55 protein-coding genes are annotated in these 56,634 nt (G+C 62.7%); 27 read left to right on the plus strand and 28 right to left on the minus strand.

All coding sequences use genetic code 11. From position 1 onward, the window contains the following. Positions 1 to 17: 17 nt before the first annotated feature. Positions 18 to 821 (minus strand): ATP-binding protein, encoded by an 804-nt coding sequence (locus HMPREF3171_RS04120; RefSeq protein WP_141743339.1) that lies wholly within the window; start codon positions 819 to 821, stop codon positions 18 to 20. Positions 822 to 1,000: 179 nt separating this feature from the next. Here HMPREF3171_RS04120 and HMPREF3171_RS04125 point away from each other — a divergent pair, with 179 nt between their 5' ends. Then, on the plus strand, positions 1,001 to 1,564 hold the full coding sequence (locus tag HMPREF3171_RS04125; protein ID WP_070483143.1) for a TetR/AcrR family transcriptional regulator: 564 nt from the start codon (positions 1,001 to 1,003) through the stop codon (positions 1,562 to 1,564). A 3-nt stretch (positions 1,565 to 1,567) separates the two neighbouring features. Here HMPREF3171_RS04125 and HMPREF3171_RS04130 read toward each other — a convergent pair whose 3' ends face one another. Next, a complete protein-coding gene (locus tag HMPREF3171_RS04130; RefSeq protein WP_070483146.1) occupies positions 1,568 to 3,160 on the minus strand; it encodes a cation:proton antiporter in 1,593 nt (530 codons plus the stop codon). An 84-nt stretch (positions 3,161 to 3,244) separates the two neighbouring features. Here HMPREF3171_RS04130 and HMPREF3171_RS04135 point away from each other — a divergent pair, with 84 nt between their 5' ends. Together HMPREF3171_RS04135 and HMPREF3171_RS04140 are read left to right on the plus strand one after the other, a co-directional pair. Next, the gene (locus tag HMPREF3171_RS04135) at positions 3,245 to 3,439 is read left to right on the plus strand and encodes a hypothetical protein (RefSeq protein WP_070453297.1); all 195 of its coding nucleotides are present in this window, start codon (positions 3,245 to 3,247) and stop codon (positions 3,437 to 3,439) included. Between the two features lie 81 nt (positions 3,440 to 3,520). Then, a complete protein-coding gene (locus HMPREF3171_RS04140; RefSeq protein WP_246815318.1) occupies positions 3,521 to 4,474 on the plus strand; it encodes an iron-siderophore ABC transporter substrate-binding protein in 954 nt (317 codons plus the stop codon). A gap of 21 nt (positions 4,475 to 4,495) precedes the next feature. On the opposite strand, the gene HMPREF3171_RS04145 is transcribed toward HMPREF3171_RS04140, so the two are convergent. The 7 genes from HMPREF3171_RS04145 to glf all read right to left on the minus strand — a co-directional run bounded on the left by HMPREF3171_RS04145 (position 4,496) and on the right by glf (position 11,776). Next, complete coding sequence (locus HMPREF3171_RS04145; protein ID WP_070483148.1) at positions 4,496 to 5,266, minus strand: ABC transporter ATP-binding protein; 771 nt, start codon at positions 5,264 to 5,266, stop codon at positions 4,496 to 4,498. Beyond that, positions 5,263 to 6,258, minus strand: coding sequence for a FecCD family ABC transporter permease (locus tag HMPREF3171_RS04150; protein WP_070453303.1), 996 nt, complete (start codon positions 6,256 to 6,258; stop codon positions 5,263 to 5,265). The genes HMPREF3171_RS04145 and HMPREF3171_RS04150 overlap by 4 nt, the downstream gene beginning before the upstream one ends. Further along, positions 6,258 to 7,280: a FecCD family ABC transporter permease gene (locus tag HMPREF3171_RS04155; RefSeq protein WP_070483150.1), complete on the minus strand. Its 1,023-nt coding sequence runs from the start codon at positions 7,278 to 7,280 to the stop codon at positions 6,258 to 6,260. The genes HMPREF3171_RS04150 and HMPREF3171_RS04155 overlap by 1 nt, the downstream gene beginning before the upstream one ends. Positions 7,281 to 7,292: 12 nt before the next feature. Continuing rightward, entirely contained in the window at positions 7,293 to 8,195 is a 903-nt protein-coding gene (locus tag HMPREF3171_RS04160; RefSeq protein ID WP_070453308.1) for a siderophore-interacting protein, read from the minus strand. A 303-nt stretch (positions 8,196 to 8,498) separates the two neighbouring features. Beyond that, on the minus strand, positions 8,499 to 10,211 hold the full coding sequence (locus HMPREF3171_RS04165) for an RNA-binding domain-containing protein (RefSeq protein ID WP_070483152.1): 1,713 nt from the start codon (positions 10,209 to 10,211) through the stop codon (positions 8,499 to 8,501). Positions 10,212 to 10,339: 128 nt separating this feature from the next. After that, a complete protein-coding gene (locus tag HMPREF3171_RS04170) occupies positions 10,340 to 10,576 on the minus strand; it encodes a hypothetical protein (protein ID WP_070483154.1) in 237 nt (78 codons plus the stop codon). A 9-nt stretch (positions 10,577 to 10,585) separates the two neighbouring features. Next, on the minus strand, positions 10,586 to 11,776 hold the full coding sequence (gene glf / locus HMPREF3171_RS04175) for a UDP-galactopyranose mutase (protein WP_070483156.1): 1,191 nt from the start codon (positions 11,774 to 11,776) through the stop codon (positions 10,586 to 10,588). Positions 11,777 to 11,926: 150 nt separating this feature from the next. Between glf and HMPREF3171_RS04180 the strand changes: the two genes are divergently transcribed. Then, positions 11,927 to 13,810: an N-acetylmuramoyl-L-alanine amidase gene (locus tag HMPREF3171_RS04180; protein ID WP_246815319.1), complete on the plus strand. Its 1,884-nt coding sequence runs from the start codon at positions 11,927 to 11,929 to the stop codon at positions 13,808 to 13,810. 18 nt (positions 13,811 to 13,828) lie between these two features. Here HMPREF3171_RS04180 and glpK read toward each other — a convergent pair whose 3' ends face one another. Continuing rightward, positions 13,829 to 15,289: a glycerol kinase GlpK gene (glpK, locus tag HMPREF3171_RS04185; protein WP_070483158.1), complete on the minus strand. Its 1,461-nt coding sequence runs from the start codon at positions 15,287 to 15,289 to the stop codon at positions 13,829 to 13,831. 628 nt (positions 15,290 to 15,917) lie between these two features. Between glpK and HMPREF3171_RS11855 the strand changes: the two genes are divergently transcribed. From HMPREF3171_RS11855 to HMPREF3171_RS04195, 3 genes are all read left to right on the plus strand, one after another. Further along, positions 15,918 to 16,526 (plus strand): hypothetical protein, encoded by a 609-nt coding sequence (locus HMPREF3171_RS11855; protein WP_141739436.1) that lies wholly within the window; start codon positions 15,918 to 15,920, stop codon positions 16,524 to 16,526. Positions 16,527 to 16,792: 266 nt separating this feature from the next. Continuing rightward, entirely contained in the window at positions 16,793 to 17,188 is a 396-nt protein-coding gene (locus HMPREF3171_RS11860) for a hypothetical protein (protein ID WP_141743340.1), read from the plus strand. Positions 17,189 to 17,483: 295 nt separating this feature from the next. Continuing rightward, the gene (locus HMPREF3171_RS04195; protein WP_070422636.1) at positions 17,484 to 17,945 is read left to right on the plus strand and encodes a hypothetical protein; all 462 of its coding nucleotides are present in this window, start codon (positions 17,484 to 17,486) and stop codon (positions 17,943 to 17,945) included. Here the strand turns inward: HMPREF3171_RS04195 and HMPREF3171_RS04200 are convergent. From HMPREF3171_RS04200 to serS, 3 genes are read right to left on the minus strand one after another with little or no spacing between them, the layout of a single operon-like run. Beyond that, positions 17,942 to 18,781, minus strand: coding sequence for a Cof-type HAD-IIB family hydrolase (locus HMPREF3171_RS04200; RefSeq protein WP_070483162.1), 840 nt, complete (start codon positions 18,779 to 18,781; stop codon positions 17,942 to 17,944). The two genes, HMPREF3171_RS04195 and HMPREF3171_RS04200, sit on opposite strands and share 4 nt — an antisense overlap. Next, positions 18,778 to 19,608, minus strand: coding sequence for a lysophospholipid acyltransferase family protein (locus HMPREF3171_RS04205; protein ID WP_070483164.1), 831 nt, complete (start codon positions 19,606 to 19,608; stop codon positions 18,778 to 18,780). Before HMPREF3171_RS04205 ends, HMPREF3171_RS04200 begins: the two co-directional genes overlap by 4 nt. Next, entirely contained in the window at positions 19,608 to 20,861 is a 1,254-nt protein-coding gene (serS, locus tag HMPREF3171_RS04210) for a serine--tRNA ligase (protein WP_070483166.1), read from the minus strand. The genes HMPREF3171_RS04205 and serS overlap by 1 nt, the downstream gene beginning before the upstream one ends. An 80-nt stretch (positions 20,862 to 20,941) precedes the next feature. On the opposite strand from serS, the gene HMPREF3171_RS04215 reads away from it, so the two are divergent. Genes HMPREF3171_RS04215 through HMPREF3171_RS04225 form a run of 3 tightly spaced genes read left to right on the plus strand, consistent with a single transcriptional unit; the run spans position 20,942 to position 23,136 of the window. Beyond that, complete coding sequence (locus HMPREF3171_RS04215) at positions 20,942 to 21,670, plus strand: GntR family transcriptional regulator (protein WP_070483168.1); 729 nt, start codon at positions 20,942 to 20,944, stop codon at positions 21,668 to 21,670. A 9-nt stretch (positions 21,671 to 21,679) separates the two neighbouring features. Continuing rightward, positions 21,680 to 22,786, plus strand: coding sequence for a septum formation family protein (locus HMPREF3171_RS04220; RefSeq protein WP_070483170.1), 1,107 nt, complete (start codon positions 21,680 to 21,682; stop codon positions 22,784 to 22,786). 2 nt (positions 22,787 to 22,788) lie between these two features. Next, the gene (locus tag HMPREF3171_RS04225; protein WP_070422663.1) at positions 22,789 to 23,136 is read left to right on the plus strand and encodes a metallopeptidase family protein; all 348 of its coding nucleotides are present in this window, start codon (positions 22,789 to 22,791) and stop codon (positions 23,134 to 23,136) included. On the opposite strand, the gene pheA is transcribed toward HMPREF3171_RS04225, so the two are convergent. Both pheA and HMPREF3171_RS04235 read right to left on the minus strand, forming a co-directional pair. After that, positions 23,133 to 23,957, minus strand: a complete 825-nt coding sequence (gene pheA, locus HMPREF3171_RS04230) for a prephenate dehydratase (protein ID WP_070483172.1) — start codon at positions 23,955 to 23,957, stop codon at positions 23,133 to 23,135. The genes HMPREF3171_RS04225 and pheA overlap by 4 nt on opposite strands. Next, on the minus strand, positions 23,954 to 24,895 hold the full coding sequence (locus HMPREF3171_RS04235) for a DUF2891 family protein (RefSeq protein ID WP_070483174.1): 942 nt from the start codon (positions 24,893 to 24,895) through the stop codon (positions 23,954 to 23,956). Before HMPREF3171_RS04235 ends, pheA begins: the two co-directional genes overlap by 4 nt. 17 nt (positions 24,896 to 24,912) lie before the next feature. Here HMPREF3171_RS04235 and HMPREF3171_RS04240 point away from each other — a divergent pair, with 17 nt between their 5' ends. The 3 genes from HMPREF3171_RS04240 to HMPREF3171_RS04250 are packed head-to-tail and all read left to right on the plus strand — an operon-like array spanning position 24,913 to position 27,928. Further along, a complete protein-coding gene (locus HMPREF3171_RS04240; protein ID WP_070483176.1) occupies positions 24,913 to 25,620 on the plus strand; it encodes a CPBP family intramembrane glutamic endopeptidase in 708 nt (235 codons plus the stop codon). 31 nt (positions 25,621 to 25,651) lie between these two features. Beyond that, positions 25,652 to 26,980, plus strand: coding sequence for an LCP family protein (locus HMPREF3171_RS04245; protein ID WP_083291954.1), 1,329 nt, complete (start codon positions 25,652 to 25,654; stop codon positions 26,978 to 26,980). A 33-nt stretch (positions 26,981 to 27,013) separates the two neighbouring features. Beyond that, a complete protein-coding gene (locus HMPREF3171_RS04250) occupies positions 27,014 to 27,928 on the plus strand; it encodes a hypothetical protein (RefSeq protein WP_070483178.1) in 915 nt (304 codons plus the stop codon). Between the two features lie 95 nt (positions 27,929 to 28,023). Here the strand turns inward: HMPREF3171_RS04250 and HMPREF3171_RS04255 are convergent, their stop codons facing one another. Further along, a complete protein-coding gene (locus HMPREF3171_RS04255; RefSeq protein ID WP_083291955.1) occupies positions 28,024 to 29,619 on the minus strand; it encodes an alanine/glycine:cation symporter family protein in 1,596 nt (531 codons plus the stop codon). A 197-nt stretch (positions 29,620 to 29,816) separates the two neighbouring features. On the opposite strand from HMPREF3171_RS04255, the gene HMPREF3171_RS04260 reads away from it, so the two are divergent. Then, on the plus strand, positions 29,817 to 31,259 hold the full coding sequence (locus HMPREF3171_RS04260; protein WP_246815320.1) for a YjiH family protein: 1,443 nt from the start codon (positions 29,817 to 29,819) through the stop codon (positions 31,257 to 31,259). An 11-nt stretch (positions 31,260 to 31,270) separates the two neighbouring features. Here the strand turns inward: HMPREF3171_RS04260 and hutG are convergent, their stop codons facing one another. After that, positions 31,271 to 32,224: a formimidoylglutamase gene (gene hutG, locus HMPREF3171_RS04265; protein ID WP_070483180.1), complete on the minus strand. Its 954-nt coding sequence runs from the start codon at positions 32,222 to 32,224 to the stop codon at positions 31,271 to 31,273. 37 nt (positions 32,225 to 32,261) lie between these two features. Here hutG and HMPREF3171_RS04270 point away from each other — a divergent pair, with 37 nt between their 5' ends. The 7 genes from HMPREF3171_RS04270 (at position 32,262) to hutI (ending at position 41,631) form a co-directional block, all read left to right on the plus strand. After that, positions 32,262 to 32,996: an IclR family transcriptional regulator gene (locus HMPREF3171_RS04270; protein ID WP_070483182.1), complete on the plus strand. Its 735-nt coding sequence runs from the start codon at positions 32,262 to 32,264 to the stop codon at positions 32,994 to 32,996. Positions 32,997 to 33,028: 32 nt separating this feature from the next. Further along, entirely contained in the window at positions 33,029 to 34,576 is a 1,548-nt protein-coding gene (hutH, locus tag HMPREF3171_RS04275; RefSeq protein ID WP_070483184.1) for a histidine ammonia-lyase, read from the plus strand. 176 nt (positions 34,577 to 34,752) lie between these two features. Continuing rightward, positions 34,753 to 35,919 carry an acyl-CoA dehydrogenase family protein gene (locus tag HMPREF3171_RS04280; protein WP_070483186.1) on the plus strand — a complete coding sequence of 389 codons (1,167 nt, stop codon included), beginning with the start codon at positions 34,753 to 34,755 and terminating at the stop codon, positions 35,917 to 35,919. A gap of 20 nt (positions 35,920 to 35,939) precedes the next feature. Beyond that, positions 35,940 to 37,076: a CaiB/BaiF CoA transferase family protein gene (locus tag HMPREF3171_RS04285; protein ID WP_070483188.1), complete on the plus strand. Its 1,137-nt coding sequence runs from the start codon at positions 35,940 to 35,942 to the stop codon at positions 37,074 to 37,076. Between the two features lie 21 nt (positions 37,077 to 37,097). Next, complete coding sequence (locus HMPREF3171_RS04290; RefSeq protein WP_141743341.1) at positions 37,098 to 38,495, plus strand: YjiH family protein; 1,398 nt, start codon at positions 37,098 to 37,100, stop codon at positions 38,493 to 38,495. A gap of 158 nt (positions 38,496 to 38,653) precedes the next feature. Further along, a complete protein-coding gene (gene hutU / locus HMPREF3171_RS04295; protein WP_083279459.1) occupies positions 38,654 to 40,345 on the plus strand; it encodes a urocanate hydratase in 1,692 nt (563 codons plus the stop codon). Positions 40,346 to 40,437: 92 nt separating this feature from the next. Next, the gene (gene hutI / locus HMPREF3171_RS04300) at positions 40,438 to 41,631 is read left to right on the plus strand and encodes an imidazolonepropionase (protein WP_070483190.1); all 1,194 of its coding nucleotides are present in this window, start codon (positions 40,438 to 40,440) and stop codon (positions 41,629 to 41,631) included. Here the strand turns inward: hutI and HMPREF3171_RS04305 are convergent, their stop codons facing one another. Both HMPREF3171_RS04305 and HMPREF3171_RS04310 read right to left on the minus strand, forming a co-directional pair. Continuing rightward, positions 41,632 to 42,555, minus strand: a complete 924-nt coding sequence (locus tag HMPREF3171_RS04305) for a DUF5926 family protein (protein WP_070422668.1) — start codon at positions 42,553 to 42,555, stop codon at positions 41,632 to 41,634. 43 nt (positions 42,556 to 42,598) lie between these two features. Continuing rightward, positions 42,599 to 43,354 (minus strand): glycerophosphodiester phosphodiesterase family protein, encoded by a 756-nt coding sequence (locus HMPREF3171_RS04310; protein ID WP_070483192.1) that lies wholly within the window; start codon positions 43,352 to 43,354, stop codon positions 42,599 to 42,601. Between the two features lie 64 nt (positions 43,355 to 43,418). Here HMPREF3171_RS04310 and HMPREF3171_RS04315 point away from each other — a divergent pair, with 64 nt between their 5' ends. After that, positions 43,419 to 45,344, plus strand: a complete 1,926-nt coding sequence (locus HMPREF3171_RS04315; protein ID WP_246815321.1) for an alpha/beta-hydrolase family protein — start codon at positions 43,419 to 43,421, stop codon at positions 45,342 to 45,344. On the opposite strand, the gene msrA is transcribed toward HMPREF3171_RS04315, so the two are convergent. Then, entirely contained in the window at positions 45,341 to 45,982 is a 642-nt protein-coding gene (gene msrA / locus HMPREF3171_RS04320; RefSeq protein WP_070483194.1) for a peptide-methionine (S)-S-oxide reductase MsrA, read from the minus strand. The two genes, HMPREF3171_RS04315 and msrA, sit on opposite strands and share 4 nt — an antisense overlap. Before the next feature lie 89 nt (positions 45,983 to 46,071). Here msrA and HMPREF3171_RS04325 point away from each other — a divergent pair, with 89 nt between their 5' ends. Further along, on the plus strand, positions 46,072 to 46,674 hold the full coding sequence (locus HMPREF3171_RS04325) for a superoxide dismutase (RefSeq protein ID WP_070422653.1): 603 nt from the start codon (positions 46,072 to 46,074) through the stop codon (positions 46,672 to 46,674). Positions 46,675 to 46,912: 238 nt separating this feature from the next. Beyond that, on the plus strand, positions 46,913 to 48,046 hold the full coding sequence (locus HMPREF3171_RS04330) for an MFS transporter (RefSeq protein WP_083291957.1): 1,134 nt from the start codon (positions 46,913 to 46,915) through the stop codon (positions 48,044 to 48,046). Positions 48,047 to 48,052: 6 nt separating this feature from the next. Here the strand turns inward: HMPREF3171_RS04330 and HMPREF3171_RS04335 are convergent, their stop codons facing one another. Further along, on the minus strand, positions 48,053 to 49,552 hold the full coding sequence (locus HMPREF3171_RS04335; RefSeq protein ID WP_246815322.1) for a TM0106 family RecB-like putative nuclease: 1,500 nt from the start codon (positions 49,550 to 49,552) through the stop codon (positions 48,053 to 48,055). A gap of 106 nt (positions 49,553 to 49,658) precedes the next feature. On the opposite strand from HMPREF3171_RS04335, the gene HMPREF3171_RS04340 reads away from it, so the two are divergent. After that, positions 49,659 to 50,294 carry a DUF6474 family protein gene (locus HMPREF3171_RS04340; RefSeq protein WP_070453376.1) on the plus strand — a complete coding sequence of 212 codons (636 nt, stop codon included), beginning with the start codon at positions 49,659 to 49,661 and terminating at the stop codon, positions 50,292 to 50,294. Here HMPREF3171_RS04340 and HMPREF3171_RS04345 read toward each other — a convergent pair whose 3' ends face one another. Both HMPREF3171_RS04345 and HMPREF3171_RS04350 read right to left on the minus strand, forming a co-directional pair. After that, complete coding sequence (locus HMPREF3171_RS04345; protein WP_070483198.1) at positions 50,295 to 50,933, minus strand: LuxR C-terminal-related transcriptional regulator; 639 nt, start codon at positions 50,931 to 50,933, stop codon at positions 50,295 to 50,297. Between the two features lie 15 nt (positions 50,934 to 50,948). Beyond that, positions 50,949 to 52,169, minus strand: a complete 1,221-nt coding sequence (locus HMPREF3171_RS04350) for a sensor histidine kinase (protein WP_070483220.1) — start codon at positions 52,167 to 52,169, stop codon at positions 50,949 to 50,951. Between HMPREF3171_RS04350 and HMPREF3171_RS04355 the strand changes: the two genes are divergently transcribed. Together HMPREF3171_RS04355 and HMPREF3171_RS11620 are read left to right on the plus strand one after the other, a co-directional pair. Next, positions 52,168 to 52,719: a DUF2020 domain-containing protein gene (locus tag HMPREF3171_RS04355; RefSeq protein WP_070483200.1), complete on the plus strand. Its 552-nt coding sequence runs from the start codon at positions 52,168 to 52,170 to the stop codon at positions 52,717 to 52,719. The genes HMPREF3171_RS04350 and HMPREF3171_RS04355 overlap by 2 nt on opposite strands. After that, positions 52,719 to 53,666, plus strand: a complete 948-nt coding sequence (locus HMPREF3171_RS11620) for a TIGR00730 family Rossman fold protein (RefSeq protein ID WP_083291959.1) — start codon at positions 52,719 to 52,721, stop codon at positions 53,664 to 53,666. The genes HMPREF3171_RS04355 and HMPREF3171_RS11620 overlap by 1 nt, the downstream gene beginning before the upstream one ends. A 3-nt stretch (positions 53,667 to 53,669) precedes the next feature. On the opposite strand, the gene HMPREF3171_RS12060 is transcribed toward HMPREF3171_RS11620, so the two are convergent. The 5 genes from HMPREF3171_RS12060 to HMPREF3171_RS04380 form a co-directional block, all read right to left on the minus strand. After that, positions 53,670 to 53,822, minus strand: a complete 153-nt coding sequence (locus HMPREF3171_RS12060) for a hypothetical protein (RefSeq protein WP_167617510.1) — start codon at positions 53,820 to 53,822, stop codon at positions 53,670 to 53,672. 3 nt (positions 53,823 to 53,825) lie between these two features. Further along, positions 53,826 to 54,605: a class E sortase gene (locus HMPREF3171_RS04365; protein WP_070483202.1), complete on the minus strand. Its 780-nt coding sequence runs from the start codon at positions 54,603 to 54,605 to the stop codon at positions 53,826 to 53,828. A 2-nt stretch (positions 54,606 to 54,607) separates the two neighbouring features. Beyond that, positions 54,608 to 55,237: a TetR/AcrR family transcriptional regulator gene (locus HMPREF3171_RS04370; RefSeq protein ID WP_070422659.1), complete on the minus strand. Its 630-nt coding sequence runs from the start codon at positions 55,235 to 55,237 to the stop codon at positions 54,608 to 54,610. A 115-nt stretch (positions 55,238 to 55,352) separates the two neighbouring features. After that, positions 55,353 to 55,622 carry a GlsB/YeaQ/YmgE family stress response membrane protein gene (locus HMPREF3171_RS04375; RefSeq protein ID WP_070422660.1) on the minus strand — a complete coding sequence of 90 codons (270 nt, stop codon included), beginning with the start codon at positions 55,620 to 55,622 and terminating at the stop codon, positions 55,353 to 55,355. 84 nt (positions 55,623 to 55,706) lie between these two features. Continuing rightward, entirely contained in the window at positions 55,707 to 56,612 is a 906-nt protein-coding gene (locus tag HMPREF3171_RS04380) for a universal stress protein (protein WP_070422661.1), read from the minus strand. Positions 56,613 to 56,634: the final 22 nt, after the last annotated feature.

Genomic DNA, 56,634 nt, shown 5'->3' on the forward strand with positions numbered 1-56,634 from the left:
TTCACCGTCCACCGGAATCATGACACCCCAGACCACGCTGGCTGATCCACCGAAATAAAGATCCGGGATAACGCGTCGAGATAATCACGTGCGGTTTCACGAGTGACATCCGCGTCCGTGGCGATAGTTTGAACTTCAATTTCGGTAGCAACCGCGCGAGAGATGGACTGCATCATTCTGCGCACACGCTCCGAGTCTCGCGAGACTTCACCCACAGTGTGGATATCCACATCGGCGACCGTCTGCACGTAATCACGGACGTTTTGCATCGCGTCATCCAAGGAAAGATCCGCGTTGTAAGGAAGGCCTCCGCGACACATTCGCTCAGCAAGTTCCGCCAGCGTCAAGGCGGGGGTTACAAAATCAGGCGCATTGCCCGCAGCAATCTCACTGAGGGAAGCGGAACCGTCCGACTCTCCCGACTCGAACAGGGTCATCGTCGACATCATTAGGCGCGCAAATCTTCCAGCACCAGAATGGCGGGTTGCGTCCACTCCCGGAGCGGTGGAACCCGTGAAGATGAACTGTCCCTTCGCCTTACGAGAATCAATCTCGTGCCGCGCAAAATCCCAAAGACGCGGTTGCAATTGCCACTCGTCGACGAGGCGAGGGGTGCCACCTTCGAGCAGTACGCGCGGGTCGGTCGCCATCGCCAGCGGGACGCTCGGATCAGTTTCAACATTCAAGACACTCCCCGCTTGCCGGCTCGCGGTTTCCGTTTTCCCGCAGCCCTTCGGCCCTTGAATGAGCACTCCACCTTGGCGACGAAGAGCGCTTTCGAGTTGGCCATCTGCAAGCCTTGGAATGTATGAGTTCGACATGCAAAAACCATAGCCGACTACCTGCGCGTTTTGCACTTTGAAACGGTTTCACTTTGCGTTTTGAAACGGTTCTGCTTTGCATTTTGAAACGGTTTCACTTTGCACTTTGAAATTCTGCGAGATAGTCGGCGGAAACATGTCTCGCCGAAACGAAATAACCACTCCGTAGACTCAGGGGCATGCCGAAGATTACTGAGGACACCGTCGCCGAGCACCGCGCCGTACAACACCGCGCGGTGCTTGACGCCGCCGAGCGCCTCATCGTCGAAAACCACGGCAAGGTGCCCACCCTGGCGGAGGTGGCTGCCGCGGTCGGTCTCGCACGTCCCAGCGTGTACCGGTATGCAAAATCGCAGCACGACCTGCTGGTTCAACTCCTCATCGCGGCCACCGACGAGTGGAACGCCGAACTCGAGACCAAGATTAAAAACGCGCCGCCGGAGCCTCATCAGCGCATCCGCGCCTACGTGGACGCCACCCTGGACCTCTTCGCGCATGGTGGCCACGGCCCACTCATGGCGGCGGCGAAGAACTTCCCGGAGGCGTTTGCCGACGACAACGTGCAACGCTCCCACGCCGGATTCCGCACCATCGTGGCGGACTTTTGCCCTGGCGTATCAGCCGTGGATATCGCGCTGCTCAACTCCGCCATTGCGCGTGCAGCCGAGTTCGCCGCCACACCGGAGGCGTTCAAGGCGGCGCGGGAGACGTTATATGCGATGGCGGATGTGGTCGTCGATTAGCAACTAGGACTCCCACTTCACCATCTGGCTTGGGCGTGCGAGCACGTTGCGCTTGCTGGCCACGATAAGACGGTCCAGGTCAGCCTGCACCGCGTCCACATCCGCCGGGTTGTACTGGCGCTCCCTGCGCGCCCGGTGCAACTCGGAGCTCGCCGCCTTAAGCGCAACCTTCTGCATTTCAATCGCGCTTTCGCGAGCGCGCTCGAAAGCTGCCATGCGCTCGTCAGTGCTTTCCGGATCCTGCAGGCGCTGCTCCGTAATCGAGTTCAGCCACTCCTGCACCATCGTGTACGCCTCCGGCGCATGCTCCTCGCCGTGTTCGCGCACCGCCTTGTGCGCCGCCGCGTACGCCCGCTGGTTCAATTCTTCAATTGCCCGGTCTGCTTCTGGGCCTTTTTGCAGGTCCATCTTCCGTACCAGCCATGGCAGCATGAGGCCGGGGATCACCATCGTGCAGGTCAGCACCGTCAACGCAATGACGGACAGTTCGTGGTGGTACTCGGTTGCCGACGGCGGGATAGCCAACACCAGCGCCAACGTGACCAAACCGCGCATGCCAGACCACGCCATCAGGAGCACCTCCTGCAGGCGCAGTGGCGACACGTGCGTGCGACCCTTGCGCACGTTCAACTTGTACAGCACCCACATCCAGGCCAGACGCACCACAAATGCGACGACAGAGAGCACCACGCCGACTTGTACGGCGGGCCAAATATAGGTGCCGGCGGTGTCGATAGCATCACGCACGCTCATGCCGATCAACCCGAACGCCACGCCCGTGAACAGCAGCTCCACTGTTCCCCAGAACGAGTGACCGGTCAGGCGGTCCTCCGCTGTCATCGTGGAGCGCGACGACAACTCCACCGCGGCGATCACGATCGCGATCACGCCCGAAGCGTGGATCGCCTCACAACCCGCATAGATGGCGAACGGCAGCACCCACGTAAACGCGGTACGGATCACGGAATCTGGCACCGAGTTTGCAAACAGCGCAGCTAGCCTGCCGACGATCAACCCCACCACCACAGCAACCGCCGCGGCATAAAGGAACTCAACGAATCCCTTGGTGAAGTCCACTTCACCCTCTGCAATCACCGCAGCCATGGCGATGTTGAAGGTGACAATCGATGCGGCGTCGTTAAACAGCCCCTCCGTCTGCAACGTTCCGGTGATGCGCTTCGGAATGCCAGCCGGTCCCGCCACCGCGTCGACCGCGACTGGGTCCGGCGGGGCGATCGCCGCCGCCAACACCATCGCGGTAGCCAGACTCACACCCGGCAGGATCCACATCGCCGTCGCCGTCAGCGCCGCGATAGTAAGGAACACCAGGATGACCGACATGGTCAGCACCACGTTGAGCTGCGAGCCGATCTGACCCCAACTCGTGCGCCTGGCCAGCGACCACAGCAGTGGCGGCAGGAAGATCGGCAAGATCAGGTGTGTGTCAATGGACACCGTGTCAATGCCTGGAATGAAAATCACCGGCGCCACCACGATGGTCAGCAGCGCCGGCCACGGAATGCCCGTGCGCTCACCAACCGCAGCGACAATGACGGTGGCCAGCAACAATCCGATTAGCGCAATAAACGTTCCCACGCTGGCTCAGCTTACGACGCTGACGCTGGTTCCTCGCCCATCTGCTGAATTCACAGAAATCCGATATCGGCTTCCGCCGGCGACGTGTTGGACGTCATCGGCGACTCCGTCCCGGCCTTCACCACCCCATATGCGCTGCTTGCCCACAACGACTCGGCCGAGTTCGGCACCGATGACGACACGGTGGTTGGCATCATCAACCGCTCCGACATCAACCGGTACCTCGTCTCGACGTTCGTCGCCCCGGTCCCGAGCGCCCAGACAAGGATTGTCACTTAGGTAAGGCATGCCTTAGAGTAATCACGTTAGGTCAGGGAGACCTAACGTGAAACTTTTTGACCACCTACGAAAGGTGCAACCTTGGCACTCTTTACCTCTCGCGCCCTGAAGGGGATCGCAGCCACGTTCACTGCGGCGCTCATGCTTGCCAGCTGCTCCAGCGGATCAAGCGATTCAACAACCGCTCCCGAAACTTCCGATGCCAACGGGTCAGAGGAGCGCATTGTGACAATGGGCCTCGGCGACGTCGATACGGTTCTTGCCCTGGGCGAACAACCGGTTGGTTACGCCACCTGGCAACAGGAAGGTACGGGGGACCCTTCCGGACTTGGACCGTGGGCCAAGGACAAGCTCACAGTCGAACCAAACCCGCTCCGGGACACGACCACCGAGTTCAGTACTGACACTGCCGAACAAGTTGCCTCGCTCAACCCGACAAAGATCATTGCAGTGAATAGCGGCCTCGAAGCCGATAAGAGGGCATTACTCGAGCAGATTGCACCAACCACCTTCCACTCGGATGAGTACCAAGATTGGCAGGTGCCATGGGACGAACAGATTAAGGAAATCTCCGAGGCGTTGAATAAGGAGGCCGAAGGCGAAAAGCTCATCGCCGACTCCGAGAAGGCCTTCCAGGATTTCCGTGAAGCGCACCCCGAGTTGCAAGGCAAAACAGCGGTAATCGGCATGCCTTACGACGGAAAGTTTGGCGTCTACACCTCGGGCGACGGCCGCGGCTCCTTCATCGAAAAACTAGGGTTCAAGATCCCGGAGAAGTTCAACGGCGATGGCTCCAGCTTCTTCCTTGACTGGTCCCCCGAGAACTACGCCGACTTCAACGACGTGGATTACCTCTTCGTGCTGGACTACTACGGCGCAATCGATGCTCTGAAGAACGACGCCACCTTCATGGACCTCGATGTGAATAAGCGTGGCGGGGTCTACTGGTTAGACACAGATACCGCCAACGCAATGAGCATGCCGAACCCCCTCACGATCCCGTACGCAATCGATCAATTCAAAAAGCAGCTCTAGAACACCAGGCAGAAGTGGTGCTTACCGGGGTACAACCAGTGGCCCCCCGTTTACCGGGTCTGTTGCCACGACAGCAGGCAGATGAAAAACACGGTCCAGTAAGGACTCGGTGAGCACCTCGGCGGGCGCACCGACCGCTTCCACCTCGCCACGCTGCATCACGATGAGTTGATCTGAGTAGCGTGCAGCGAGGTTCAAATCATGCAGCACCATAAGCACGGTTCTACCCTCCTGATCGGCGAGTTGACGTACGAGCGACAAGACTTCGACAGAGTGAGACAAGTCTAGGTAAGTCGTCGGCTCGTCCAAGAACACGAGCGGAGTCTCCTGAGCTAAGACCATCGCAATCCAAGCGCGCTGACGCTGACCACCAGAAAGTCGCTCGAGCGGACGGTTTGCAAACTCCGTGATATTGGTCAGTTCCATCACCTCATCGACCACACGTGAATCCTCAGCCGAGCTCTGTCGCAACCAAGATCGATGTGGGTGGCGTCCACGGCCAACCAAATCATGCACTGTCAGCCCCTCGGGAGCCACCGGAGTCTGTGGCAACACTGCAAGCTGACGCGCAATCTCGCGGCGCTTCAGATTCGCCATGTCCACGCCGTTCAGCGTTACCGTGCCGCAGTCACGTGTAAGAAGCCCTGCCACAGCACGCAACAGCGTTGACTTGCCACAACCGTTTGGGCCGATGATTGTGGTGATTCCGCCTTTGGACACGTCGAAATCAATGCCCTTGAGGATGACGGAAGCGCCATAACTTACCTTAAGATTTCGGACCTGAAGCATCATATGGACACCTTTCGTGTTGCACGCAACAGCGTGTAAAGCAGCACTGCGCCACCAATTGCAGTTGTGGCTATTCCCACCGGCAGATTCCCCGGCACCAGGGTTCGCACCGCCAAGTCAGCGACGGATACGATCGCCGCGCCAGTAAGCATCGCGGTTCCTAATGGCGGCGTTGCTGCATGTGTGATCTTGCGTCCGATCTGTGGTGCGACAAACGCCACGAAGGCTATCGGCCCAGATGCCGCAATGCCCATCGATGCCAGCATTACAGCCATTAGCATGAGGATCAGCTGGGTACGCCGGGGCTCTACCCCGAGACCAGCAGCAGTGTCCTCCCCCAAAGAGAGTGCCTCAAGCTTGAAGGCTACCCACCGCAATAGTGGAATGACGACCGCCAGTGCAATGAGTACAGCGATGGCGTCGTGCCAACTAGAAGAACCCACCGAACCGGTCACCCACGCCTGCGCCTTGCCTACATCTCGATAGTCAGCACGAACAAGCAGGAACGAGTTGTAGGCCATCGCCAGCGCATTGATGATGATGCCGGCGAAGACAAGCTGGAAAGACCCTAGTCCAGCACCACGACTCAGCCACCAGATTGCCGCAGATACGGTCAGTCCCCCGAGGAATGCACTGAGCGGCACGCCCAATACACGCAGCATCATCCCGGCACTTCCACCAGCGAGTAGCGCGGTCAACGCGAAAGCGGAGGCACCCGAGGTGACCCCCAAGATGTCCGGACTCGCCAGTGGGTTCCTTGTAATGGTCTGGAAAATTGCCCCGGCAAAGCCCAGCGCAGCACCTACACCCAGCGCCGTGACCACTCGTGGCAGGCGCCACTCGAGAACTACAGTCCGGGTCAGCTCTGCCGTTTGGCCCATGAGAGCGGAAACTACGTCTCGAACCGATAGCTCGAAATCTCCAACCATCACGCCCCCGAGGGCAGCGGCTAGGGCCAGCACCGCGAGAGCAGTGTTTATCGCGAAAACCCGCATCAGAGTTTCGTCCCCTTCCGCAAGATATGCAGTGCAAATGGGGCCCCAACGAAGGCGAGTGTGATGCCCACCTGTAATTCTCCAGGGCGCGCGATGACGCGACCAATAACGTCAGCAAGCAAGAGCAACGTCGCCCCAGCCAGCGCGGAACACGGCAGCACCCAGCGGTAGTCCGGGCCGGTGAGGCTACGCACGAGGTGCGGAACAACCAGGCCAACGAACCCGATCGGTCCGGCTCCAGCCACCGCTGCGCCAGTAAGCAATGCAACCAGGACGATACCCAAGGTCCGCGCGATAGAAACTCGGACGCCAAGTGCATTTGCAACGTCATCCCCCAAGTTCAGGAGGTTTAGCTGATTCGCTGAAGCAAAGGCGCCCACGAGCCCAAGAACAATCACGGGAGCAAGGACCGTGACCACCTGCATATCGCGTCCGGCGATAGCACCCGCTGTCCAAAACCGCATCTCATTAAGGCTTCGCGTATGCGTCAGTACGATGCCGCTCGTCAGCGCAGAACAAACCGCACCCAACGCGGAACCACCAAGCCCCACCGTGATCGGCGTAGATCCCAGGCTTCTCATGCTGAGCACGAACACAAGCGCTACCGCAAGTATCGCCCCGAGAAATCCCACCCCGACAGTGCCTAATACCGTCATTGACCCATGAAAGGAAATGGCTGCTGCCACAGCAAGCGCCGCGCCAGGCCCGACGCCCAGCAGGTTTGTGTCTGCTAACGGGTTTCGGGTGTGTCCCTGCAGCAGTGCGCCCGCAGTGCCCAGCGCTGCTCCCACCAGCAGACCAAGCAGAGTGCGCGGAACACGGAGCTGCGCGATGATCTTCGCCTCATCGCTGGACGCCTCAGGCTGTTCGTCTGCGCCCGAGAACGCCAGCATGAGTCCATTACGAACCGCGCTCACCGTTGCCTCGAAACCCATTTCGCGCGCCCCGATCAACAGCGACACCAGCGCTGCACACACAGTGGAAACCACAAGGAAGGCGACAAGCCCAACACGTTTAGTCACGCTGTAACTCCGTTACCGCCAGTATCCCATGAACGACACGTGGTGACGAGGCACTCCCGCCTCACCCACCAGAAGCCGCCGCATCGCCGTCACAGCCGTATTCTTCCCAGCGATCCAGTAGTAGGTGTGCCCTGCAGTACCCGACGTGGGACCTATCAATTCTCCACTGCTGGAATACGTGGGTGTCTCCCAGACTTCATCGAGCTGGGCTTCATCCACAAGGCCAGTTTTTCCAGTTTCCAACGAAGCGGAGGCACAACGGGATCCAACTTCCTGTTTCAGCTGCGCAAGAAGCAAGCCTCCGTAGTCGAAGTCACCCTCTTCACGAAAGTGCCAACGGATATCAACCTGTGAAGGGGAGTCGATGGGCAGATGATTGCCGGCGGGCACCTCAATATCAACCGAACCGGCGAGCCCCTCGGGCCAATCCCCCAAGATACGAGCCATTGCAGGCAACGCGGTTTCATCGCCGTAAAGACGCACAATCGCAGCAGATCCGGGGTCAAACTCAATACCAACACCGGAATCATCGTCGCGGGTTGGTCCAATAATCAGCAGCTGCTGCCCAGGGTGTGCGTCCTGCGCCCACGCCGAGGCGGGACCGGGACTATCGCTGTGCAAAACAAAATCCACATCCAATTCGTCAGGGCCTTCAGCACTTCGCCGGAACTCCCGAATGGAATAGGTACGCAGGTGTCCGCGCATATGCTCCGGCATCGCACGCCACGTCTCCCACCACCCCTCTTCCGGAAGCTCGAACAGACCACTGACAGGCGGGATCAGTAGCTTGATACGCAAATCCCTGATAGGAACGGCGGGTCCCATGTCGTCGACCCCGGTGAACGTCACCCGCTGGAAACTCGGCGCAATGCGTTCACTGCGGACGACGGTTGCAAGGAAAGGTCTAAAACTCACCCCGCAAACTATATAGGCTTGCCTATCCTAAGGAAAGCATTGAGGTGAGCAGTCCCGGCGCCCGTGTAGCCGGCCAAACGGCTAGTCGCCTTTAAGACCGGTGACGGCACGGGCGCGGGCATCATCAACCGCCCTGACATCAACCGGTACCTCGTGTCCGCCTTCGTCGCCCCGGTCCCGAGCGCCTAGCCACCCGGCTGCGGAGTTGTTTGAAACAACTATGAAACAACTCGCTATAAAACTGACCCGAAATTAAACCATCGCCGCAGGTCACAATAGTTGTTTCGAGTTGTTTTGAGTTGTTTATACCGAAACCCAACGGACACTCGGGCCTCGCGTTGGGCTCCCGTCGGCGATTTTCGCTTTCCCTAGGTCCCGAAGGTGGCGAAGGATTCGGCTCACTGATTCACGCTCGACGCCGAGTGCATTCGCAACCTCACGAGCGTTCAGGGACTTCCCCTCGCGCAACTGAGCAACGATCCAGTCCTCGGTAGTCACGGATGCAATCGCAGTAGATTCGTTCCCCCCAAAAGCCGTCCGTGCTCGAGCAGACAATATCCACTCGGGGGCATCCCGCAAAGGTTCTAGGAAGCCCTGACTTGCGTACCACCCCAAGTATTCTTGGGCCTGCGCTTCCGGGACTTGCATGAGTCGGGCCGCCGTGGACGTCATCAAAATCTGGTTGTTCGCCAGATGACGCGCCACTAAGAGCCCATTTACGCTATTGAATATCGCCTCTCCGAACTCAGCACGCAGCAGGTACAGCGACTTAATAAAAGCCGAATCGACGTTTCCGGCGGGCAACGTGACCTCCACAAACGGTCCATCGGCATTCAGACTAGGCGCTTGTCTACCACTGGCGAGCATGGAGACCCACATGCGATCGAAGCCTCGCGAAGACTCTTCAGCGAGGCCCAACCGCCGCAATGCACCCATCAGAATCGGGTTACGCGGGATCGATTGGGTGGTCAGAATCCTTTCCTCAGGCACGCCGACAGGGAGACCACCAGGAGACCAAACGGTCAGACTGGTCGGAGACTGATCAACAACGATTGCAGTGGTCGCTCCCCAGTCGCGGTGCGCGAATGCGTTGGAAACAATTTCGTCTACAGCAGCCGCAGGAAACGCCGGAATGGGAAACTCTTGCCCGTTCGGGAGTTGCACTCGCGCAATTTCCTGCGACGTGTGAGCCTTAATCAACGCACGAAGCTGTTCTGATGCAGTAATCAACGGTGCGGAGATCTCGGTGACTTTCGGATCGCCACTGGGCACGTCGCGAAGCAAGTGTCGCACGACCGTCCGGTTGCGCAGCGGCTGCATGAAGAGAATTTCTGCCGCAAAGGTCAGCGCGCCATCGGGCGTAAACAATCCCAACTCACTGCAGAGTTCAAGACTCGTCTGGGGTACAGGAGAGTCATCACCCAAGGCATGCTTCCGGTTGGCAAGGAGTGCTTTAGCCTGCTCGATTGCCTTAGGATCGAGATCTTCAGGGCTTCGTCGAGACGCAGTAGCGCTCAGGTCAGGGTTCGAACGGGACAGGTGAATACTGCGACGCTCATCCTCGCCCAGAGGGACGCAGTTTTTCCCGACACGTTTACTGGCTTGGCCTTTGGAACGCTGATACAGCGCCATCCCCCGTGGGATGCGCAATGCAATCAAACGCTTGCCGCAGCGCTCGATTTCAGAAGCTTCGACCTGAATATGAGGCTGCGTCTTGCTGTAAATCTTTTCCACCAACCAGTCGCATGAGCGATCGGTGCCAGTGAACGCAGCAGGGCCTGCCTTCTTGTCATTGACGCCAAGGACGATGTAGGCGACACCGCCGTCGGCGTTGGAGAAACAAATGACCTCGTCGACAAGAAACTCCACAAGCCCCGCATCGGGGTTCTTGTTCATCGGGTGGACAGCAGGATCTTCCTTGAAATCCAGTACCTGGGATTCCCAGCTCCCAGCGCTATCTCCGGCCTCAATTGCCGACAGCGCTTCCTCCACACCCTCAAAACCCGAATCGAGCATGGGCTCAGAATAACAAAAGTTGTTTCAAAGTTGTTTGAAACAACTCCGAAACAACTTACCGCAAAACTCGCCCGAAATCAGCCCATCCGAGCAGGTCAGCATAGTTGTTTGGAGTTGTTTTGGGTTGTTTATAACTCGACCGTCCTGCCGTCGATCACCTTGGACGGCACACCGATCTTGCCGGCGGCGCGCACGTCAGCGAACCCGTCAAGCGAGTCGCGCAGGGTGAGGAAGCGTTTGAGGTTGCGCAGGTTGGTGACGTCGAGAAGTTCGGCGTCGCCGAAGGCCTGCGGGTCTGCCTTAAACTGCGCGATCACGTCGGTGCAGTCGGGGCAGTCGGGGTGAACGAAAATCTCAGCGCTCACAAGTACCTCCTAGTGGCCGCGCGGCTGGGACAGTGGCTCGCCGGACTCGAAGAACGGACGGAGCTGGTTGTCGAACAGGGTCAGTGCAGACGCGATGGCCATGTGCATATCCAGGTATTGGTAGGTGCCCAGGCGGCCGCCGAAGAGGACGTTGTGTTGTTCGGATTCTTCCGCCGCGAGTCGTCGATACGCCTCGAGCTTCGCGCGGTCCTCGGGGGTGTTAATCGGGTAGTACACCTCGTCGTCACCCTCGGCGAAGCGGGAGTATTCCTTGACAATGACGGTCTTGTCGGTGGGGTACTCGGTGCGCTCCGGGTGGAAGTGGCGGAACTCGTGGATGCGGGTGTAGGGGACGTCGGCGTCGTTGTAGTTCATCACCGAGGTGCCCTGGAAGTCGCCGGTGTTCAGCACTTCCTGCTCAAAGTCGAGGGTGCGCCAGCCGAGGTGGCCTTCGGCGTAGTCGAAGTACTGGTCGAGCGGGCCGGTGTAGACCACTGGTGCGTCGGGGTTTTCGGCGCGGATGTCGTCGCGGACGGTGAACCAGTCGGTGTCGGTGCGGACGTCGATAAGCTCATGCTCCGCCATCTTCTCCAGCCAGGCGGCGTATCCGTCGACGGGGAGGCCTTCGTACTTGTCGTTGAAGTAGCGGTTGTTAAAGGTGTAGCGCACCGGCAGGCGGGAGATGATCTCCGGCGGCAGGTCAGTCGGGTCGGTCTGCCACTGCTTGGCGGTGTAGTGCTTGACAAACGCCTCGTAGAGCGGCTTGCCGATCAGGGCGATGCCGCGCTCTTCCAGGTTGGTCGCGGCGGCCGGGTCGAGGCCTTCACGCTGCTGTTCGATGAGCTTCTTCGCTTCGTCCGGCGAGTAGTACTTGCCGAAGAACTGATTGATCAGGCCGAGGCCCATGGGGAATTGGTAGGCGGTGCCGTCGTGCATCGCAAACACGCGGTGCTGGTAGTCGGTGAACGAGGTGAAGCGGTTGACGTATTCCCACACGCGCTCGTTCGACGTGTGGAAGAGGTGCGCGCCGTATTTGTGCACCTCGATGCCGGTTTCCGGCTCCTGCTCCGAGTAGGCGTTGCCGCCGATGTGGTTGCGCTTTTCCACCACCAGCACGCGTTTGCCCAGCTCGCTCGCCGCTTGCTCGGCCACGGTGAGGCCGAAGAACCCTGATCCAACAACAATGAGGTCGTATGCCATGCGGTCTATTTTCGCACAGTTGCTTATCGACGACACCACGCCGCGACACGCCACAAAAGCCTCAAGTCTTTCTTGAGACTTTAGATTGCACTACACTGCGTTCCAGTCACAATTGCCACTATTTTCACAAGAAGTGTCAGGAGTTTTACCGTGCAACAACGCCGTAGTCTTCAGGGCGGTGCGGTCCGACCACGCCGGGCCGTCATCCTGCCTGTCGTGGTGTCCGTTCTCCTCGTGGTGGCTCTCGTCGCTACGCAAGTGTTCAGCGGCAACCGCATCCTCCACGTCCAATCCCTCGGCGCCGGCGCACCCGAGGTGTACACCGCGTCCGAGTCCTTCGCGTCCGGCGCGAACATCACTGTCGACGACGCCGCCATCCGCACCCAAGGCGGCGAAGAAGGCGAAGTACGCCGCGTGGTCAAGGAGTTCACCAACGACCGCGACTTCTCCATCGTCGGCTTGACCTGGACCGGCGACCGCGACATTGCCGCATTCGTCCGCTCCCAGAAGGCCGACGGCACCTGGTCCGAATGGTTCGAAATGGACCCGATCGACCCGCCGAAGGGCAGCGACAAGTTCGGCACCGAACCGATCTTCGTGGGCAAAACCAAGCGCGTCCAGGTCTCCACCGGCGGCGTTGATCTTCTCGACGGCGGCCGCACCGACTCCGGCGCACCCACCACCGCCAAGGACCTCAACGCTGTCTTCCTCGACGGCGGCGAAGGCCAAACCCAAGGCGGCATCAACCCGGTCGCGGACTCCTACACCTGGGGCATGCCCAAGGTGATCACCCGCGCACAGTGGGGTGCAGGCTCCAGCCAGGCCCCGTACTACAACGAGCCAACCACCGCAGCGACCGTGCACCACACCGCAGGCTCCAACAACTACACCGAGGCCCAGGCACCCGGCATCGTCCGCGGCATCTGGAACTACCACGCCCGCACCCTGGGCTGGGGTGACATTGGCTACCACGCGCTCGTGGATAAGTACGGCAACATCTACGAAGGCCGCGCAGGCGGCATGGACCGCGGACCGCAAGGCGCACACGTCGGCGGATTCAACCAAAACACCTGGGGCGTCTCCATGCTTGGCGATTACCAAAGCGCCCAGCCCACCACCGCAGCACTGCGCGCCATGGGCGAAATCATCGGCTGGAAGGCAGCCGTCGCCGACTTCAACCCAATGGGCTACAGCTACCACCAGGCAGAATTCAGCTTCAAGGGCTCCAAGTACTCGGCTGGCCAGGGTGCATCGTTTAGCAACATCAACGCTCACCGTGACTTCCACTACAGCACCTGCCCAGGCGACAACCTGTACTCCAAACTGCCCATGATCCGCGCCACCGCCGCAGCGAAGTACCGCACGCTCAAGGCCGGCAACCGCGCAGGCCTGGGCAACCGCGGCACCGAGTCGACCGCTGTCACCACCACGGCGCAGTCCCCGGCATTGCCAGGCGACACCGGCAATCAGGGCAACACCGGCAACAACGCCACAGGCGTTCTCACCGGCCTGACCTCCGGCGACCCGATCGCCATCGCCACCGCGGCCGGCACCGTCATCGGCGCAATCCTGCTGTTCCTGGCTGCACGCGACATGCTCCCCGGCGTCAGCGAGCGCCAAGGCGTCGAAGTCTTCCAGGGCCTCAACCTCACCCAAGTCGCAGAACTGGCACGCAAGGTCGGCCCGGCCGTCGGCCCCGCACTGAACGCCTTCGGCGCCACCGAGGCCGCCGCCGTCTGGACCGCTCTTGAGCCCACCCTGGGCAAACTCATCGCAGGCGTTGGTGGACCGACCGGCCCGGCGATCACCTTCTACTCCAACGGCATCGCCGCGCGTAATGACCAGGGCGAGATCATCGCGCTCGTCGGCAAGATTGCGGAGGCCTGGCTGCAGCAAGGCCTCGACGCAGGCCCACTCGGCATGCCGATCACCCGCGAGTACTACCCGACCAGCGACGTCGTCCGCATCGACTTCGAAGGCGGCAGCATCACCTACAACCCGACCACCAACGCGCTGGACATCACCACGCGCTAGGCCCTCGCAGGCTCGGGCCTAGGCAAGATCTAGACAGCGCTCCACCGCGTCTTCCCACGCGGTGACCAGCCGGTCCCGTTCGGGGCCGGCCATTTCGCTTTCCCAGGTGGTGGAGGTGCCGAGCGACAAGGGTTCGTCGATAAGCGAAATGCCCATCGCAGCCGCCGACGCCGCCCCCATCACGGTCGTCTCCGTGTTCGCGGGCCGCTCCACCGTCACGCCGAGGATGTCGGCCTGCATCTGCATCAACAGGTTGTTCTCCGTCATGCCGCCATCGACCTTCAGCGTCGTCGGGTCGCCGCCCATCGCACACACCACCTCGCGCGCCTGCAGGCATGTCGCCTCCAGCGCAGCGCGCGCAATGTGCCGCTTATCGACGAACCGCGTCAACCCCACAATCACACCCCGCGCATCCGGACGCCACCGCGGCGCGAACAGGCCGGAAAACGCAGGCACAATCACCACTCCTCCACTGTCCTCGACCTGCTCCGCGAGGGTTTCCGATTCAGCGGCGGTGCTCAGGATGCCGAGCTGGTCGCGCAGCCACTGAATCAACGACCCGCCCACGGCCACCGAGCCCTCCTGCGCGTACACCGGCGGCTGGCCCTGCACCTGGTAGGCGACGGTGGTCAGCAGGCCACGGTCGCTGAACTTCGGCTCGGCACCCGTGTTGAGCAGCATGAACAGGCCGGTGCCGTACGTCATCTTCGCGTCGTTCTCATGCAGGCCGCCTTGGCCGAACAGTGCGGCCTGCTGGTCGCCGAGCACGCCCGTGATCGGCACGCCCGCCAGCGGACCCCGCGGACGGATCTTGCCAAAGTTGCCCACAGACGGCCGGATCTCGGGAAGGATTCGGGGCGGGATGCGGAGGTCGTCGCAAAGTTGCTCGTCCCAATCGAGGGTTTCCAAATCCATGAGCAACGTACGCGACGCGTTGGTCACATCCGTCAGATGCAACGCCTCGTCCTTGTCCTTCGCCCCGCCCGTGAGGTTCCAGATCAGCCACGTATCCATCGTGCCCGCCAGGAGTTCGCCCTTTTCGGCGCGCTCGCGAGCGCCTTCGACATTGTCCAGAATCCACGCCCACTTCGGCGCCGCAGGATACGAATTGTGCAAAAGCCCGGTCTTACTCAGGTACTTCGTGGCGTCCCCGTCGTGGTTCGTGCGGGTGTCCTGCCACACGATCGCGTTGTAGATCGGCTTGCCGGTTGCTTTGTCCCAAATCACGGCAGTCTCGCGCTGGTTGGTCAGCCCGAGAGCGTAAATGTCCTGCTCAGCGATGTCCTTGTCAGCAAGTGCTTCGCTGAGCGCCCGGCGCGTGTTACGCCAGATCTCCATCGGGTCGTGCTCCACCCACCCCTTGCGCGGCATGATCTGCTCGTGCTCAAACTGCGCCTGGGTGATGACCTTCCCGTCCGTGCGCGTGATGCACACACGTGTCGACGTCGTACCCTGGTCAATCGCCGCAATCAAAGCCATGCGCGTGATTCTACGGTGGGCGGGGTGTGCCAGTTGGGTTGCTGTGGGTGTTTCTGGCTCGTTTCCGGTGCTTTTCTGGCGCTTTCTGGCTCGCTTCCACTGCTTATCGTCTAGCTTCCGCTGATCGTCTAGCTGCATTTTTGTCGAACCAGACGATCAGCTAATTACTGAAAACCGTGTTCATCATCACCTGGGGAAATACCGGGTCCTCCCCGAGGCCGTCTAGCTGGATTCGATGCGGAGCTAGACGATGAGCCGAACTAGACGATCAGCGCGCCCCGGTTCCCTCAAAATGCACAATATATTGCGCAAAGACCCCCTTTACAGCGCAGCAGTCGGGTGCAATATTGCCTACATGGGGGATTTACAGAAGAAACGCGAAGCAGAACTCGAACTCATTCAAGACGTCGCAGCAAAGTCCAAATCTGCAGTGATCACAGGTCCAGCCGCGTCCAGGTGGCTAGGACTCTCGACATATAACTGGGTCACCACAGTCGACCTCGCACTACCAGGAGAAACGAGGCCGTGGAAGCGCGGCGATGCCCATCGCATTTACAGAAGTGGAATCCTCGCTGAACAGGAGTACCTCGTACACAAGGGGGTTCGCACGGCGACGGCGATCAGGGCGATGTTCGACTCGTTCAGGTACCACGGGCGCACTGAAGCGCTGGTGCAGATCGAGTCGGCGAGGTGGAAGCACCGCCACCTGACCACGGAATACCTACTGGATAAAACGGAAACGCTGCCGAAAGCACGCGGAATCGCGGGGTTCCGAAAACTCATCGAACACGCGACGGATACGTCAGCGAGTGTGTTGGAGACGATTGTGCGCGACGCAATCCTGCGTGCGATCGCAGACGGAACGCTTACCGGGGTGGTCACGCTCGAGTTCCAGGTTGGCCTGCGGATCCGGGAACGTGACGGCCGCCCGATGATGGCCTGGGCGGACATACTGATCAACGGGTTTCTCGTTGTGGAGGCAGACGGTCTCGAGAAGACGAGCGGGGTAATGGGAGATGCAGCGAGCATGCTTCGCGACGAACGCGAGCGCGAAACCCAGCTTCAAAACCAGGGCGCAGTTGTCAGGCGGGTGAGGTGGGACCGTGCAACGTCCACCGAGTTCATCGCGTCGCTGCAGACTGTGATCGACAGCAGCCCCGGCGTGAGGGAGTTGCCAAATCGGGTAGACGTGAACTATCGCGACTGGTTGGAGGAGTTAGAACAACGCGCGGCATGATCTGCTCGTGTTCAAACAGCACCTGGTTGATGACCTTCCCGTCCGTGCGCGTGATGCACACGCGTGTCGACGTCGTACCCTGGTCAATCGTCGCGATCAAAACCATGCGCGTGATTCTACGGTGGGCGGGACGCTGCCCGGTATAACGCTTTTACAACGATTGCTGATTTTCAAAAAGCGCACGCCGCCGCCTATGTATGCTCTACGTCACACACACACTTGTGTCGCTTGTCACATATTGGTCGCTAATTACTACAGGAGGGAAAATGTCCACAGCACAAAAGCTTTTCGCCCCAACAATCTGCGCCACAACTCTTTTGTTTGCGTCTCTGCCCACCCCTGCCACCGCAGCAGAACCTGTCGGCGAAGAATTTCATACCAATCAAGTTGTCATCACCGTTCAAGAAAATGGTGAAATCTCGTCGGTAGAGTCCCCTAATCCGAATGCACAACTTAGGTCCACAGGTGAACGCGCGCCTGATTGCATTAATGCGATACCGGAAAAAGGTTTCGTCCAAGTTTACAACCATTGCGACTGGGACATACGCGTCAAGGTAATTTTTGCATTTGCCCCAGACTCAGCCTGCAAGCTAGTGGTAGCCGGAACTCGTACAAATATCTCCCCACATATTGGTCGTATTGATGGAGTGGTCACATGCTAAAACCTACTATGGACAGGAATAACTCCAAGTTCGTAAGATACCTCGGATTAGCACTTCTCGCTGCTTTCTTTACGACGATGTCTTTGTTCCACCCCCAAGAGCCGAATTCTGAAGCATCGGGACACAACGACCGAATCTTCCTCGTTGAAAGTGAATGCTGGAATAAACTTGATCTCCTAAGAGCACAACAAAAAACTGGGTACTGGGCTAGATCCGCAACCTGCTTTTTCGACAGAACCTTAAACTACGGTTACGGAGCCTGGGTCATCCGCCATACATAACCTGGGAGGACACTATGTGGTTTGACGGATATCTACGGCAATTCGGAAATCGGCTGGAGGACTTCCTTTCAGTAGCAGTCCCCGAAGCGCTCGCAGAATTGACGCCTTCCCAACGGGAGCAAGTTACCAATGGCGTAGACGAGTTTCCCTTTGAAATCGTGCTCGAAATTCTCAACTCTAAACACAGCCATGAAGACACCGTCTCCCGCATCCTGGCCATAACCGGAACATGGATGAATGCCGCATCAGGGAGCCAGTGGACTGTTGGTCCTCTCAGCAGCACTGCTTACTCAGAGCGAGTAGGTGTAGGTGTTAGGTGGGGCGAGCTCGCATTTTCACCGTTGTTAGGTATCTCGGAGAACCTTGTCGATACATTTCCCACCTGGCCGGGCGTACTCATGGAATTTGCTCGCATGCAAGAGGACGATCGCGACTATTTCCGCCAGAGAATGCAGGAAATCCTCGAAGAGACCTAGTACCAGCGCTCGAGGACTGCGGCGACGCCGTGTTCGTCGTTGGTGGTGGTGACGTGGTCGGCGGCGTCTTTGAGTTCGGGTTTGGCGTTAGCCATGGCCACGCCGGTGCCCGCCCACTGGATCATCTCCAGGTCGTTGGGCATGTCGCCGAACGCGATTGTCTCGGCGGCGGTAAGCCCGTAGCGGTCGGCGAGGTATTGCGCGCCGGTGGCTTTGTTGGCGCCGGGTCGGGATATTTCGATGAGGCCTTCGTCCATGGAGTAGGTGACGTGGGCGGTGGTGTCGTCGATAAGCGGTGCGATGATGTCGTACATCTCCGCGGAGGTCATGTCGGGGCAGCGGACCAGCAGTTTCGCGGCGGGCACTTCGATGAGCGTTTGCTTATCGACGACACCAAACCGACTATCCCACGCATCCGGGTTGTACTCCGGCGTGATCAGGAAGCATTCGTCCTCCGGGTCGAGGGCGGAGGAGCCGACGCGTTCGACGCCGTAGCCGTGGTAAACGTCGGCAAGCGCCCGTTCGACGTCGTGGAGGATTTCGCCCATGGTGTCGGGGGTAAGTTCGTGGGCGTGGAGGACGCGGTCCTCGGTGGGGTCGTAAACCACGGCACCGTTGGCGCACACGCACACGGGTGCGACCGGGAGCTGCTCGAGCACCGGGATGAGCCAGCGGTGGGGACGGCCGGTGGCCAGGCCGAAATGAGCGCCGCTGGAAATCGCACGGGACACCACGTTGCGCAGGCGCGGGGTGACGCGGCCGGCGGAGGTGATGAAGGTGCCGTCGATGTCAGAGATGATCAGGCGGGGTGCGGTTTCCGGCAGCGAGGTGGTCATGGTTTCCGCCCCTTCTTCGCGGCTTTCGCGGCGCGTTCTTCGGCGTGGATCCGGTCGGCCTCCTCAATAGTGGGTGCGGTGCCGCCGAGGGCGGCGGGCAGCCAGGGCTCACCTGTGCCGGGGCCGGCGAGTGCGGTGTATTCGGTGCGGGATTCGTCGAGAAGCAATTGCATCTGGCGCTTGAGTTCCGCGGTGTCGGCCTCGGCGTCACCGGTGAGTTCGACGGGTGCGCCGTAGCGGACGATGACCGGTACGTTGCGGAAGTGTTTCGGCAGGTCCTTGGTCCAAATGCGTTGCGATCCCCAGATCACGCACGGGATGAGCGGCACACCGGCCTGATGGGCGATGCGTGCGGCGCCGGTTTTGAAACTGGCAAGTTCGAACGAGCGGGAGATGGTCGCTTCCGGGAAGATGCCCACCAGGTTGCCGCTGCGAAGTCGCTCCACGGCGGGCGCGATGGCGGTGCTGCCGTGGGCGCGGTTGACCGGCACGTGATGCATCTTGCGCAGCAGACGCCCGAGGACGGGTACGTCGAAGACTTCCTGTTTGGCCATGAAGCGCACGAGGCGCTCGCCGCGCAGGTAGGGGCCGGTGCCCATGAGGATGAAGTCGGCGTAACCGGTGTGGTTACCGGCGATAAGCGCGCCGCCCTCGGTGGGGACGTGTTCGGCGCCGATGACGGTGACGTCGATGTTCAACGCCCGCATCACGCGCCGTAGCGTACCCACGAGCCCCTGGTAGAAGCGCTCCACCGCCTCCTCACGGTGGGCTGGGCTTTCAGTAAAGCGTTGCGGGACGTTGAATCCGCGGTAGGCGCGCAGTTTCATTAGGGCGTGAGCACTTCCTTGCCAACCCACGGACGCAGCGCCTCAGGCACGCGCACGGAGCCGTCGGCCTGCTGGTTGTTCTCCAGGATGGCGACGAGCCAGCGGGTGGTGGCCAGGGTGCCGTTGAGGGTTGCGGCGATCTGGGTCTTGCCGTCGGCGTCGCGGTAGCGCGTCTGCAGGCGGCGAGCCTGGAAGGTGGTGCAGTTCGAGGTAGACGTCAGTTCGCGGTAGGTGTTTTGCGACGGCACCCACGCCTCCGTATCAAACTTACGGGCTGCAGAGGAGCCCAGGTCGCCGGCGGCGACGTCGATGATGCGGTACGGCACCTCAACGGCGGCGAGCATGTCGCGCTCCAGGCCAAGGAGCTTCTGGTGCATCTCCTCTGCGTCTTCCGGCTTGCAGTAGGCAAACATTTCGAGTTTGTCGAACTGGTGGACGCGCAGAATACCCTTGGTGTCCTTGCCGTAGGAGCCGGCCTCGCGGCGGAAGCAGGAGGACCAGCCGGCGTAGAGCAGCGGGCCGTCGGACAGGTCGATGATCTCGTCCTGGTGCAGGCCGGCGAGTGCGACCTCGGAGGTGCCGACGAGGTACATATCGTCGCGCTCCAGGTAGTAAATCTCCTCGTCGTGCGCGTCGAGGAAGCCCGTGCCCTGCATGATGTCCGGGCGTACCAGCACCGGCGGGATCATGAGCTTGAAGCCGGCCTCGCGGGCCTTCTGCGCGGCGAGCATGAGCATGCCCAGCTGCATCCAGGCGCCGTCACCGGTGAGGTAGTAGAAACGCGCGCCGCCGACCTTGGTGCCGCGCTTCATGTCGATCAGCCCGAGCGGCTCGGCGAGGTCCAGGTGGTCCTTGACCTCAAAGTCGAACTCGGGGACCTCGCCGACGTGCTCGAGGACCACGAAGTCCTCTTCGCCGCCAGCCGGGGCGCCCTCGATGACGTTGGCGATGGAGTACTGCAGCTTCTCCAGCTTCCCCTGCGCCTCAGCCTCCGCAGCCTCGGCTTCCTTCACGCGGGCCTTCAACTCGTTAGAGCCTTCCAGCAGTGCCGGGCGGTCCTCCGGGGCGGCCTGGCCGATCTTTTTACCGAACGCTTTTTGCTCGGCGCGCAGCTCATCTGCTGCTTGGATCGCAGAGCGTCGGGCTTCGTCGGCGGCCAATAGCTCGTCGACAAGCGCTGGGTCCTCTCCGCGAGCTCGCTGGGACTCGCGGACTGCCTCGGGGTTTTCGCGCACACGCTTCAGATCAATCACAGTTGCATACCTTACCTTGTTCCCCGACGCGCGTACGCCGATCCGCAATCCGGTCATAACCAGTGCGCTATGGTGGCCTTATGCCCACCCGGATCACAGACGGCCCCGTGCCCAAGCATGAGCAGCTGCGCGCGATTATCGACGAGCTGATCTCCACCGAGCTCTCCCCCGGCGACCCCCTGCCTGGCGAGCGGGCATTAGAAGAGGCCTACGGCGTATCCCGCATCACGGTGCGTCGCGCGATCGGAGATCTTGTGTCCGCTGGCCGTTTGCGCAGGGTGCGCGGCAAAGGCACGTTTGTGGCGCCTGCCCCGCTGGTGAGCCGTCTGCACCTGGCGAGTTTTTCGGACGAGATGCGAGCGCAGCGGGTGGAGGCGTCGTCGAGAATCTTGCTCTCTGAGCGCACGACTCCGCCGGACGCGGTGGCCACGTTCTTTGGCACCCCGCCCACGACTGAGCACATCCGCCTGCGGCGCCTAAGGCTTGGCGACGGCGAACCGTACGCCGTCGACGACGCCTGGTACAACTCCATCCTCGTGCCTGACCTGCTGGAAAACGACGTCTACCACTCCGTGTACACCCTGCTGGAAAACGAATACGGACTCGGCATCACAGAAGCGGAGCAGACCGTCACCGCCGTCACGGCAGGCCCCGACAACGCACCGCTTCTCGACGTCACCCCGGACACCGCCCTGCTCCACATCCTGCGCTACGCCCGCAGTGGCGGCAGCAACGTGGAGTATTGCTCCTCGGTGTACCGCACGGACCGCTACCGGCTGACTACACGGGTCGCCCGCGAAGTGGAATAATGGTGCGCCATGGCTTCGAAACAGACCGCGCTGCGCGCCTTCCTCATCGCTACCCTGGCGGGCACGGTGGGCGCCGGCACCTACGGACTGACCGCCGATAGTTCCGGCTCCGCAGACCAGGCGGGCGGCTCGTCTACCTCGAGTTCTGTTGCGGAGGCGGCGTCGTTCACCACCGCCGACGCCGGCTCGTGTTTGACGTGGCAGGTTGCCGAAGACGGCACCCATACCAACTTTGAGCAGGCGGATTGCGCCGGCGAGCACCGCTTCGAGGTTGCCGCGCGCGAGGACCTGGCCACCTACCCCACCTCCGAGTTCGGGCCAGAAGCACCGCTGCCAAACCAGACCCGCCAGGCGCAACTGCGCGAGGAACTCTGTGGCGCGGCAACCCTGCGCTACCTGGACGGCAAGTACGACCCGAACGGGCGTTACTCCATCGCTCCGATCCTGCCGCCGGCCGACGCGTGGCAAAACGGGGACCGCACCATGCTGTGCGGCCTGCAGGAAACCGACAACGACGGCGAGCCGGTGCTGACCTCCGGCCGGGTTGCGGATGCGGACCAGGCCCGCGTGTTTGAGGCCGGCGAGTGCGTGGCCATCGACGCCGCCAACTCCCTGTCGGTGGTGCCATGCGACAAGCCGCACCAGTTGGAGATCACCAGCCGCGTCAACCTGGCAAAACACTTCGCGGACCACACCCCGTCCGTCGAGGAGCAGGACAAGTACCTCGGCGACGTGTGCACTCAGGCCGCGCAGGATTACCTGGGCAGCGAGGAGGCGCTCTACCAGATTGCGCTGCGCCCGTTCTGGACCTCGCAAACCGCCGCCGCTTGGGAGGGCGGTTCCCGCAGCGCCAACTGCGCGTTGATGTTCTCGCGCCCGGAGGGCCAGTTTGCCAACCTCACCGGGTCTGCGACGCAGGGCCGCGAGCATTTGCGTATCGACGACGCCCCGCCACCCGAACGCCCCGAACGCCGCCCGTTGCGCTCTGAGCAGCAGCCGAACCAATCGCAGGCCCCGGCATCTGAGGCTCCCGCGCCTGCGCCGGAAGCGCCTGCCCCCGAAGCGCCTGCCCCCGAAGCGCCTGCGCCTGCACCTGAGGCTCCGGTGCAGTTCTGATGATGGCCCCGGTCAGCGACGAACTGTTCGAGGAGATGATCAACGACGCGTTGGACACCATCCCGGACCGCTTCGCCGAACATATGCAGAACATGGTGATTTTGGCCCGCGACTTCAACCCCGACGACCCCACACTGCTCGGGCTTTTCGAGGGCGTGCCGCTGACCGAGCAGCACTCCAACCACTCCGGGTTCCTGCCCGATGCGGTGTTCATCTACAAAAACGCACTCGAAGCCATCTGCACTGACGAGGAGCAGTTGCGCCACGAGGTGAAGGTCACCGTTCTGCACGAGGTCGGCCACTACTTCGGGTTAGAGGAGCACGAGCTGCACGCCCTCGGCTGGGGTTAGGCCTTCGGCCAGCTCCCGAGCATGCGTATCTGCGTCGCCTGCTCCCCCACGGCGGCAATCGCCTGGGCGATGGGGTCGTCGTCAATGTGGCCCACAAGGTCGACGAAGAAGTTGTACGTGTTGGGCTCTTTGCGGGTCGGGCGCGACTCGATGCGCGACATGTCCACCCCGCGCACCGCGAATTCCTGCAGCGCGCCGACCAGCGTGCCGGGCTTGTTGGGGGTGCGGAAGACGATGGCGGTGCGGTCGTTGCCTGTTGCGGCAGGTACCTTGCCTTGCTTACCGACGAGCACAAACCGAGTCCGCGCCGTCTCCATATCCGCCACCCCGCGGGCGTGGATGTCCAGGCCGAACAGGTCCGCAGCGCGCTCGGGCGCGGCCGCCACGTCCGCCTCGCCGTCCGCGACCATCTTCGCCGCGGCCGCGTTCGAGGATGCCGGGACGAACTCCACGCCCGGCGCGTGCTCACCAACCCAGCGTTTGACCTGGCTGTACGCCACCGGATGGGTGGCCAAGCGGCGGGCGCTGCCCAGTGTTTCGCCCGCGCGTGTCATGATGGCGAACGCGATGGACAGTTCCGTCTCGGCGTAGATCTGCACGCCGGGGGTGTCGACGAGCGCGTCGGCGGTGGTGGTCACCGCACCGTCGACGGAGTTCTCAATCGCGCACACCGCCCAATCGGTCTTGCCTTCCGCGACCGCTTTGAGCGCCGCCGCAGGCGAGTCAACCGGGACGAACTCGGCTTGGCCTGTGGAGTCGAAGCGGCGCGCCGCCTCCTCGGTGAAGGTGCCCTCGGGCCCGAGATACGCAATTCGTGTCATTTCTTCTCCTCCTGTGCTTGCTCTTGTGCTGCTTCTTCGGCGAGTAGCGCGTAGGTGATCAGCCAGTGTGTGGCCATGAAGTTGGTGCCGGTGAGGTGCGGCACGGTGGCGTCGATAAGCATTTGCGTGCCCTCTGGCCTACCGATGGCCCGCAGCAACCATGCCCGCGTGAGCATCAGCCCGAGCAGGTGGGCCTGCTGGCCGTCGTCGGGGTCGTTGACCTGGAGCGGGGTGGCGTAGAACTCCAGCGCACCCGGAGTGAAGAAGCAGTCTAGCCAGGCGGGGAAATCCTCGCCGAGTACGCGCTGCATCAGGGCTGCCTGCGCCAGCCCGTTGGGGACGAAGTCGTGGCCGGACAGTTCCCAGGTGTGTGGGTAGGCGTGGTCGTTGTGGAACCAGGCGCGGGCGGTGTCGTCGCAAAGCAAGCGGAGCTTGTGGAGGCCGAGTGCGTCGGCGGCGTCGATGATCAGCAGCAAAGCGAGCGCCGAGTTGCTATGCACGCCGTGGCGCACCGGCAACTGCTGAGTGCCAAGCCAGGCGGTGATGTTCTCCTCCAGTTGGCGGGCCAGCGGCGCCATCGCGGCCTCCCACGGGGTGCCACGCGTGACCTTGCACAACTGCAGCGCCCACGCCCAGCCATACGGCCGCTCGTACAGCGGGTGCGCGCGCAGGTAGGCAGCCTCGGCGGCGATGTTGTCGGCGGTCAGGCGCTGGTTGAGCAGGTCGGTGAGCGAGGGGTCGTCGACTAGCTTGTGCAACTTCACCCCGCTGGCCAGCATGTGCACGCACGAATGCCAGTCGAAAGACCCCCAAAACGCCGGGTGCAAGCGGCGCGGGGTGACATCCGTGTCGGCCGGCCCGAGGCTCGCGTGGTGCATCGCCGCCGGATACTCCCGACCGACGACCTCGACGACAGTGCGCGCCCACAATTCGTGCATGGCGCTAAAGTTACCGCATGCAACGGCGCCTGAAGATAGAGATCCTGCTGGTCCTCGCCGTCACATTCGGCACCGCGGGCCTACGCGCAGCCCTGCGACTCATCGACTCGCTGCTCAAAGCCCCGCTCAGCGAACAAACCACCACAATTTACGACGCCACCTCCACCATCCCGTGGCTCGACCTCGCCCTCCAGGCATGCTCGGCGCTGACCCTGTTCGCGTGGGGTGGACTCGCATGGTTTCTTCTCGACGACCGAGCGCAACCACCCCGCCTACCCCACCTCCCCGACCTCGCCCGCGGTGTCGGATTCGCCGCCCTGATCGGCCTGCCCGGGCTCGCGTTCTACGTCACCGCCGTGCACCTCGGCCTGTCCAAAGTTGTCGTACCGACCACCGAGGCCGTGCAGATCCCGACCTCCCTGCTGTGGTCGTTGGCCAACGGCTTCGGCGAAGAGGTCGTCGTGGTGATGTACCTGGTCACCCGCCTGCGCCAACTCGGCTGGAAGCCCTGGCAGTTCATCGCCGCCTCCGCCGTGCTGCGCGGGTCCTACCACCTGTATCAGGGCATCTCGGCAGGCCTGGGCAACATCGTCATGGGCGTGGTGTTCGCCTGGTACTTCCACAAAACGGGGCGCATCTGGCCGCTGATCATCGCCCATTTCCTCATCGACGCCGTGGCGTTTATCGCCTACCCACTCCTCGACCTGTCGTGGCTCGGAATCTAACCACACGCGTCACACTGGTTACACTGTTTTTATGTCAACGACGCCCCACTCCAACGACCCCCGCGACAACGCGGGCGAGTTCGTCCTGGGCAAAGACGGAAAACCCATCGTCGACCGCTACGGCCGGCCCGTCCGCCGCCGGCCCTCACAGACCGCACGGCCTGCGGATTCCCATACGGAGCGGCCCGCACGTTCCGCCGAGCGACCCCCGCACCGCGACGAGTGGCGCCGGGAAGAACGCCGCGTCGAACCCGGCCACACCGTGTTCGAGCCACGCCCCGCCTACGAGCCACGCCGCGCGCCCCAGTACCCTCCGCGCGAAGCTTCACGGCCGGTGCAGTACCGGCCCGGACAGCGCCCAGCGCAGGGCCAGTACAGGCCCGCGCAGCGTCAGGCACCCCGTGATGAACGGCCGATGCCGCTGCAGGTGTCCAAGAGGAGGGAAAGGTCGGCGTGGCGTCGTCGTCAAGCAAAACGCCCTGGATGCGGCAGCATCATCGCCCTCATCATCGTGATCGCGCTCGCGTCCGTCCTCCTTACCGACGCCCGCCTCAACCGCGTCGCCACACTCCCCGACGAACAAATCGGCAATACAGCCGGCACCAACTGGCTCCTCGTCGGTTCCGACTCACGCACGGGCCTGAGCGAACGCGACGTCGAACGGCTCGGCACCGGCGGCGACATCGGCTCCACACGCACCGACACCATTATGCTGCTCCACCTGCCCCTACGCGGCAAAGCAACCCTGATGTCCATCCCGCGCGACTCCTACCTGCCAGTACCCGGATACGGCTACGACAAAATCAACGCCGCGTTCGCCCTCGGCGGCCCCGAACTCCTCGTGCAGACCGTCGAGCAAAACACCGGGCTACACATCGACCGCTACGCCGAAATCGGCATGGGCGGCATCGCCGGCGTTGTCGACGCCGTCGGAGGCGTGGAAATCTGCGTTGCCGAACCTATCGACGACCCCCTCGCCAACCTGTTCGTCGAGCCCGGCTGCCAAAAGATGGACGGCCCCACCGCACTCGGCTACGTACGCACCCGCGCTACCGCCCAAGGCGACCTCGACCGCGTCGTCCGCCAACGCGAATTCCTCAACGCACTGACCTCGCGAGCACTCTCACCTGCAGTGTTCCTCAACCCGTTCCGCGTCGGACGCCTGCTGTGGGTAGCGCCGACCCTGCTCACCGTCGGCTCCGGCGACCACGTCTGGAATCTTGCCCGCATCGCCTTCGCCATGCGCGGCGGCCTAGAGACGGAGACCGTGCCCATCGGCGGCTTCGCCGACACCGAAGTGGGCAACGTGGTGCTCTGGGACGACGCCGGGGCCGAAGCCCTGTTCGCGTCGCTGCGGTAGTGTCAATTTATTTCCACCACTCTAGGAGTATCAGTGACCTCGGGAATAGAAGTGCTTCAACTCGCTCTAAATGGAGGCGCCCTGATCGCGGGGGCCAGCGTCTGGAAACTCTACGTAAATCAACTTAAAGCAAGAGTAGAAACTAAAGCCGAAATGGTAGAGGCCGAAAAGGAAAGAGTCGCCTTCTGGAAAGAGAAAGCTGAATCAGCGGAGTCCAAATCACCTGAAAAAATCGAATCAATCCTCCAAGAAAGGATCAACCGGCAATACGCGGAAATTGAGCGATTGAAGCAGGACGAGGAACACGAGTCACTTAAAAGGAGAGACGCGGAGAAGCAGCTGCTTGAGCTTCGATCCCTTCTCGCAGCGACCAAGGGACTAGAGCAATTTCTGCAGATGGAGGCTGACTTCAAACCCGATGATGATTACATCGAGCTTCTCAGAAGTATCACCGACCCGGAGGCATCTCCAGCATCGGAGGTACGTTTCCTCGGAGAGGTGAGTGTGGACAGCGGGCAGCTGCTAATTTCCGACCCTTGCTATATCGACTCGCAATGGATCGACGAACCCTTTGTGGACATACGCCGCTACCTCCATATAGAAACAGAGAGAGTTCTCGAGTACCGGGTGGACTTCCAGCACTTCGACGAGCAGATTCCCGATTTAGGACAATCTATGAACGAGATGCAGGCAGCGGGGTCGGTAGTAGCGATCCCGAATACACCACCCGATGGGTTTTACCGTTACTCATACAACGGAGCATGTCTCGCCACAACCAACGGTGCATACGGTGATTTGAGGTTCAGAAATGGGACGCCTGGTGCAGGGATCGTATTTGCCAGTGGCTGGGGTGATGGCTTTTATCCAGTCTTCGGCGAATTCCGCGCCGGAAGAATTGTTCGAGTGTTCATTAGCCTAGGTGCGGCTGCACTTGAGGAGCTCGACTAACTTCTCGCGCCGCTTGTCCTGTCCAATTCAAGGCACGGACCCCAAGTAACTGTCAGCTGAAAACCGGGGTCCGCGCATGCGAACCCCGGCAGGAGCTACTGAGCGTCAGGTCGCACAACCGTGGAACCAGCACCAGCAGCACCAGCGGCGTCAGAGGTGACTACCTTGCCCTCAACGCCTGGCCACTTGCCGGCGGCGATGAGCTCGTTTTTGCGCTCGATCCAGAAGTCGGCGTTCTTGATGCCGAGGGCTTCGGGGTCGAAGTGCGGGTCGATGCCAGCCTTCTTCTGGCGGCGGTAGTCCCACAGGCACTTGAGGGCCGGGACCTGCAGGAAGAGGATGGCGACGATGTTGAGCCATGCGGTTGCGCCCACGCCGATGTCACCGAGGGCCCACGCGGTGCCCGGGGTGGTGGTTGCGCCGATGAACACGGCGGCGATGATCAGGACGCGCAGAGCCCAGATGATGGCCTTGCGGGCGCCTTCGTTCTTCACCCAGCGGTTGAGGTACACGAAGTTGGTTTCTGCCATGTAGTAGTACGCCAGCACGGTGGTGAAGGCGAAGAACATGATGGCCAGGGCGATGAACGACGGGCCGAGGCCGGCGGAGAAGGAGTTCAGGCCTTCTTGGACGAAGCCGGGGCCGACGGGGATGCCGTCGGCAAGCGAGCCGTCGTAGACGACGGCGCCGTCTTCGGACTGGCCCTCGAACACCTTGTACATGTCGGTGGAGATGATGATGAAGGCGGTTGCGGAGCAGACGAAGAGGGTGTCGATGTAGACGGCGAACGACTGGACGAAGCCCTGCTTAGCCGGGTGGGAGACCTCGGCGGCTGCTGCGGACTGCGGTCCGGTGCCCTGGCCTGCCTCGTTGGAGTAGATGCCGCGCTTGACGCCCCACATGATGGCTGCGCCGAGCATGCCGGAGAATGCGGCTTCCTTGTCAAAGGCGGAGCGGAAGATCACGCCGAAGACTTCGGGGATGTCGGAGGCGTTGGCGAAGAGGACGACGATCGCGATGATGATGTAGATGCCGGCCATGAACGGGACGACCATGGATGCGAAGTTCGCGATGCGCTTCACGCCGCCGATGATGATGAAGGCGAGCAGGATCGCCATGACGGCTGCGGAGATCTTGACGTCGATGCCCCACGCGTTGTCCACGGCTGCGGCCACACCGTTGGCCTGGATGCCGGGGAGGAAGTACGAGGTTGCCAGCAGCATGCAGACTGCGAAGATGATGGCGTAGACCAGCATGAATGGTGCGGCGGTGGTGTGCTTGTAGGCCTTCTCGATGTAGTAGGCGGGGCCACCGCGGTATTCGCCGGTGTCGCGGTCGGTTTCCTTGTAGATCTGGGCGAGGCAGCACTCGATGAACGAGGTTGCGGAGCCGAGCAGGGCGACGAGCCACATCCAGAAGACTGCGCCGGGGCCACCGAAGGCGATGGCGGTGGCGACGCCGGCGATGTTGCCGACGCCGACACGGCCGGCCAAGGAGATCATCAGGGATTGGAACGAGGAGATGCCTTCCTCGGACTTTTCGCCGGATTTGAGTTGGCGGATCATGTCCGGCAGGCAGCGGATCTGCAGGAACAGGGTGACGAGTGTGAAGTATGCGCCTGCGCCGAGGCACAGGAACACCAACCAGTTGGACCAAATGAGGCCATTGAGGGTGTCGATGAACCCTTCCATGGCGCCCTCCTTTTGTTTGTGTGCTGGGGTTTCTTGAACGTTGCTTCAAGGTCGTTTCAAGTAAATAGTGAATGTAGACGAATATTTTGTGCCGTGGGTCACTTTTTGTGTAAAAATTATTCGCCGGCACCAAAATTATTTGGATCCCGCGATGAAGCAGACGCTGTGGATGCCACTGTTGTAATGAAAGGACATCTATGGAACCCGCTGGTAAGCGCACGAATCGTATGCGTAGGTATTCGCCTGCTTGGCCGGTAAAGGACTTGCCCGCAAGTTCGCATGTGCTTGTCGACGACTCCACCCAACCGGCCGATCCCGATCCGGACTTCACCCCCGATGCGGATGTGAAGCCTCAGGCGGTGTGGCGTTTCTTTGTGTACAGCGCAATCGGTATCTTCGCGTTTTTCGTGCCGTTTTCTATTAATGGTTCGAAGTCGACGATCCTGCTGGATCACATCGTCACGTGGATCACGACGACCCTCGGCGAGGGCACCCGTTTCCTGGCGCTGGCGGCGATCATCGCTGGCACGATCTACCAGTTCGTCACTGGACGCTGGAAAGAGGACTACGCACGCATGGCGTTTGCGGCACTGTCTGTGCTGGCGATTGTGCTGTGCGCGATGTTGACGTTCGGGTTCGGCCCGGAGTGGCTGTTCAATCCGGATATTGGTCCGTTCATCCTGGATAAGTTGGTGATCTCGGTCGGGCTGTTGATCCCGGTGGGTGCGATCTTCTTGGGTTTGCTGGTGGGCTTTGGCCTGATGGAGTTCATTGGCGTGATGGTGCAGCCGATCATGCGCCCGGTGTTCCACACTCCGGGTAAGTCTGCGGTGGATGCGGTGGCGTCGTTCCTTGGTTCCTACTCGCTGGGCCTGTTGATCACGGATCGTATGTATAAGAACGGCAGCTATAACGGGCGTGAGGCGTCGATTGTTGCTGCAGGTTTTTCTACGGTGTCGGCCACGTTTATGGTGATCGTCGCTAAGACGCTCGACATGATGGAGCACTGGATCGCGTACTTCTTCATCGCCTTCATCATCACGTTTATCGTGACGGCGATTACGGTGCGCATCCCTCCGATTTCGCGCATTCCGGAGGATTATTACCCGGGGGCGACGCCGCATCCGGAGAAGGAGATCACCGGTAACCGTTTCAAGGCGGCATGGCGTGAGGCGAAGATTGAGCTCAACCGTGCGGATTCGTTGGGCAAGGTGTTGTGGACGAACTTCCGCGACGGTTTGGTCATGGCGGTGCAGGTCACGCCGGGCATCATGTCGGTTGGCGTGATTGGCCTGGTGCTGGCGACGTACACCCCGGTGTTCAAGGCCGTTGGCGTGGTGTTCTATCCGGTGGTGTGGTTGCTGCGTCTGCCGGATCCGTGGGCAACGTCGGGTGCGCTGGCGACCGGCTTGGCGGAGATGTTCCTGCCGGCCACGCTGACGGCGGGTTCGGATGACATGGTGTTGAAGTTCACCATTGCTGTGGTGTGCGTGAGCCAGATTTTCTTCTTCTCGGCGATGGTGCCGGCGGTGTTGGCGACGGACATTCCGCTGAACATCGTGAAGATGGTCATCATTTGGTTCATCCGCGTGGTGCTCACCGTGATCATTACGGTGCCCGTCGCCTACCTGCTGTTCTAAGGGGCTTTTGCTTAGCGACGACGCCCTGCCGTCGCCGTTACCGCATCGTCGATAAGCCGTGCTGCGGCTTTGGCGGTGCGGTTATCTACGTCGAAATCGGGGTTGAGTTCGACAACATCCAGCAGCGCGACGCGGCCGGTGGCGGCGACGGCGGAGACCATGGCGCGCAGTTTCGCGTAGTCCACGCCGAAGCCCGCGGGGGCGGACACACCCGGCGCGACGGCGGCGGGAAGGACGTCGAGGTCGATGGAGAGGTGGATCGGCAGGTCGCCGTCGACGGAGGCGAGGGCGCGGTAGACGGCTTCGCGCATCGACATTTCAGCAAGTTCGGTGTCCAGCACGGTGGTCACACCGAGGTCGTCGGCGGTGTCGAAGAGCACCTTGGTGTTGTTGGGCTGGGAGATGCCGAAGACGGAGTAGTCGAAGTCGCTGCCCGCTAGGTCGGCGATCTGGCGGAAGGGTGTGCCGGAGGTGGGTCGGCTGGCGGTGCGCAGGTCGAAGTGGGCGTCGAAGTTGATGATGTGCATCGGGCCGATGGCCTCGTAGGCGCCGCGGTGGGTGGCAAAGGAGGTTTCGTGTCCGCCGCCAAGCACGACGGTCATGCCGTCTGCGCCTTGCGCGGTGACGAGGTCATACACCTTGTCGGAAAGGGTCCGTTGCGCGGTTTCGAGGTCGTCGTTTTGGGTGGTGACGGTGCCGGCGTCGATAAGCGTGCGCTCGTCGTGAATAGCGAGGGAGCCGAGTGCGGCGCGCAACGCGTCGGGGCCCTGGGCGGCGCCTTGGCGGCCGCCGTTGCGCTCAACGCCTTCGTCGGAGGCAAAGCCGATGAGGTGCACGGCTCCTTCGTGCGGTTCGGCGTTGGTGGAGACCTCGCTGTGCCAGCGGGCGTGCTCGGCGCCGGGGCCGTCGTCGCGGCCGGTCCAGTCGGGTGCGGGTGCGAAAAGTGGTGCTGTGACTGTATTCATGCCACACGAGCCTAGCGTCGGGGCATACTGAGAGGCGATGAATAAGCCCCAGGTTCCCGCTGCGCACAATGTGCTGCGCATCCTGTCGCTGCTGTCCACTACAGATGCGCCGATTTCTGCGACCCGTATTCAACGCGAGTTGGAGCTGCCCCGTTCGACGACGTACCACTTGCTGCGCGAGTTGGAGGATTCCGGCTTTGTGGTGCACTTGAAAAACCCGGGCACGTACGGGTTGGGGTTGGCGGCGTACCGGATGTCGCAGGCGTACACCACGCAGCAGCCGCTGGTGCGGCTCGCGACGAAGCCTCTCGCCCGTATTGCTGCGCTTGCTGGGGGTTCGGCTCACCTGACGCGCCTGGCCGGGTCGGAGATTGTGTACCTGCACGAGGTGCGTGCTCCAGGGGCGGTGTCGTTGGTGACGGAGGTTGGTGTGCGTTTGCCGGCGTTGGCTACGGCGTCGGGGCGCATCATGCTTGCGCATTTGCCGGACGCGGAGTTGCGCGCGGTGTTCACGTCGTCCGGCGAGCGTCGTCGGTACAGCGAGGTCAAAGCGCAGCTTATCGACGTCCGCGAGCACGGCTGGGAAAGCGAATGCGAGGAAGTCTCGCGCGGGCAGGAGTCCGTGGCGGTTGCGGTGCTGGACCATCTGGAGCGACCGGCGGCGGCGCTTGCGGCGACGTTCCCGGTGGGAAGTGCCGACAAGCAGGAGCTTCTCGGAGCGCTGACGGATGCTTCGGCCCGCTTGCGTACGCAGTTTTTTGGTAATCGTTGAGGACTACAACGGTGTGATCTAGCATCGCACGCATGGCAACTATTAACCACGTCACAGTAGGCATCGGCGCGCTGTCCGTTGAGGACGTCGTCGCCGTCGCGCGCTACGGCGCAAACGTTGAGATCGATCCGGCGGCGCTCGAGGAAATCGCCGCTACCCGTGAGCGCATCGAGGAGCTCGCTGCGGACCCGACCCCGGTCTACGGCGTCTCCACTGGCTTTGGCGCCCTGGCCACGAAGCACATCCCGGAAGATATGCGCGCGCAGCTGCAGGTATCGCTGGTGCGCTCCCACGCCGCGGGCTCCGGCCCGGAGGTGGAAGAAGAGGTCATTCGCGCGCTGATGCTGCTGCGCCTGTCCACGCTGTGCACGGGCCGCACGGGTGTGCGCCCGGTGGTGGCTGAGACCTACGCCGCCGCGCTGAACGCTGGGATCACGCCGGTGGTGCGCGAGTACGGTTCGCTGGGTTGCTCCGGCGACTTGGCGCCACTGGCCCACTGCGCTTTAGCACTGCTGGGCGAGGGTGAGGTCCGCGTCAAGGGTGGCGAGATCATCCCGGCTGCCGACGCTCTGTCCCAGACGGGCATCGAGCCGCTGGTCCTGCGCGAAAAGGAAGGCTTGGCGCTGATCAACGGCACCGACGGCATGCTGGGCATGCTGTGCCTGGCCATCGCAGATCTGCGCGAGGCCGCCAAGGTTTCGGACATCGCAACCGCGATGAGCGTGGAGGGCCTCAACGGTACGCTGTCCGTTTTCGACGACGACCTGCAGCAGCTGCGCCCGCACCCGGGACAGGCGGATGCCGCGTACAACATCCGCACCGTGGCGGCGGATTCGCCGATCCTGGCGGCCGCACTCGAGGGCTTCAAGGCCAACGACGTGCAGGACGCCTACTCGATCCGTTGCACCCCGCAGGTCGCTGGTGGTTTCCGCGACACGCTGACGTACGTAACCACGGTGGCTGACCGCGAACTCGCTGCCGCGAACGACAACCCGGTAGTGGCCAAGGACGGCCGTGTTGCGTCGAACGGCAACTTCCACGGTGCGCCGGTGGCGTACGTGTTGGACTTTTTGGCGATTGTGGTGGCGGATTTGGCGTCGATTAGCGAGCGCCGCACCGACCGCTTCCTCGACCCCGCACGCAACCGCGGCCTCAACGCGTTCCTCGCGGGCGACCCGGGCGTGGATTCCGGCCACATGATCGCCCAATACACGCAGGCAGGCATTGTCAGCGAGCTCAAGCGCAACGCGGTTCCGGCGTCTGCGGATTCGATCCCGTCGTCAGCGATGCAGGAGGACCACGTTTCCATGGGCTGGTCGGCGGGCCGCAAGCTGCGCCGCAGCATCGACGGCCTGCAGCGCGTCCTTGCAGTAGAGATCCTCACCGCCGCGCGTGCGCTGGACATGCGCGAAGGCGAGCCGTCCGCCGGCACCGGTGCTGCGCTGACCACGCTGCGCGCACGTGTGGAAGGCCCGGGCACCGACCGTTTCCTCTCCCCGGAGATCGAGCACTCCGTCCAGTTGGTCAAGGGCGGCGATTACGTCACGGCCGTTGAGGCGGTTGTGGGCACACTTCGCTAAACCGCACTACTCAACGGGCGGCGCCGCAGCATCGGCGCCGCCCGTTTTCTATTACGCATCACCAATAGTCTGGGAACCCAGACAACTGGCGACACTGCCCCCTTTGTTACCACGGGAAACTCCATACACTGTCGCCTACATCATTAACCCCCGCAGATTGTGATTGGAGTCTCATCATGGCTGGCCGGTACCCGAATGGCGATTTCTACGACTTTGAAAGCGAACTGTCCACAGAGGAAAAGGACATCCTCTACAACGTCCGCGATTGGGCAAAGGAGAAGGTGCTTCCGATCGCGGTGGACTATTGGAACCGTTCGGAGTTCCCGCACGAGCTGCTGCCGTCGATTGGCGAGCTCAACATCATCAGCCTCGTGCGCGGCCAGAGTCGCTCCCGCCTACTCGCAGGCCTCGTCGCGGCGGAGATTCACCGCGCGGACGGTTCCGTAGGCACGTTTTTCTCCGGCCAGGACGGCCTGTTCACCGGCAGCATCGAGCTGCTCGGCTCCGAGGAGCAGAAGGAGCGCTGGCTGCCGGACCTCTACGCCGTGCGCAAGACCGGCGTGCTTGCGATCACGGAGCCGGAGGCTGGCTCCGACGTTGCCCAGGGCATGCGCACCACCGCCACCAAGGTGGACGGCGGCTGGATCCTCAACGGCGCGAAGCGTTGGATCGGCAACGCAACCTTCTCCGACTACGTCGCCGTCTACGCCCGCGACCCGGAGGACGAGCAGGTCAAGGGCTTCATCGTGGACACCACGTCCGAGGGCTACACGGCCACGCTGATGGAAAACCGCATTGCCATCCGCGCGGTGCAAAACGCCGACATCACGCTCGACAACGTGTTTGTTCCGGACAGCGACAAGCTCGAGGGCGCGAACTCGTTCAAGGACATCAACAAGGTGTTCAAGAGTGCACGCTCCACGGTGGGTTGGCAGGCCGTCGGTACGCAGATGGGCGCGCTCGACGTGGCACTCGGCTACGCGGATGAGCGCATCCAGTTTGGCAAGAAGATCTCCTCGTTCCAGCTCAACCAGAACAAGCTGGCCACCATGCAGGGCAACCTCGTTGCCTCCGAGTCGATGATGGCCCAGTTGGCCCGCATGGAGGATCGCGGTTCCGCGAACAACGAGCAGTCCGCGCTGGCCAAGGCGTTCACCTCGAAGCTCATGCGTGAGACGGTCGCGCTCGGCCGCGAGATCCTCGGCGGCAACGGCCTGATCTCGGATTACCGCATGGCAAAGATCTTCAACGACGCCGAGGCCATCTACTCCTACGAGGGCACCTACGACATCAACCAGCTCATCGTCGGTCGCTCCATCACGGGCGAATCGGCCTTCGTCTAGTCCACGCAGGAGGAAACACTATGAATGCACCGCTTTCCGGAATCCGCGTCCTTGACCTCTCCCGCGTGCTCGCGGGACCGTTCTGCTCCATGATCTTGGCGGACCTCGGTGCTGAGGTGATCAAGGTGGAGTCGCCGTGGGGTGACGATTCGCGTCAGTTCGGCCCGTTCGTCGACGGCACGTCCGCCTACTATCGCCTGTTCAACCGCTCGAAGATGGGCATCACGCTGGATTTCAAAAACGACGACGACAAGGAGGTGCTGCGTGATCTGGTCCGCCGCGCTGATGTGGTCGTCGAAAATTTCCGCCCTGGTGTGCTTGAGAAGCTCGGCCTTGCGCCGAAGGATCTGCTGGAGATCAACCCGCGCCTCGTGGTCACGAGCATCTCCGGCTTCGGCCAGACGGGCTCGCTTGCCAAGGAACCGGCGTACGACCTGGTTGCGCAGGCGATGAGTGGCCTGATGTCGATTACGGGTTGGCCGAACAGCAAGCCGACGCGCGTGGGCATCTCGCTGGGTGATCTCATCCCGGGCCTCTACGCCGCGATCGGCACGGTTTCGGCGCTCTACCAGCGCGAATCCAGCGGTACCGGCCAGCATTTGGATCTCGCGATGTACGACTCGCTCGTGTCCGTCATGGAGTCCGTGGGCATGCGCGCGCTTTACGACGACACCCCACCCACCCGCATCGGCAACGACCACGGCCTGTCCGCGCCGTTTTCCACCTACGCCACGAAGGACGGCGATGTGGTCATCGCGATCACCACGAACCGCCTGTTTGAGCGCCTTTCCAACGCGCTTGGCATGCCGGAGTTGGCAACCGACCATCGCTTTGCAGAGCCGGTGGCCCGCTCCGACAACCGGGTTGCGCTGCGCGAACTGATCGAAGAAGCGCTGAGCACGAAGACACGCTCGGAGACCATCGCCCTGTTTGAAGAACATGGCGTGCCCACCGCCCGCGTGTACGACCTGGACGAGGCGCTGCGTAGCCCGTTCGCCCAGGAGCGTGGCGTGGTGGTTGAAGAAACGGATGGGTTCCGCACCCTCGCCTCCCCACTCAAACTCGCCGGCATGGAAAAGCCGACGCCGGCGCCGGAGTTGGGGCAAGACAACGAACGTATCCAGTCCTGGTTGAGCGAAGATCCGCGCACCACCTGAGTTCCGTAAAGGAGCAGCACCATGGATAAAACGCAGACCCCACGTCGTGGTGGCAGCACCCGTTGGATTCCGGGCGACAATATTGCCGCCGTCCCGTCCCTTCCACCCGAGCACGAGGTGGACAACGTAGAGCCGAAGAATAAGTGGAGGTTTTTCCTCTACAGCGCGATCGGTTCCTTTGCGTTCTTCGTCCCGTTTACTGTCGGAGAGAAGAACACGATTCTGCTGGATCACATTGTGAGCTGGCTGCAAGCGGCGCTTGGTCCGGCGTTGCCGTACATCACCTTGGTGATGATCACCGCCGGCGCCGTCTACCAATTCGCCACCGGCAAGTGGCGCGAGGATAAAGCGCGTGCCGTGTTCGCGTTCCTGTCCGCGCTGGCGGTGGTGTTGTGCGCGATGCTCGTGTTCAACTTCGGCCCCGCATTTCTTTTCGACGAACGCCTCGGCCCCTTCATCCTGAACAAACTCGTCATCCCCGTCGGCCTGCTTATCCCAGTCGGCGCGGTGTTTTTGGGTTTGTTGGTTGGATTCGGCCTAATGGAATTCATCGGTGTGATGGTGCAGCGGTTCATGCGGCCGGTGTATCGCACGCCGGGCAAGTCTGCCGTTGACGCGGTGGCGTCCTTCCTGGGCTCGTATTCGCTGGGCTTGTTGATCACCAACCGCGTCTACCGCACCGGCGGATACACCGCCCGCGAAGCGTCGATCATCGCGGCTGGGTTCTCCACCGCGTCCGCAACGTTCATGGTGGTTGTGGCGCGAACGCTGGACCTGATGGAGATCTGGGGCGTGTACTTCGCGGTCACCCTCATCGTGTGTTTCCTGGTCACCGTGGTCATCGTCCGCATCCCTCCACTGAGCACGATCCCGGACGACTACTACCCCGGTGCCACCCCGCAGCCGGAAGAGCGCGTGGAGGGCAACCTGATTGCTGCCGCATGGAAGGAAGCGAAGGCGTTCTTGGCACAGGCGGAGTCGCTGCCGAAGACCATTTGGCGCAACTTCAAAGACGGCGTGATCATGACCATCCAGGTCATCCCAGGCATCATGGCCGTTGGCATCATCGGTTTGGCGCTGGCGTTCTACACCCCGGCGTTCAAGATTCTGGGCGCGCTGTTCTATCCGCTCGCGTGGGTGTTCCAGTTGCCGGATCCGTGGCTCGCGTCCGAGGCGTTTGCCATCGGCCTCTCTGAGCTGTTCCTGCCGGCAACGCTGGCGGCTGGCAACGAGTCTGACGTACTGCGCTTCACCGTTGGTGTGGTCTCCATCAGCCAGGTGTTCTTCTTCTCCTCGATGATCCCGGCGGTGCTGGCCACGGACATCCCGTTGAAGATCAGCCACATGGTGATCATCTGGTTCCAGCGCGTGGTGCTGTCCATCATCCTGACGGTGCCGATCGCGTACCTGATCTTCTAACCCCCACTGCCCGGTCTGTCTCGTATCCGAGACAAACCGGGCAAAAACTGTATTCCAGCAACCACATTGCTCCCTTATCCTCAATGTAACGCGGGTTACATTCCTGTCGGATTGTGGTCCTGCATCACGAAACTCAATGAGCCGTAGAAAGGATTCCCATGGCGAAGAACTGGTCCGAAGGTGCACGCGAGGTCCGCTCCCCGCGAGGCACCGAGATCACTGCAAAGTCCTGGCAGACCGAGGCCCCGCTGCGCATGCTGCAGAACAACCTTGACCCCGAGGTTGCGGAGCGCCCCGATGACCTCGTCGTCTACGGCGGCACCGGTCGTGCGGCACGTAGCTGGGAGGCCTTTGACGCGATCGTCGATACGCTGAAGGACCTCGAGTCCGACGAGACGCTGCTGGTCCAGTCGGGCAAGCCGGTCGGCGTATGGAAGACCAACGAGTGGGCGCCGCGCGTGCTCATCGCCAACTCCAACCTGGTGGGCGACTGGGCGAACTGGGAGCATTTCCGCGAGCTCGAGGACGAGGGCCTGATGATGTACGGCCAGATGACGGCCGGTTCCTGGATCTACATCGCAACCCAGGGCATCCTGCAGGGCACCTACGAAACCTTCGCGGCTGTGGCGAAGAAGCGTTTCAACGGCACGCTCGCCGGCACCCTGACCCTGACCGGCGGCTGCGGCGGCATGGGTGGCGCACAGCCGCTGTCCGTCACCCTCAACGGTGGTGCCTGCCTCATCGTCGATGTTGACGAGGGCCGCCTGAAGCGTCGCCAGGGCAAGCGCTACCTCGACGAGGTCACCACCGACCTCGAGGAAGCAATCAAGCTGGTCACCGACGCGAAGAACGAGAAGCGCGCCCTGTCCGTGGGCCTCGTCGGCAACGCGTCCGAGGTCTTCCCGGAGATGCTGCGCCGCCACCGCGCTGGCGAGTTCACCGTGGACATCGTCACCGACCAGACCTCCGCACACGACCCGCTGTCCTACCTGCCGAGCGAGATCCCGTTCGCCGATTGGCACACCGAGGCAGACGCCGACCCGACCACCTTTACCAAGAAGGCCCGCGAGGCCATGGCCGCACAGGTCCAGGCAATGGTCGAGTTCCAGGACGAGGGCGCCGAGGTGTTCGACTACGGCAACTCCATCCGCGACGAAGCCCGCAAGGCCGGCTACTCCCGCGCGTTTGAGTTCCCGGGCTTCGTCCCGGCCTACATCCGCCCGCTGTTCTGCGAGGGCCTTGGCCCGTTCCGCTGGGTTGCACTTTCCGGCGACCCGGAGGACATCAAGGTCACCGACCAGGCCATCAAGGAGGCTTTCCCGGACAACGAGCACCTGCACCGCTGGCTCGATGCGGCTGAGGAGTACGTGGAGTTCGAGGGCCTGCCGGCACGTATTTGCTGGCTGGGCTACGGCGAGCGTGCCAAGGCCGGCGTGATCTTCAACAACCTGGTCAAGGAAGGCAAGGTCAAGGCTCCGATCGTCATCGGTCGCGACCACCTCGACTCCGGCTCCGTGGCGTCTCCGTACCGCGAGACCGAGTCCATGCTTGACGGCACCGACGCTGTGGCTGACTGGCCGCTGCTCAACGCCATGACCGCTGTGTCCGGCGGTGCGACCTGGGTGTCCATCCACCACGGTGGCGGCGTGGGCATGGGTCGTTCCATCCACACCGGCCAGGTCACGGTGGCTGACGGCACCGAGCTCGCCGAGGCGAAGCTCAAGGCTGTGCTCACCAACGACCCGGGCATGGGTGTCATCCGCCACGTGGATGCCGGTTACTCCCGCGCCAACGAGGTCGCGCAGGAGCGCGGCGTGCGCATCCCGATGAAGTTCCAGGCACGCGACTAATCCCGCGCCGGCGAGCGCTGACGTTTCCCTCACGGGCGCGTCAGCGCTTTTCGTTACTCTGGGCCCCACGAGCCCTCCGAAGAAAGGCATCCATGAGCACCTTTATTACTGGCATTTCCGAGCTGCGCACGGTCTCCGAGCTGGGCACCATTAAGAACGCAGCATTGCTTATCGACGACGGCGTGATCGCCTGGGTCGGCCCCGCCGACGAAGCCCCCGCGGAAGCAGCAAACGCCGCGGAGACCGTCGATGTTGGCGGGCGCGCAGTCCTGCCCGGCTGGGTAGATTCCCACTCCCACATGGTTTTCGACGGCAACCGCGCCGAAGAGTTCGAGGCTCGCATGGCCGGCGAGTCCTACGCCGCCGGCGGCATCGCCGTGACCATGGAAGCCACCCGCTCCGCAGGTGAGGAGCGCCTGGATAAGTTGGTGGCGGAGCGCGTCGCCGCAGGTCATGCGGGCGGCACCACCACGTTTGAAACCAAGACCGGCTACGGTCTGAACGTCGAGTCCGAGGCAGAGGCCGCACGCGTGGCCGCCCGCCACGTGGACGAGGTGACGTTCCTCGGCGCCCACCTGGTCCCGCCGGGAGCGGACGCTGACGAATACATCGACGAGGTCGTCGGCCCGATGCTGGATGCGGTGAAGGATCACGTGCAGTGGATCGACGTGTTCTGCGAGCGCGGCGCGTTTAACGAGGAGCAGTCCCGGCGCGTCCTCGAGGCCGGTAAGAAGGTGGGCCTGGGTGTGCGCGTGCACGGCAACCAGCTTGGGCAGGGCCCGGGTGTGAAGCTTGCGGTGGAGATGGGCGCGGCCAGTGTGGACCACGTCAACTACCTCTCCGATGAGGACTTCGATCTGCTGGCCGGTTCGGATATCGTGGCCACGCTGCTGCCTGCCTGCGACCTGTCCACACGCGAGGATCTCGCACCGGGCCGCAAACTTATCGACGCCGGCGCCACCGTCGCCATCGCATCCAACCTCAACCCGGGTACGTCGTTTACGTCCTCGATGAACTTCTGCGTGACCACCGCGGTCCTGCAGCAGTACCTCACGCTCGACGAGGCGATCGAGGCCGCCACCACCGGCGGCGCGAAGGCGCTGCGTCGCCACAACGTCGGCGATGGCAAGGACCCGCAGGGCCGCCCGGCCAAGGGCACGCTGGTGCCCGGCGCGGCAGCTGACCTGCACATCCTGGATGCGGAAAACGCCATCAACCTGGCCTACCGCCCAGGTATGCCGATGACGTGGCAGACCTGGGTGGCAGGCAAGAAGGTCTACGGCTAGCTAGATAGTCACCTGACGGGACTTAATGTTGTCCAGTTGTTTGCGCTCGTCTGCAGATAATGCAGCGTCGTTGGCGTACTCGGCGGTGATCTTCTTGTCCAGATCTGCCAGCGCCGCCTCGTAGGAGTCGGCCGCCACGGACGGGTCGAGGTCGAACACCGGAACAACCAGGCCGTGGGTGCGGAATGCGCCGGCGAACTTGGTGTCCTCGCCCAGGTTCAGCTCGCCACGTGCCGCGATGCGTGCCAGTGCGGACAGCATCTGCGCCTCGTTATCTTCGGTGCGCACCCAGCGGATGTGTGCCTTGCCGCCGCCCGGGTTAACCCACCAGATTGCGCCCGGCAGGTTCTCGCCGATCTTCTCAGACGGCAGGACGGCGTCGTTGGCCTGGCGCAGCGCCTGCTGGATCTGCGGCGGGACCGAAGCCCCCTCCGGGAACCACCAGGAGAAGTCCTGGTAGGTGGTGATGTCCAGGGTGGCGTCGTCGCTAAGAAGCTCCGAGAGCTCCGGCTGCGAACCGTCGGCGACGGTGGACTGCAGCGTCTCGCCCGGCTTCGCATTCACAACCCAGTTCAGGGCGTACGCGAGGTCGCGGCCCGGGTTCTGGGAGTGGGAGGTGACCTGAAGCGCGACGAAACGCTCGCCGCCCTGGTCCTCCTCGCGCACGAGCGCAGCACCCGCGCCCGGCAGGACGGTCACGATGTTGACCGGGGTGCCCTTCACATCCACCGTGGTCACGGCAGAGGGGACGAACTCCTGCAGCGCTACCAGGTCGGCTTCTGCTGCCAGACCGCCGTACGGACGGGGGTCCTTCTGGAACTTCTCGCGCTCAGCGGCGCGGGCTGCGAGTTTTGCTTCGCGGCGCGACATGCCCTCAGGCAGGTCTGCGCGGTTCTTCTTTTTCTTCGGTTTGCGTTGCACCATGGGCGCAATCGTACCGGCGTGCACGACACTGGCGGGCAACGAGTTAGTCAGTCACAACAGCGGTGTGGTTGCCAAAGATCTCCAGGGCGAGATCCGGCAGGTCTGTTGCGATCACATCCACGCCCTTGTCAGCGCACCACTGCATGCCACGTGGTGTGTTTACGGTCCAGGTGTACGTCTTCAAACCGCGGTATCCCAGCAGCTCAGTGCGCAGTTGCAGGTGCTGCAGCGCAGGGCCCACACCGTAGGGGCGGGAGAACATGCGGTTCTTTTTGTTCCACTTCATCTCGCGCAGGCGGAACAGGTAGAAGGTTTCCAGTTCGGGCGCCATGTCGGTGAAGTAGCGCACCGCGCGGTGGGAGAAGGACGCGAGGTGGATGTTCGGGGAGTCGTCGAGACGCGCGTACCTGAGCATGCGGAAGGTCTGTTCGTCCACCTCAGGCCCGTGCGGGGTGGGGTGTTTGGTCTCGATGTAGATGTGTTTGTCGGGGTAGTCCTGCATGAGTTCAAGCAGTTCTTCCAGCAGCATAATCCGCTGCGGGTCCTCTTTGGTGCCCACGTTCAGTTCACGCAGGTCGTTGTAGTCGTTGAAGTCGATGCGCCCACGCACGCCCGCAGTGCGGATCAGGGTGGGGTCGTGGAAGACGACAACTCGCCCGTCGCGGGTGAGCCGTACATCGCATTCGATGCCGTGGATGGGAAGTTCGAGCGCCTTTTCAAACGCGCGTTGTGTGAGTTCTGGGTAGGATCCGGAAAATCCCCGGTGGGCGACGATTTTTGGTGTGGTGTTGTGGCTCACGGCCCACAGGCTACTCGCCCTTGTGCCCGCCCGCGAGTGTAAGAAGTTTGGGACAATAGCAAGCGTGCTTATCGACGACACCCGCAACGCCATCCGCAACATCACCGCAAAACTGCCCGACGCGGTATGGCGCGCACGCCAGCGGTTTTCGTTCAGCCGCGACGGCTGGCTGGCGGTACCGATCGGCGCGGTGCAGGTGTTGGGGGATCTCTCCCCCGCGATCCGCCTGCTTGGCCCGCACCGGCTGCCGCCGGCGTTTCGCTCTGGTTTGGTCGGTGCGGAGGTGGCCACGTGGGGTGCGGTGTCGCCGTCGCTGCTGCCGCACAACTGGTGGGCGACGGCGGCGAACGTGGCGGTGCTCCAGGGCATCGGCCACGGGGTTGCGACGGGCCTTGCGCACGCGTTCGGGCCGACGACCCCACCAACCGGGACTGGACGTTTGCCCCGCCCAGCGCGTGTTGCGATGACCGCGACCACGGTTGCGGTGTTCGCCACCTCGATCCGCCGGCGCATTCGGCTGAAGCGCCTGGTACAAAGCGACGACACGTTCCGGGCTTCTGACCTGGCGGGTGGCGTGATGCTGGGCACGCTCGGATACGGCACGGTGTTGCTGGTCGGCGATGCGATCCAGTCCTTCATCGACGCGCTCAACGAGCTGCTGGGCAAGAAGTTGCCGCCGGTGGCGTCGTGGCCGATCGCCATCGTGGGCGGCGGTGTGCTGCTGGTGTTAGTGAGCGACCGGGTGGTGCTGCGTCGGTTCCTCTCCAATGCGAGCCGGCGTGCCTTTGAGCTGGACCGTGAGTACATGCGTGGCGCGGTGCAGCCGCATCGCCCACAGCGTTCGGGTTCGCCGGAGTCTTCGGTGGATTGGAACCTCATGGGCCGCCAGGGCCGCGCGGTGGTTTCCGGCGGCCCGCGCAAAGAGGACATCGAGCGTGTCCTTGATCGGGAGGCACGGGAGCCGATCCGTGTCTTCGTCGGCCTGGATCTGGAGCGTGAGCAGGACGAGCCGGACTTTGAGCAGATGGCGCGCCTGGCCATTAAGGAGATGCATCGCACCGGCGCGTTTGAGCGCTCCCACATTGCGGTGATGTCGGCGGCCGGCACGGGTTGGATCAACGACTTCCACACGTCAGGGTTCGAGTTTGTCACCGGCGGCGATAGTGCGATCGTCGCTATGCAGTACTCGTATCTGCCCTCGGCGTATTCGTACCTTGCGGACCGCACGAACCCGGTGCGCTCCTCGCGCATGTTGATCGAGTACATCCTGCGCGAACTGGAAAACATCCCAGAATCCTCCCGCCCGAAACTCTTCGTCGGCGGCGAATCGCTCGGCGCCTACGGGGTGTCCGACGCGTTCGAGTCCATCGACGAACTCTTCGAGCTCACCTCTGGCGCCGTGTTCACCGGCACGCCCGGCTTCGCCCGCAACCACAGCGAGCTAACTAAGCAGCGCCAAAAAGGTTCTCCGGAGCGCCTTCCGCTTATCGACGACGGCCTCCACGTCCGCTTCACCGCCCACCCCGACCACCTCAACCACGACTTCCAAGGCGACGCCTACGCGCAGAAGTGGGAGGCCCCGCGCGTCGTGTTCGCCCAGCACGCCTCTGACCCGGTGGTGTGGTGGGACCACAGCCTGGCGTGGCGCCGGCCGGACTGGCTGAAGGAGCCGGGCTCGCGCGGGGTTCCGGCACCGAAGGCGCAGCACTTGGATGCGCTGCACACGATGCGGTGGATGCCGTTGGTCACCTACTGGCAGATTGCCATCGACCAGTTGTCCTCCAAGGACTACCCGTCCCCCCCCGGGCACAACTACCACGAGGAAACCGTGGCGTATTGGAACGGCGTCATCCACGGCGAGGATGCAGGCGAAGATTCAGACGCCTCGCTGACCAAGGACGAAATCAAGCGCGTGGCCGCCTGGATCCACAACGACGCCACCAAACTGCGCCGCCCCGTCGGAGGGTTCCCCTCCAAGCACGGCTACTAGATACCGCAGGCCACCCCGGTGGAGTGGTGCGGGCAGTAGCCGTTGGGCACCTTGTGCAGGTACTGCTGGTGCTCCTCCTCAGCGAGGTAGTACGGCGCGCCGGCGTGCACTTCGGTGGTGATGTCGCCGTAGCCAGCGCTGTTCAGGTCTGCCTCGTACTGGCGGATCCACTCGCGGATCTGCTCGGCCTCTTCCTCTGTGTCGGTGTAGAAGGCGGAGCGGTACTGGGTGCCCACGTCGTTGCCCTGACGGTAACCCTGGGTGGGGTCGTGCGCCTCGAGCGCAATCTTGACGATCTCCTTCAGCGAGATCACCTCCGGGTCGTAGACCCCCTCCACCAACTCCACGTGGTTGGTCTGGCCGGAGCAGACTTCGCGGTAGGTGGGGTTCGGGGTAATGCCGCCGCCGTAGCCGACCGAGGTCGATTCAACACCGTCGAGCTGCCAGAACATCTTCTCCGCACCCCAGAAGCAGCCAATCCCGATGAGGATGCGCTTCTGCCCCTCACGCCACGGGCCGGTAATCGGGGTGGTCAGCACGGCGTGCGGGCGGGGGTTGGCAAGGACGGGTTCGGGGCGGCCGGGGAGGGCCGTGGTGTCGTCGACAAGCTTTGGCTCAGGTGCGAAAAGAAATCCCATATCTGCTGTAACGAGTTTGGGCACAACACTGTTCCCAAATTTTCTCTACGATGGTTGCCGTACACGAAATCAAACGAAAGGAAACCATCATGGCTGTTTACGTGCTTCCTGATCTCCCGTACGCATACGACGCACTTGAGCCGCACATCTCCGCAGAGATTATGCAGCTGCACCATGACAAGCACCACGCTAACTACGTCAACGGCGCAAACACTGCACTCGAGGCTCTTGAGGCAGAGCGCAACGGCGACGCAAACGCCGACAAGATTCGCGCACTGACCAAGAACCTTGCGTTCAACCTCGGTGGCCACACGAACCACTCCATCTTCTGGAAGAACATGGCACCGAACGCTGGTGGCAACCCGACCGGCGCAATCGCCGAGGCTATCGACCGCGACTTCGGCTCCTTCGAGGGCTTTAAGAAGCAGTTCGCTGCCGTGGCTAACGGCCTGCAGGGCTCCGGCTGGGCAGTGCTTGGTTACGACCACATCGCTGGCCGTCTGATCATCCAGCAGATGACCGACCAGCAGGGCAACATCTCCGTGGACTTCACCCCGGTCCTGATGCTCGATATGTGGGAGCACGCTTTCTACCTGCAGTACAAGAACGTCAAGGCTGACTACGTCGAGGCTTGGTGGAACGTTGTCAACTGGGACGACGTCAACGAGCGCTACGCAAAGGCTTCTGCATAAACCTGCAGCGACCTAGCTAATACAAGCGCCCGCCACTTCCTTTCGGAGGTGGCGGGCGCTTGTTGTTTTCCCTGTGATACGTCGAGTCCGCATGAACTCAAGAAGCAGTCTAAGTTAGGGTCGCCTTAACTGCAAGTATTTTCGCAAAGTTTTTGTTGCGTAATTCCCCCGCGAGAAGTTTCGTAACATAGGCAGGGTGAGAAAAGGCAGTCCTGAATACCGCAAAGCCACGCTGGCAATGCTGGCGTTCGGCCTCGCCATCTTCAACACCCTCTACGCAACCCAGGCCCTGCTGCCCACGCTCACCACCGAGTTGGACATCACCCCCTCCACCGCCGCACTGACGGTCTCCGCCGCCACCGGCGCCCTTGCGCTGTGCGTAGTGCCAGCGTCGATCCTGTCGGAAAAGTACGGGCGCGGACGCGTCCTGGTCATCTCCGCACTGGCCGCCACCGGCATCGGATTGCTCCTGCCCATCGCCCAAAACGCCGAGCAACTCATCGCCATGCGCGCCCTCCAGGGCGCGATGATCGCCGGCACCCCGGCGGTGGCCATGACGTGGTTGTCCGAAGAACTCGACCAGCGGGACTTACCCGGCGCGATGGGGCTCTACATCGCCGGCAACAGCATCGGCGGGCTCACCGGTCGCCTCATCCCGGCAGGGCTTTTGGAGGTCACCTCCTGGCGGTGGGCGCTGTTAGGCAGCGGCCTCGTTGCCTTCCTGCTGGCAGTGATTGCCGTGTGGCTGCTTCCGGAGCAGCGCAATTTCGTACCAAAACTCTCCATCCGGCCGAGCGCGGAAATTCGCGCGATGGCCCGCCACCTGCGCAACCCCCGGCTGCTGGTGCTCTACGCCACCGCGTTCGTGGCCATGGGCGTGTTCGTGTCCATGTACAACTTCTTCGGCTTCCGCGCGGTGCTCGACTTCGGCCTACCCGCCGCACTGTCCGGCCTGGTGTACGTGGTGTACCTGTCCGGCACCTGGTCGAGCGCGCGTGCCGGAGTGCTGCTGAAGCGCCACGGGCACGGGGTGGTGGTGCTGGCATCGTCGATACTCATGCTCCTCGGTGCGCTTGCCGCAGCCAGCGGATCGCTGTGGGTCACGCTGCTTGGCCTGTTGGTGTTCACCGCCAGCTTCTTCGCGCTGCACTCCACGGCGTCCGGTTGGGTTGGGCTCATCGCTGAGCGCGACCGTGCGGAGGCCTCCAGCATGTACGTGTTCTGCTACTACATGGGCTCGTCGATCCTGGGCGCCGCCACCGGGCGCGCGTACGAGGCGTTGCCGTGGGCAGGCTTCGTCGGGGTGCTCGCTGGGCTACTTGCTGCCCTCGTGGCCACGGGTGCGGCGCTGTGGAAGGCGGAGCCCCGCTAAACCCCGCTAAACCTCGCCCAATCGTGGCACGCCCGGCGCGCCGGCGTCGAGGAAGTCGCGCACGGCACGGGTGGCCAGGCAGTCGTCTTCGTTGTAGCGGATGAGCATGTCGCGCGCGTCGATATCGCCAAGCCTGCCCGCGCGGCGCAGTGCCACGGAGCGCTCCCCGTCGACGTCGTCGTCCTCCCACGCGAAGCCAACCACGGGCCCGAGTACTTTCAGGCCGAGGCCATCGGTGCCGACGAGCGAACGTCGCACCAGGGCGAACACGTCCACCCAGTCCTCAGACGCGATGAACTCCGCAACCTCCGCCTCGTCCACCGAGGCAAACCTGCGTGCCGACGACCGCAGCCAATGGTTCTCCCCACCCGCCGCATAACAGTAAGCGCGGAAGGTCTGGCCGGCCTCGCGCGCGTCGCGGCGCCGCTGCATCAGCCACGACCAGAACGCGTTGAAGTTCGCCTCCTCGGCCGCACCACCAACGTCCTCCCAGGTGACAAACGCGCGGTACTCCTCGCCGTCGTACGCGCCCCACAAGTAGGCGCCCTGGTCGAGGTAGGCCTCCATGTCGATGTCGATCTCCACGTCGGCGCGCGGCACCGGCGCTAACTTCTCACGCCGCAGCACCGGGATACCGGCGCGCCAGGCGCGGGCGATGGCTGCGGGTTCGGCGGGGCCGTCGTCGATAAGCGACTGCACCGTGGTGATCCCTTCCTCGCGCCACACGTCCCCGCGGCCGCCCGGCAGGAGCAGCGAAATGTCATCGAGTTCCTCCAGGCGCGGCTTGCACAGCGGCCAGAATCGGCAGGATGCGCACTGCTTCATCCGCTTCGGCTCGTCCGGGATCTCCACGGCGAGCGCCTCACGCAACTGCGGGACGTAGCGGGCGGGGTCGACGACGTACACGCGCGAGCGATCCTGCCCCACCGCACCACCGCGCCCATCCGCAAGCGTGCCCAGCAGGACATGCGCCATGGCCAGCCGGTACCCGTCGACCGTGTGGTGGCGGCCTTTCGCCTTCACCGTCATCGCGCGCCCCAACCCAAGCCGGGCGGTGGGCACCATCAACATCTCGTTGGTCGGATGCTCGCGCGCTACCCGGTGGTTCGAGATAATCACCGGCGCGTACCCGCGGTCGGTGCGCACGAGGATGTCGACCTCCGCGAGTGCAGGCGCCCCATCGATCTCGCCTTCGAGCGCCGCGTTGGTGATCAGGTGTGCGCGCCGCTTCAGCGCCAACCGCGTCTCCACGATCCGCGCGTCCACCCCCACACCCGGATCGATATCAATGCGCGTAAACGCCTTTCCACGGCCATCCCCAACCGCCCGCTTCACCGGCAACGCATCGAACACAGCAGCACGACCCGCATCAATCTGCGGTTGGCGCAGCAGCGCATCCGGCAACTCAGGCGTATCCGGGTGCGCGCGTCGCTGACGCAGCCGGTAGCGGCACCCGACAAGATCGGACGCGCGCACCGGCTGCGCTGGTTGGGCAGTTCCGCCCACGGTGGGAGGTTTCACAATGCCTGCCACGATACCCGGGCGGTGTTGTCGGACCGGCAGGTACAGTTGTTTGGAGTTAACGCAAACGAAAACGCAAGGAGTACCGACCATGGGTGTCCTGGGCATCATCCGCAAAGCACGCCGCAACGTCAAGGCCGAAATTAAGGCCGCTGAGGTGCACGCACGCCAACTGGCCAAGGATCAGGCGAAGGCCGACAAGCGCACCGCCGAACTGCTGGACAAGGCAGAAAAGCGTCTGCTGAAGGAAGAGAAGAAGGGCCTCAAGCGCAAGCGTAAGCACGAAAAGGACCTGGCCAAGGCGCACCTGAAGCGCATCGAAGAAGCCGGCATTACCAAGAAGAAGGCCAAGCAGTGGACCGGCGCCGCCCGCGTCATTGTCCCCGTCGCGCTGCCGCTGATCTACAAGGCGCTGACCTCCCTGCAGCAGAACCAGGTGAACGCCAACGCAGCAGGCCTCGGCCTGTCCGCAGGTGATCTGGCGCGCCACTCCGGCCGCGGCGCCGAGCTCAAGGCCCGCATCGAGGCGATCCGCGCAAGCGTGTCCGGCTCCGGCGAGTTGACCGAGAGCTTCAAGCGTGACGCGAGCGTGCGTCTCGACGAGCTCGAGCAGGCCGTCCGCAACGCCGAACACGCCAACCCGGAGCAGCGCCGCCTGGCCCACAACTCCATCGACGAGGACCTCAACGTCCTCGCCGGCGATGTCCAGGAGCGCCTCTCCCGCTAGTTAGAGCACTCCCTGCTCGCGCGCCGACGCCACGGCCGAGGTGCGCGAGCGCACACCCAACTTGTCGTAAATGTGGACAAGGTGGGACTTCACGGTGGCCTCAGACAGCATGAGTTCGTGGCCGATCTCGCGGTTCGACGAGCCAGCAGCCACCAGTTGCAGCACCTCCAACTCGCGCGGTGTGAGCGATGAACGCGGCGCACGCTCGCGGGTTTCCAGACGGTCGCGCACCACCGGCGACATGGTGGCATCACCGCGGGCAGTCGAGCGCACCGCCGCGACCAGCTCTTCTGGCGGGGCGTCCTTCAGCAGGTAGCCCACCGCACCGGCCTCGATTGCGCCGAGGATGTCCGCATCCGTGTCGTAGTTGGTCACCACCAGCACCTTCGGCGGGTTGGTCATTCGGGAACGGATCTCCGCCGTCGCCTGCGCACCCGTGGTCACACGCTGGCCTTCCGCACCGGCGCCGAAGCGCAGGTCCATCAACACCACGTCAATGCCGCCGGCTTGCGCTGCGGCGATCGCGCCTTCCGCGGTGGCAACTTCTGCCACGACCTCGATGTCGTCCGCTTCTTCGAGCACGGCACGCAGGCCGAGGCGAACGATCTCGTGGTCGTCTGCCAGCAGGACTCTAATCACCGGGGACCTCCTCGTTTACGTCTTTTGGTTGATATTAACCGGCACGGCGACAGAAAGGGCCGTAGGCCCGCCCGGCGCGGACTCAATGTCCAACTTCCCACCCAGTTCTGCCGCACGTGAACGCATCGCGTCCAGCCCCAAATGCCCCAACCCGCTGGGTTTGAGTTCCTGAGCATCCACGTCGAAGCCGCGCCCGTTGTCCACCACGTCCAGGCGCACCTCGTCCGGCGCGTAGGTCAGCGTGATGCGGGTACGGGTGGCCTCGGCATGGTTGACCACGTTGGATACCGCGCCTTGGGCGATGCGCAGCAAGCCAGCCTCCACGCGCATGGGCAGCTGGATGGCCTCGCCGTCTTTCTCCACCTCGATGTCCAACTCGCCCGCCGTGGCAAAATCACCCGCGACTCGCTCGAGCGCTTCGCGTAACGACGACTCCGTCAACGGCGCCGGCGCCAACGCCGCAATCATCGCGCGCGTTTCTGCCAGGTTGTTCGACGCCGCCCGGCGCGCCGTTTCCATTTTGCGCAGCGGCTGCGTCGCATCCACGCCAAGCCCCTGGATGTCGCGCTCGGCGGAGTGCAGCAGCATCTGGATCGAGGACAGGTTCTGCGCCACCGTGTCGTGAATCTCGTGTGCGAGGCGCTCGCGTTCCTGTGCCACACCGGCGGCGCGCTCAGTTTCGGCGAGACGGTCGCGGGTGGTCAGGAGTTCGTCGATAAGCTGCTGGCGTTCTTGGCTGACCTTATTGATGGTGAAAAACGCCCAATCAATCGCCATCACCACCACCGCCGACAGCGCCGGCCCCATCACCCCGCCGAGCGTGAGCCCCGCCGGGATCTGCACCGCGATGCTAATCGCCAGCCCCACCGCCACCCAGACGTAGCCGAGCCAGCCGCGCATCGCCCGCAGATAGACGAAGAACAGCACGAACACCCAGTACACCGCCACCGGCGACACCGTCGTATCCGCCACCCACAGCGCAGTCGCGCTAAACGCCCACACGATGCGGCCCCACCTGCCCCACCGGTACATCTCCACCATGCCGTAGAACAGCAGAAACGCGAACCCGGCGGTGAGCAAAATGTGCAACAGCGCCTCGTTCAGCGGCATCCGCGCCAGCGCGCCCAGCGACACCACCATCAGGCACACGGCCAAAATGGTGATGCCGGAATCAAGCGCGCTGTTTTCGGTACGTTTTCCGGGGTGCTGCTCCAGCAGCACTAATCTGGAGCTCATGCGTTCGAGATTACCCATCGTGCTGCTCGTGCTCGCCCTCGCCGGTTGTGGGGAGCAATCGCTTAACGACGACACCCCCACCCCCGAACCCGCACCCGCCCCCGATTCCGGCCTGCCCGTCGAAGCACTGCCGGAAACCGCACGCGACGGGTGGCAGGAATGCCCCTACCTGGACACCGAGTGGGTAGCGCGCACCAACGGCCAACGTGTCACCGGGGTGGGCACCGACACCCGTTTCGACACCCCCGCCTGCCAGTTCTGGTCCTACCCCGAAGAACCCCAACTGACCGTGATCGTGCGCCACATGGACTCCCCCGAACAGGCCATGGCTGTGGTGGACTGGGCTACCCCGATCGATTTCACCCAACCCGCTGACCAACCCGAAGGCTGGGACGGCGGCCGCCACGGCGGCGGGGACGTCCCCAACCGCATCGGCGCCGCATACTCCGTGGCCAAAGGCAACGTGGCCGTGACGGTGTTTACTAACCAGGATGAGTCGGTCAAAGCCGAAGCGGTCGCCACCGAAGCAATCACTAACCTAGGGCTGTAATGAACACCATCAACGTCGCCGCCATCGTATTCACCGACAACGCCGGGCGCGTCCTGTGCGTACGCAAACACTCCAGCCCGCGCTTCCAACTCCCCGGAGGCAAGCCGGAAGGCGGCGAGACCCGCCTGCAAACCGCCATGCGCGAAACCCGCGAAGAAGTCGGCATCGACGTCGACCCCGAACACTTGAGCTACCTAGGCACGTTTACCGCCGAGGCCTCCAACGAGCCCGGCCACAGCGTGACCTCCACGGTGTTCCTCCACCCCGGCCTACCCGCCGATCCGGCCCCCGCCGCCGAGATCGCCGAAGCCACCTGGATCGACCCCACGAACCACGCCGACTTTGAAATCGCGCCCCTGCTGCGCACCCAAATCTTTCCCGCCCTCCGGCCCGCTGACATCAACGCCATCGCCGTGTTCGCCGGCGCCCGCGATGGCACCGACCCGAACAACGCCACGCTCGCCCGCAGTTTCGGCGAGGCACTGGCCCGCCACGACATCACTCTGGTCTACGGCGGATCCAAGCTCGGGTTGATGGGTGAGGTGGCGAGGGGGTCGTCGAAAAGCATTGGCGTCCTCACACACCACCTGGCGCAATACGAGATCCAGTACGACGGGCTCGAACGCCTCGAAATGGTGGACACCCTCGCCGAGCGCAAAGCACGCATGAGCGAACTTTCCGACGCCATCGTGGCCCTGCCCGGCGGCGCCGGCACCCTCGACGAACTTTTCGACGAATGGACCACCCAACAACTCGGCCTCCACCGCAAACCCATCGGGCTGCTCGGCCGCGACTTCTGGGCCCCCTTCATCGCCATGGTGGACCACATGGTCGCCCACGGCTTTGTGCGCGCCACCGACCGGGCACACCTCATCGTCGCCGACGACCCCGACGAACTCATCGCAGCACTGCGCGCCTGGCACCCACCGGTACCGCGCTGGCTCTAAGGGCTACACCGCGACGTCGTTATACGGCATCTGCGCCGACACCCATGGGTAAATAACCTCCATGAGCAGGAGGAACAGCAACACCAAAATGACGGCGGTGAGCAGCCACTTCACCACCGGCGGGCCGGGCAGTTTACGCCACAACGCTGCATACATGGGCTAATCCACCTCCGTCATCGCCGGCGGGAGCGCGCCCGCCTGGTCCTTCGGCGTCACTTCCGTGCGCACCGCGTGAATGATCATGCGCTCCGCATTAGAAAACTGCGGGTGGCACGTGGTCAACGTAATCAGCCCCTCCATGCCGGGCTCCACCTTCGTGGACTTCGACCCAGGCATCGGGTTGACCACCTCAATGTTGCCCGGCAGCGTGATCTCCCGGCCAAGCACGTGCTGGTAATCGCCCGACGCGATGCGCTCATTCATCTGCTCCGGCAAGCATCCGGCGCCCTCCGCGTGACGAGCCGCCGGATCCGGCGACAACGGCATCACCCGGTACGTCACCCATTCGCGCTGCGTCTCCACCACGATCGCGTCACAGGCCTTCAGCGCGCCAAGGTCGTTAAACGGCGCACCCTTGCCCACACGGTGACCGGCAACCGCGAAGTTGCCATCTTGGCCCGGGAACTGCGTATCCGGGTAGTGGCCCGGACCCGTGAGCAACTGCGCCTCCTGCACGCCCTCGACGATGGCGAACTGGTAGTCCTGCCCAAACGCCGGGATATACATCTTCGCAAGCGCGTCCCCCAACTCAGCCTGCTTTGCCTGACGAGGGTTCACCCACTGCTCCTCAAGCCTCGTCTGCACATCGTCCTGCATCTTCGCCGACGCCAAATTGGTCCAATAGGACTCATAAAACGCGAACAGCAAAAGCAGCACGCCAACCGTCAGCAGGACCTCGCCAATCACCTGCGAGACACTGACACGATTCTTCCCAGCCATAACTAAATGGAGTAATCCGGTGGCGGCGCGCCCAACTTGGACTTGGCCAGAGCCTTAGCAGTGTGCAGGGGTGCGCTATCACGCAAAATGCGCGCCCCCGCCAGACCGCCTTCCAGGAAGATCAGCAGCTCATCCGTCAACGAGGACGAATCGTAGCCATTCTTCTCATTGAGCAACTCCGTGATCGTGGAATGCATCCACAGGCGGTGATTCCTGCAGGTCTCCACAATCCGCTCCTCGGATTCCGTCTCCGGGCGCGGGTACTCGGCCGCAGCGTTGAGGAACGGCGAGCCACGGAACTCCTTCTGGGGCTCCTCCTCGATCGCCATATCGAACAAAGCGAGGATCTTCGAATCCGCATCCGGCGCCTTCGCCGCACGCTCACCCCAACGTGAACGGTACTGCTCGTCGAGCTCCTCCAGGTACGCAACAACCAAGTTGTCCTTCGACCCCAGCAGCGAGTACAACGACGCCTTCGCCACATCCGCCTCACGCAAAATGCGGTCAATGCCGATGACGCGGATGCCTTCTTCTGTAAACAGCTTCGTCGCGGCATCCAGCAGACGCTGCCGAGGACTCGGACGATCGCGACGGCGCGCAGGCGCCTTCTTCTTACTCGTGGCGGCGGCCAATAGGAACTCCTTTCGCGCGCCTAAAACAGGACCATCTCAATATAGACAAAACGGTTCGTCTATTCCAGCGAAAAGCCCCCGGAGCAGCTCACTCCGGGGGCTCAAAGCAGATTGCTTATCGACGACTACCTGTCACCTTATTCACAATCCACAGCAGAATCACCGCACCGATCAGGCAGGTCAGGAAACTAAAGAAGCGTCCCCCGCCTTCCACATCAAAGCCGAGCAGGCCAAGCAGCCAGCCGCCGATGAAACCACCGATAACACCGACCAGAATGTTCAGGCCGATGCCCATCTGTGCGTCACGGTTCTGCATCTTGGATGCGATCCAGCCAGCAAGGCCGCCGATGATAATCCAGCCGATAAAACCAAGTGTTGGAGTCATGTTGAAATCCGTCCTTATAAATAGATTTTGTCAGTTACCCCTACCATTGTCCCTCGTTTTTCGGACTTTTGGGTAACGAATCTATTACTCCTCCGGACGGACCACCATCATCGGGCACGGCGCCGACTGCAGCAGCGCACGCGAAGTGGACCCAAGCAGCATGCCCTTGAAGCCGCCGCGACCGTGCGAACCGGTCACCAGCAACTGGGCGTTCTCTGCCGCGTTGGTCAGTGCGCGCACCGGACGGTCACGTGCAATAACCTTCTTCACCTGGACATCCGGGTACTTCTCGATCAGTTCGGCCAACAACTCGTCGAGAAGCTGCTGCTTATCCTGCTTCACAGCTTCCCAGTGATCCTCAGCCACCGCGTACCCAGCACCAGGGCCCTGGATGTGCGTATCCACCCAAGTGTGCACCGCAACCAGCTCCGCACCACGCGCCGCCGCCTCCTCGAAGGCAACTTCTGTTGCGCGCTGCGAAACCTCAGAGCCATCCACACCGACCACAACCGGACCGTACTTGTTCTCCTCGGTCACCGCGCTATCCTCGCGCACCACCACAACCGGGCAGTTCGCGTGCGACACCACAGCACCAGAAACGGAGCCCAGCACCATGCCAGACAGGCCGCCCAGACCACGGGAGCCCATCACGATCATCGTGGACTCATTCGACATACGCAGCAGCATGTCAATCGGAGAACCCTCAGCCACCGCGTGGCCAATGTGCAGGTCCGGCGCCACTTCAAGTGCGATATCGCGGGCACGATCCACGGACTGCATCGTCTCGCGCTGGAGTTCGTCGAAAATCTCCGCCGGCGGAACCATGCCCTCCGCGTACAGGAACTGCGGCATGGTGTAGCTCGCAGCCAAACGCAGCGGAATACCACGCTTCATCGCCGTATTCGCCGCCCAACGCACCGCATTATCTGAAGCGGGGCTGCCATCGACAGCAACAACAACGATGTCTTCGCGGGTCTCTTCCTGGGTCATTATCTCAGCCTTTCTGAGCTAG

Source organism: Corynebacterium sp. HMSC08F01 (genome assembly GCF_001807545.1).
Lineage (GTDB): Bacteria > Actinomycetota > Actinomycetes > Mycobacteriales > Mycobacteriaceae > Corynebacterium > Corynebacterium coyleae.

Coding starts and splice junctions, on each gene's coding strand:
- HMPREF3171_RS04120 (WP_141743339.1), bottom strand. CDS start 821: ATGTCGAACTCATACATTCCAAGGCTTGCAGATGGCCAACTCGAAAGC.
- HMPREF3171_RS04125 (WP_070483143.1), top strand. CDS start 1,001: ATGCCGAAGATTACTGAGGACACCGTCGCCGAGCACCGCGCCGTACAA.
- HMPREF3171_RS04145 (WP_070483148.1), bottom strand. CDS start 5,266: ATGATGCTTCAGGTCCGAAATCTTAAGGTAAGTTATGGCGCTTCCGTC.
- HMPREF3171_RS04150 (WP_070453303.1), bottom strand. CDS start 6,258: ATGCGGGTTTTCGCGATAAACACTGCTCTCGCGGTGCTGGCCCTAGCC.
- HMPREF3171_RS04165 (WP_070483152.1), bottom strand. CDS start 10,211: ATGCTCGATTCGGGTTTTGAGGGTGTGGAGGAAGCGCTGTCGGCAATT.
- glf (WP_070483156.1), bottom strand. CDS start 11,776: ATGGCATACGACCTCATTGTTGTTGGATCAGGGTTCTTCGGCCTCACC.
- glpK (WP_070483158.1), bottom strand. CDS start 15,289: ATGGCTTTGATTGCGGCGATTGACCAGGGTACGACGTCGACACGTGTG.
- HMPREF3171_RS11855 (WP_141739436.1), top strand. CDS start 15,918: ATGTTCGACTCGTTCAGGTACCACGGGCGCACTGAAGCGCTGGTGCAG.
- HMPREF3171_RS11860 (WP_141743340.1), top strand. CDS start 16,793: ATGTCCACAGCACAAAAGCTTTTCGCCCCAACAATCTGCGCCACAACT.
- HMPREF3171_RS04195 (WP_070422636.1), top strand. CDS start 17,484: ATGTGGTTTGACGGATATCTACGGCAATTCGGAAATCGGCTGGAGGAC.
- HMPREF3171_RS04200 (WP_070483162.1), bottom strand. CDS start 18,781: ATGACCACCTCGCTGCCGGAAACCGCACCCCGCCTGATCATCTCTGAC.
- HMPREF3171_RS04205 (WP_070483164.1), bottom strand. CDS start 19,608: ATGAAACTGCGCGCCTACCGCGGATTCAACGTCCCGCAACGCTTTACT.
- HMPREF3171_RS04215 (WP_070483168.1), top strand. CDS start 20,942: ATGCCCACCCGGATCACAGACGGCCCCGTGCCCAAGCATGAGCAGCTG.
- HMPREF3171_RS04220 (WP_070483170.1), top strand. CDS start 21,680: ATGGCTTCGAAACAGACCGCGCTGCGCGCCTTCCTCATCGCTACCCTG.
- HMPREF3171_RS04225 (WP_070422663.1), top strand. CDS start 22,789: ATGGCCCCGGTCAGCGACGAACTGTTCGAGGAGATGATCAACGACGCG.
- pheA (WP_070483172.1), bottom strand. CDS start 23,957: ATGACACGAATTGCGTATCTCGGGCCCGAGGGCACCTTCACCGAGGAG.
- HMPREF3171_RS04235 (WP_070483174.1), bottom strand. CDS start 24,895: ATGCACGAATTGTGGGCGCGCACTGTCGTCGAGGTCGTCGGTCGGGAG.
- HMPREF3171_RS04240 (WP_070483176.1), top strand. CDS start 24,913: ATGCAACGGCGCCTGAAGATAGAGATCCTGCTGGTCCTCGCCGTCACA.
- HMPREF3171_RS04245 (WP_083291954.1), top strand. CDS start 25,652: ATGTCAACGACGCCCCACTCCAACGACCCCCGCGACAACGCGGGCGAG.
- HMPREF3171_RS04255 (WP_083291955.1), bottom strand. CDS start 29,619: ATGGAAGGGTTCATCGACACCCTCAATGGCCTCATTTGGTCCAACTGG.
- HMPREF3171_RS04260 (WP_246815320.1), top strand. CDS start 29,817: ATGGAACCCGCTGGTAAGCGCACGAATCGTATGCGTAGGTATTCGCCT.
- hutG (WP_070483180.1), bottom strand. CDS start 32,224: ATGAATACAGTCACAGCACCACTTTTCGCACCCGCACCCGACTGGACC.
- HMPREF3171_RS04270 (WP_070483182.1), top strand. CDS start 32,262: ATGAATAAGCCCCAGGTTCCCGCTGCGCACAATGTGCTGCGCATCCTG.
- hutH (WP_070483184.1), top strand. CDS start 33,029: ATGGCAACTATTAACCACGTCACAGTAGGCATCGGCGCGCTGTCCGTT.
- HMPREF3171_RS04280 (WP_070483186.1), top strand. CDS start 34,753: ATGGCTGGCCGGTACCCGAATGGCGATTTCTACGACTTTGAAAGCGAA.
- HMPREF3171_RS04285 (WP_070483188.1), top strand. CDS start 35,940: ATGAATGCACCGCTTTCCGGAATCCGCGTCCTTGACCTCTCCCGCGTG.
- HMPREF3171_RS04290 (WP_141743341.1), top strand. CDS start 37,098: ATGGATAAAACGCAGACCCCACGTCGTGGTGGCAGCACCCGTTGGATT.
- hutU (WP_083279459.1), top strand. CDS start 38,654: ATGGCGAAGAACTGGTCCGAAGGTGCACGCGAGGTCCGCTCCCCGCGA.
- hutI (WP_070483190.1), top strand. CDS start 40,438: ATGAGCACCTTTATTACTGGCATTTCCGAGCTGCGCACGGTCTCCGAG.
- HMPREF3171_RS04305 (WP_070422668.1), bottom strand. CDS start 42,555: ATGGTGCAACGCAAACCGAAGAAAAAGAAGAACCGCGCAGACCTGCCT.
- msrA (WP_070483194.1), bottom strand. CDS start 45,982: ATGGGATTTCTTTTCGCACCTGAGCCAAAGCTTGTCGACGACACCACG.
- HMPREF3171_RS04325 (WP_070422653.1), top strand. CDS start 46,072: ATGGCTGTTTACGTGCTTCCTGATCTCCCGTACGCATACGACGCACTT.
- HMPREF3171_RS04330 (WP_083291957.1), top strand. CDS start 46,913: ATGCTGGCGTTCGGCCTCGCCATCTTCAACACCCTCTACGCAACCCAG.
- HMPREF3171_RS04340 (WP_070453376.1), top strand. CDS start 49,659: ATGGGTGTCCTGGGCATCATCCGCAAAGCACGCCGCAACGTCAAGGCC.
- HMPREF3171_RS04355 (WP_070483200.1), top strand. CDS start 52,168: ATGCGTTCGAGATTACCCATCGTGCTGCTCGTGCTCGCCCTCGCCGGT.
- HMPREF3171_RS04350 (WP_070483220.1), bottom strand. CDS start 52,169: ATGAGCTCCAGATTAGTGCTGCTGGAGCAGCACCCCGGAAAACGTACC.
- HMPREF3171_RS11620 (WP_083291959.1), top strand. CDS start 52,719: ATGAACACCATCAACGTCGCCGCCATCGTATTCACCGACAACGCCGGG.
- HMPREF3171_RS12060 (WP_167617510.1), bottom strand. CDS start 53,822: ATGTATGCAGCGTTGTGGCGTAAACTGCCCGGCCCGCCGGTGGTGAAG.
- HMPREF3171_RS04365 (WP_070483202.1), bottom strand. CDS start 54,605: ATGGCTGGGAAGAATCGTGTCAGTGTCTCGCAGGTGATTGGCGAGGTC.
- HMPREF3171_RS04375 (WP_070422660.1), bottom strand. CDS start 55,622: ATGACTCCAACACTTGGTTTTATCGGCTGGATTATCATCGGCGGCCTT.
- HMPREF3171_RS04380 (WP_070422661.1), bottom strand. CDS start 56,612: ATGACCCAGGAAGAGACCCGCGAAGACATCGTTGTTGTTGCTGTCGAT.